General features: G+C 63.1%; 54 protein-coding genes, 1 other RNA gene, 1 pseudogene and 1 riboswitch (2 of these 57 only partly in view). Of the genes and pseudogenes, 27 read left to right on the forward strand and 29 right to left on the reverse strand.

Features of this window, described 5'->3' with window-relative positions; translation table 11 throughout:
* Together BFN67_RS19460 and BFN67_RS19465 are read right to left on the reverse strand one after the other, a co-directional pair.
* Positions 1–221 carry the 5' end (the start) of a DUF6505 family protein gene (locus BFN67_RS19460; protein ID WP_080921152.1) on the reverse strand. Its footprint begins 322 nt before the window's first position, so the window shows 221 of its 543 coding nt (coding positions 1–221); the start codon lies at positions 219–221; the stop codon falls past the left edge of the window.
* Positions 212–958 (reverse strand): biotin/lipoate--protein ligase family protein, encoded by a 747-nt coding sequence (locus BFN67_RS19465; RefSeq protein ID WP_080921153.1) that lies wholly within the window; start codon positions 956–958, stop codon positions 212–214. The genes BFN67_RS19460 and BFN67_RS19465 overlap by 10 nt, the downstream gene beginning before the upstream one ends.
* A gap of 104 nt (positions 959–1,062) precedes the next feature.
* Here BFN67_RS19465 and BFN67_RS19470 point away from each other — a divergent pair, with 104 nt between their 5' ends.
* Complete coding sequence (locus BFN67_RS19470) at positions 1,063–3,102, forward strand: 4Fe-4S binding protein (RefSeq protein WP_080921154.1); 2,040 nt, start codon at positions 1,063–1,065, stop codon at positions 3,100–3,102.
* A gap of 97 nt (positions 3,103–3,199) precedes the next feature.
* Here BFN67_RS19470 and cueR read toward each other — a convergent pair whose 3' ends face one another.
* The 3 genes from cueR to BFN67_RS19485 form a co-directional block, all read right to left on the reverse strand.
* Entirely contained in the window at positions 3,200–3,652 is a 453-nt protein-coding gene (cueR, locus tag BFN67_RS19475) for a Cu(I)-responsive transcriptional regulator (RefSeq protein WP_080921155.1), read from the reverse strand.
* Complete coding sequence (locus BFN67_RS19480; RefSeq protein ID WP_245295347.1) at positions 3,649–3,918, reverse strand: glutaredoxin family protein; 270 nt, start codon at positions 3,916–3,918, stop codon at positions 3,649–3,651. The genes cueR and BFN67_RS19480 overlap by 4 nt, the downstream gene beginning before the upstream one ends.
* A gap of 64 nt (positions 3,919–3,982) precedes the next feature.
* The gene (locus BFN67_RS19485; RefSeq protein WP_080921268.1) at positions 3,983–6,529 is read right to left on the reverse strand and encodes a heavy metal translocating P-type ATPase; all 2,547 of its coding nucleotides are present in this window, start codon (positions 6,527–6,529) and stop codon (positions 3,983–3,985) included.
* Between the two features lie 161 nt (positions 6,530–6,690).
* Between BFN67_RS19485 and BFN67_RS19490 the strand changes: the two genes are divergently transcribed.
* Complete coding sequence (locus BFN67_RS19490; RefSeq protein ID WP_080921157.1) at positions 6,691–6,897, forward strand: heavy-metal-associated domain-containing protein; 207 nt, start codon at positions 6,691–6,693, stop codon at positions 6,895–6,897.
* 18 nt (positions 6,898–6,915) lie between these two features.
* Here the strand turns inward: BFN67_RS19490 and BFN67_RS19495 are convergent, their stop codons facing one another.
* Entirely contained in the window at positions 6,916–7,056 is a 141-nt protein-coding gene (locus tag BFN67_RS19495; protein WP_245295348.1) for a helix-turn-helix domain-containing protein, read from the reverse strand.
* 107 nt (positions 7,057–7,163) lie between these two features.
* On the opposite strand from BFN67_RS19495, the gene BFN67_RS19500 reads away from it, so the two are divergent.
* Complete coding sequence (locus tag BFN67_RS19500) at positions 7,164–9,164, forward strand: PhoX family protein (protein WP_080921159.1); 2,001 nt, start codon at positions 7,164–7,166, stop codon at positions 9,162–9,164.
* A gap of 63 nt (positions 9,165–9,227) precedes the next feature.
* Here the strand turns inward: BFN67_RS19500 and BFN67_RS19505 are convergent.
* From BFN67_RS19505 to BFN67_RS19515, 3 genes and pseudogenes are all read right to left on the reverse strand, one after another.
* Positions 9,228–9,521, reverse strand: a pseudogene (locus BFN67_RS19505) (phosphatase PAP2 family protein); the annotation flags it as partial.
* 18 nt (positions 9,522–9,539) lie between these two features.
* Positions 9,540–11,330, reverse strand: a complete 1,791-nt coding sequence (ade, locus tag BFN67_RS19510) for an adenine deaminase (protein ID WP_080921160.1) — start codon at positions 11,328–11,330, stop codon at positions 9,540–9,542.
* Entirely contained in the window at positions 11,327–12,298 is a 972-nt protein-coding gene (locus BFN67_RS19515; RefSeq protein ID WP_080921161.1) for a LysR family transcriptional regulator, read from the reverse strand. Before BFN67_RS19515 ends, ade begins: the two co-directional genes overlap by 4 nt.
* Before the next feature lie 156 nt (positions 12,299–12,454).
* Here BFN67_RS19515 and BFN67_RS19520 point away from each other — a divergent pair, with 156 nt between their 5' ends.
* From BFN67_RS19520 to BFN67_RS19540, 5 genes are read left to right on the forward strand one after another with little or no spacing between them, the layout of a single operon-like run.
* The gene (locus tag BFN67_RS19520; protein WP_080921162.1) at positions 12,455–14,224 is read left to right on the forward strand and encodes an adenine deaminase; all 1,770 of its coding nucleotides are present in this window, start codon (positions 12,455–12,457) and stop codon (positions 14,222–14,224) included.
* Positions 14,225–14,250: 26 nt separating this feature from the next.
* Entirely contained in the window at positions 14,251–15,264 is a 1,014-nt protein-coding gene (locus tag BFN67_RS19525) for a BMP family ABC transporter substrate-binding protein (RefSeq protein WP_080921163.1), read from the forward strand.
* A 22-nt stretch (positions 15,265–15,286) separates the two neighbouring features.
* Positions 15,287–16,813 (forward strand): ABC transporter ATP-binding protein, encoded by a 1,527-nt coding sequence (locus tag BFN67_RS19530; RefSeq protein WP_080921164.1) that lies wholly within the window; start codon positions 15,287–15,289, stop codon positions 16,811–16,813.
* Entirely contained in the window at positions 16,810–17,892 is a 1,083-nt protein-coding gene (locus BFN67_RS19535) for an ABC transporter permease (protein WP_080921165.1), read from the forward strand. The genes BFN67_RS19530 and BFN67_RS19535 overlap by 4 nt, the downstream gene beginning before the upstream one ends.
* Positions 17,885–18,823, forward strand: a complete 939-nt coding sequence (locus BFN67_RS19540; protein WP_080921166.1) for an ABC transporter permease — start codon at positions 17,885–17,887, stop codon at positions 18,821–18,823. The genes BFN67_RS19535 and BFN67_RS19540 overlap by 8 nt, the downstream gene beginning before the upstream one ends.
* Positions 18,824–18,939: 116 nt before the next feature.
* Here BFN67_RS19540 and BFN67_RS19545 read toward each other — a convergent pair whose 3' ends face one another.
* On the reverse strand, positions 18,940–19,836 hold the full coding sequence (locus tag BFN67_RS19545) for a LysR substrate-binding domain-containing protein (protein ID WP_080921167.1): 897 nt from the start codon (positions 19,834–19,836) through the stop codon (positions 18,940–18,942).
* A gap of 100 nt (positions 19,837–19,936) precedes the next feature.
* Between BFN67_RS19545 and BFN67_RS19550 the strand changes: the two genes are divergently transcribed.
* Positions 19,937–20,695, forward strand: coding sequence for an SDR family NAD(P)-dependent oxidoreductase (locus BFN67_RS19550; RefSeq protein ID WP_080921269.1), 759 nt, complete (start codon positions 19,937–19,939; stop codon positions 20,693–20,695).
* A gap of 78 nt (positions 20,696–20,773) precedes the next feature.
* Here BFN67_RS19550 and BFN67_RS19555 read toward each other — a convergent pair whose 3' ends face one another.
* The 4 genes from BFN67_RS19555 to crcB are packed head-to-tail and all read right to left on the reverse strand — an operon-like array spanning position 20,774 to position 22,372.
* Entirely contained in the window at positions 20,774–21,181 is a 408-nt protein-coding gene (locus BFN67_RS19555) for a DUF1801 domain-containing protein (protein WP_080921168.1), read from the reverse strand.
* A gap of 29 nt (positions 21,182–21,210) precedes the next feature.
* Positions 21,211–21,546: a DUF190 domain-containing protein gene (locus BFN67_RS19560; protein ID WP_080921169.1), complete on the reverse strand. Its 336-nt coding sequence runs from the start codon at positions 21,544–21,546 to the stop codon at positions 21,211–21,213.
* A 2-nt stretch (positions 21,547–21,548) separates the two neighbouring features.
* On the reverse strand, positions 21,549–21,968 hold the full coding sequence (locus BFN67_RS19565) for a CrcB family protein (RefSeq protein WP_080921170.1): 420 nt from the start codon (positions 21,966–21,968) through the stop codon (positions 21,549–21,551).
* Positions 21,968–22,372 (reverse strand): fluoride efflux transporter CrcB, encoded by a 405-nt coding sequence (gene crcB / locus BFN67_RS19570; RefSeq protein WP_080921171.1) that lies wholly within the window; start codon positions 22,370–22,372, stop codon positions 21,968–21,970. Before crcB ends, BFN67_RS19565 begins: the two co-directional genes overlap by 1 nt.
* A 183-nt stretch (positions 22,373–22,555) precedes the next feature.
* A riboswitch (Fluoride riboswitch) is annotated at positions 22,556–22,618 on the reverse strand.
* A gap of 120 nt (positions 22,619–22,738) precedes the next feature.
* On the opposite strand from crcB, the gene BFN67_RS25105 reads away from it, so the two are divergent.
* Both BFN67_RS25105 and sugE read left to right on the forward strand, forming a co-directional pair.
* A complete protein-coding gene (locus BFN67_RS25105; RefSeq protein WP_280951345.1) occupies positions 22,739–22,864 on the forward strand; it encodes a hypothetical protein in 126 nt (41 codons plus the stop codon).
* 120 nt (positions 22,865–22,984) lie between these two features.
* The gene (gene sugE, locus BFN67_RS19575) at positions 22,985–23,299 is read left to right on the forward strand and encodes a quaternary ammonium compound efflux SMR transporter SugE (RefSeq protein WP_080921172.1); all 315 of its coding nucleotides are present in this window, start codon (positions 22,985–22,987) and stop codon (positions 23,297–23,299) included.
* 76 nt (positions 23,300–23,375) lie between these two features.
* Here sugE and BFN67_RS19580 read toward each other — a convergent pair whose 3' ends face one another.
* Positions 23,376–23,804: a DUF6481 family protein gene (locus BFN67_RS19580; protein WP_080921173.1), complete on the reverse strand. Its 429-nt coding sequence runs from the start codon at positions 23,802–23,804 to the stop codon at positions 23,376–23,378.
* Positions 23,805–24,031: 227 nt separating this feature from the next.
* On the opposite strand from BFN67_RS19580, the gene BFN67_RS19585 reads away from it, so the two are divergent.
* Together BFN67_RS19585 and BFN67_RS19590 are read left to right on the forward strand one after the other, a co-directional pair.
* Entirely contained in the window at positions 24,032–26,026 is a 1,995-nt protein-coding gene (locus tag BFN67_RS19585; protein ID WP_080921174.1) for an AI-2E family transporter, read from the forward strand.
* Between the two features lie 62 nt (positions 26,027–26,088).
* Positions 26,089–27,090 carry an LLM class flavin-dependent oxidoreductase gene (locus BFN67_RS19590; RefSeq protein ID WP_080921175.1) on the forward strand — a complete coding sequence of 334 codons (1,002 nt, stop codon included), beginning with the start codon at positions 26,089–26,091 and terminating at the stop codon, positions 27,088–27,090.
* 57 nt (positions 27,091–27,147) lie between these two features.
* On the opposite strand, the gene BFN67_RS19595 is transcribed toward BFN67_RS19590, so the two are convergent.
* From BFN67_RS19595 to ffs, 6 genes are all read right to left on the reverse strand, one after another.
* On the reverse strand, positions 27,148–28,416 hold the full coding sequence (locus tag BFN67_RS19595; protein WP_080921176.1) for a lytic murein transglycosylase: 1,269 nt from the start codon (positions 28,414–28,416) through the stop codon (positions 27,148–27,150).
* 13 nt (positions 28,417–28,429) lie between these two features.
* Positions 28,430–29,035, reverse strand: coding sequence for a recombination mediator RecR (recR, locus tag BFN67_RS19600; RefSeq protein ID WP_080921177.1), 606 nt, complete (start codon positions 29,033–29,035; stop codon positions 28,430–28,432).
* Positions 29,036–29,096: 61 nt separating this feature from the next.
* Positions 29,097–29,990 (reverse strand): cell wall hydrolase, encoded by an 894-nt coding sequence (locus BFN67_RS19605; RefSeq protein ID WP_139789267.1) that lies wholly within the window; start codon positions 29,988–29,990, stop codon positions 29,097–29,099.
* Between the two features lie 164 nt (positions 29,991–30,154).
* On the reverse strand, positions 30,155–30,478 hold the full coding sequence (locus BFN67_RS19610) for a YbaB/EbfC family nucleoid-associated protein (protein ID WP_080921178.1): 324 nt from the start codon (positions 30,476–30,478) through the stop codon (positions 30,155–30,157).
* A gap of 27 nt (positions 30,479–30,505) precedes the next feature.
* On the reverse strand, positions 30,506–32,332 hold the full coding sequence (locus BFN67_RS19615) for a DNA polymerase III subunit gamma/tau (RefSeq protein WP_080921179.1): 1,827 nt from the start codon (positions 32,330–32,332) through the stop codon (positions 30,506–30,508).
* Between the two features lie 117 nt (positions 32,333–32,449).
* An RNA gene (gene ffs / locus BFN67_RS19620) (signal recognition particle sRNA small type) lies at positions 32,450–32,546 on the reverse strand.
* 136 nt (positions 32,547–32,682) lie between these two features.
* Here ffs and BFN67_RS19625 point away from each other — a divergent pair.
* Both BFN67_RS19625 and nudC read left to right on the forward strand, forming a co-directional pair.
* Positions 32,683–33,102, forward strand: coding sequence for an HIT domain-containing protein (locus tag BFN67_RS19625; RefSeq protein ID WP_080921180.1), 420 nt, complete (start codon positions 32,683–32,685; stop codon positions 33,100–33,102).
* Between the two features lie 34 nt (positions 33,103–33,136).
* The gene (gene nudC, locus BFN67_RS19630; protein WP_080921181.1) at positions 33,137–34,099 is read left to right on the forward strand and encodes an NAD(+) diphosphatase; all 963 of its coding nucleotides are present in this window, start codon (positions 33,137–33,139) and stop codon (positions 34,097–34,099) included.
* 161 nt (positions 34,100–34,260) lie between these two features.
* Here the strand turns inward: nudC and BFN67_RS19635 are convergent, their stop codons facing one another.
* Together BFN67_RS19635 and BFN67_RS19640 are read right to left on the reverse strand one after the other, a co-directional pair.
* Complete coding sequence (locus tag BFN67_RS19635) at positions 34,261–35,124, reverse strand: prephenate dehydratase (protein ID WP_080921182.1); 864 nt, start codon at positions 35,122–35,124, stop codon at positions 34,261–34,263.
* Positions 35,105–35,866, reverse strand: a complete 762-nt coding sequence (locus tag BFN67_RS19640; protein ID WP_080921183.1) for a 3-deoxy-manno-octulosonate cytidylyltransferase — start codon at positions 35,864–35,866, stop codon at positions 35,105–35,107. Before BFN67_RS19640 ends, BFN67_RS19635 begins: the two co-directional genes overlap by 20 nt.
* A 189-nt stretch (positions 35,867–36,055) precedes the next feature.
* On the opposite strand from BFN67_RS19640, the gene BFN67_RS19645 reads away from it, so the two are divergent.
* The 7 genes from BFN67_RS19645 to BFN67_RS19675 all read left to right on the forward strand — a co-directional run bounded on the left by BFN67_RS19645 (position 36,056) and on the right by BFN67_RS19675 (position 46,047).
* Positions 36,056–36,901 (forward strand): c-type cytochrome, encoded by an 846-nt coding sequence (locus tag BFN67_RS19645; protein ID WP_080921184.1) that lies wholly within the window; start codon positions 36,056–36,058, stop codon positions 36,899–36,901.
* Between the two features lie 497 nt (positions 36,902–37,398).
* On the forward strand, positions 37,399–39,282 hold the full coding sequence (locus BFN67_RS19650; RefSeq protein WP_080921185.1) for an extracellular solute-binding protein: 1,884 nt from the start codon (positions 37,399–37,401) through the stop codon (positions 39,280–39,282).
* Entirely contained in the window at positions 39,282–41,171 is a 1,890-nt protein-coding gene (locus BFN67_RS19655; RefSeq protein WP_245295349.1) for an extracellular solute-binding protein, read from the forward strand. Before BFN67_RS19650 ends, BFN67_RS19655 begins: the two co-directional genes overlap by 1 nt.
* A 33-nt stretch (positions 41,172–41,204) precedes the next feature.
* Entirely contained in the window at positions 41,205–42,308 is a 1,104-nt protein-coding gene (locus BFN67_RS19660) for a microcin C ABC transporter permease YejB (protein ID WP_080921186.1), read from the forward strand.
* 14 nt (positions 42,309–42,322) lie between these two features.
* Complete coding sequence (locus BFN67_RS19665) at positions 42,323–43,456, forward strand: ABC transporter permease (RefSeq protein ID WP_139789268.1); 1,134 nt, start codon at positions 42,323–42,325, stop codon at positions 43,454–43,456.
* Positions 43,453–45,081: an ABC transporter ATP-binding protein gene (locus BFN67_RS19670; RefSeq protein ID WP_080921188.1), complete on the forward strand. Its 1,629-nt coding sequence runs from the start codon at positions 43,453–43,455 to the stop codon at positions 45,079–45,081. Before BFN67_RS19665 ends, BFN67_RS19670 begins: the two co-directional genes overlap by 4 nt.
* A 24-nt stretch (positions 45,082–45,105) precedes the next feature.
* Entirely contained in the window at positions 45,106–46,047 is a 942-nt protein-coding gene (locus tag BFN67_RS19675) for a 2-hydroxyacid dehydrogenase (protein WP_080921272.1), read from the forward strand.
* 18 nt (positions 46,048–46,065) lie between these two features.
* Here the strand turns inward: BFN67_RS19675 and BFN67_RS19680 are convergent, their stop codons facing one another.
* Positions 46,066–46,404, reverse strand: a complete 339-nt coding sequence (locus BFN67_RS19680; protein ID WP_080921273.1) for a hypothetical protein — start codon at positions 46,402–46,404, stop codon at positions 46,066–46,068.
* 190 nt (positions 46,405–46,594) lie between these two features.
* Here BFN67_RS19680 and rpe point away from each other — a divergent pair, with 190 nt between their 5' ends.
* Positions 46,595–47,275 carry a ribulose-phosphate 3-epimerase gene (gene rpe, locus BFN67_RS19685; RefSeq protein WP_080921189.1) on the forward strand — a complete coding sequence of 227 codons (681 nt, stop codon included), beginning with the start codon at positions 46,595–46,597 and terminating at the stop codon, positions 47,273–47,275.
* On the opposite strand, the gene nagA is transcribed toward rpe, so the two are convergent.
* From nagA to BFN67_RS19705, 4 genes are read right to left on the reverse strand one after another with little or no spacing between them, the layout of a single operon-like run.
* The gene (gene nagA / locus BFN67_RS19690) at positions 47,272–48,432 is read right to left on the reverse strand and encodes an N-acetylglucosamine-6-phosphate deacetylase (RefSeq protein WP_080921190.1); all 1,161 of its coding nucleotides are present in this window, start codon (positions 48,430–48,432) and stop codon (positions 47,272–47,274) included. The two genes, rpe and nagA, sit on opposite strands and share 4 nt — an antisense overlap.
* On the reverse strand, positions 48,429–49,439 hold the full coding sequence (locus tag BFN67_RS19695; protein WP_080921274.1) for an SIS domain-containing protein: 1,011 nt from the start codon (positions 49,437–49,439) through the stop codon (positions 48,429–48,431). The genes nagA and BFN67_RS19695 overlap by 4 nt, the downstream gene beginning before the upstream one ends.
* Before the next feature lie 14 nt (positions 49,440–49,453).
* Positions 49,454–50,242 (reverse strand): GntR family transcriptional regulator, encoded by a 789-nt coding sequence (locus BFN67_RS19700; protein ID WP_080921191.1) that lies wholly within the window; start codon positions 50,240–50,242, stop codon positions 49,454–49,456.
* Positions 50,239–51,120, reverse strand: a complete 882-nt coding sequence (locus BFN67_RS19705) for a glucosamine kinase nucleotide-binding domain-containing protein (protein ID WP_080921192.1) — start codon at positions 51,118–51,120, stop codon at positions 50,239–50,241. Before BFN67_RS19705 ends, BFN67_RS19700 begins: the two co-directional genes overlap by 4 nt.
* Positions 51,121–51,431: 311 nt before the next feature.
* Between BFN67_RS19705 and BFN67_RS19710 the strand changes: the two genes are divergently transcribed.
* The 4 genes from BFN67_RS19710 (at position 51,432) to BFN67_RS19725 (ending at position 55,797) form a co-directional block, all read left to right on the forward strand.
* Positions 51,432–52,691: an ABC transporter substrate-binding protein gene (locus tag BFN67_RS19710; protein ID WP_080921193.1), complete on the forward strand. Its 1,260-nt coding sequence runs from the start codon at positions 51,432–51,434 to the stop codon at positions 52,689–52,691.
* A 194-nt stretch (positions 52,692–52,885) separates the two neighbouring features.
* Entirely contained in the window at positions 52,886–53,818 is a 933-nt protein-coding gene (locus BFN67_RS19715; RefSeq protein WP_080921194.1) for a carbohydrate ABC transporter permease, read from the forward strand.
* A 43-nt stretch (positions 53,819–53,861) separates the two neighbouring features.
* Positions 53,862–54,701: a carbohydrate ABC transporter permease gene (locus tag BFN67_RS19720; RefSeq protein WP_080921195.1), complete on the forward strand. Its 840-nt coding sequence runs from the start codon at positions 53,862–53,864 to the stop codon at positions 54,699–54,701.
* A gap of 97 nt (positions 54,702–54,798) precedes the next feature.
* Positions 54,799–55,797, forward strand: a complete 999-nt coding sequence (locus BFN67_RS19725) for an ABC transporter ATP-binding protein (protein WP_080921275.1) — start codon at positions 54,799–54,801, stop codon at positions 55,795–55,797.
* Positions 55,798–55,810: 13 nt separating this feature from the next.
* On the opposite strand, the gene murJ is transcribed toward BFN67_RS19725, so the two are convergent.
* Positions 55,811–56,110: the end of a murein biosynthesis integral membrane protein MurJ gene (murJ, locus tag BFN67_RS19730; protein WP_080921196.1), read on the reverse strand. 1,272 nt of this gene lie beyond the right edge of the window; only the last 300 of its 1,572 coding nucleotides appear in the window; its start codon lies beyond the right edge, outside the window; the stop codon is at positions 55,811–55,813.

Raw genomic sequence — 56,110 nt, forward strand, 5'->3', positions numbered from 1 at the left:
CTCGCCTCCGTCACGACAGCGAGGGTGGACCAGCCGAAGCTGCCGATGCCGAGGAAGCCGGCGCGGAAAGCCTGCCGTTCCTTGCCGGCGAGGGTGTCGGGATCGGTGCCGAAGAACAGGAAAGTGCCAGTCACTGCCCATTCGCCCGGCTCGGCGGCGCGCAAATAGACGAACGTGTCGGAAGGATCGAGGCGAATGGTACGCGGTAGTTTCAAAGCCATGGCATTTCCGTTGCGGGATCGAGCCAGGACGAGGACGCAAGCGCCTCCGCCAGATTTTGCCTCGCGGAAGGAGCCTGGCCGGGTTTCGCCTGAACCAGCAGATCCCCGTTATCGGCGATCAGCGCATCATGGCCCCCCGGCGACACGCGGTCCAGCCATCGTTTGGCCAGCGGCGCAAAGCCGGTTTCCTTCCATTCGTCGAACCCGACCATCAGGTGGCGCGAAAAGCTGGCGACGATCTCGCCGATATCCACGGCTTGGAAGCCCAACTCGTCGAGTGCGCCGAACAACGGCCGCAGTCCGGGCTCGTCGGTGCGAGCGGCCGACGTGCGGAGCATGACCGAGAAGACCAGCCAGGCCGGAGTCTCGGTTTCGTGCGTTCCCTCGGGCCAGTTCAGGCGCCCACCGCCGACCAGAACCCCGTCGACGCGAAGCGCGTCCGGCCAGTCGAAAGTGACGGGGCGTGAGGGCGGCGCAAGCGTGGCCAGTGCATCAGCCAGCGCGTTCATGCCGGCATAGATCGCCAGACGCGCTTGCGCGAGCGCGACTTCCGGCTCCAGCACGACCGCGAATTCCGCCACGTCCTGCCGCCTCACCCAGACCAGCGTTCCTGCCCCCTCCTCCGCTGCGACGGCGCTGGCATGCGCGAAGGCGTCGCAGGATTCCCGCAACATGACGAGGCTGTAGGGCGGGGGCAGATCGAGGGCGTACCCTGTCGCCGACGCTTGCTGAGGCATTATGTCGGTCCATTTGTGGTGACGGCGAGCTTATTGTCCATATAATACTTCTAAAGTGGAGGCGCTACCGCAGGTGGCGGTGCCACGGTGCGGGGAGAAGAGCCATGAATCCCGAAAGGCCACGCACGGTCTTCGTTTGCTCCTGCGAGCGGAGCATGCCGGGCTTCGGCGACAGCGTCGCCCGCGGCTGTGCGGGCGTCGATGTCCAGTCCGGGAACCAGTTCTGCGGTGCCGAACTTGAGCGGGTCCGAAGTGCATTGGGCAGAGGCGAAGCCGTCACCATAGCCTGCACACAGCAGGCGCCGCTTTTCCTCGGGGTCGCGCAGGATGCAGGCTTTGCCGGCGAGCTTGCCTTTGCCAACATTCGCGAGACGGCAGGCTGGTCGAAACAAGGCATCTCGGCCGGCCCGAAGGCGGCGGCGCTGGTGGCGATGGCGGCCGAACCGATCACTCCGTCTGAACGGGTCACGCTGACCAGCAATGGCGTCGTGCTGGTCTACGGACGGGACGAAGCGGCCATTGAAGCCGGGCGGCAGCTTGCCGGCGAAATGGACGTCACCGTGCTTTTGACGCGGCCGGGCGAGGTCGCGCCCGCGCCCGTGTGGGAATTCCCGGTCGTACGAGGTACGATCCGCAACGCACTGGGCCATCTCGGCGCTTTCGAACTGATGGTCGACGATTTCGCCCTCCCCTCGCCGTCATCGCGCGAGCGCCTGCGCTTCGGCACGCCCCGCGACGGCGCCCTGTCGGAAGCGGACGTCATTCTCGACCTATCCGGCGGCGCTCCGCTGTTTCCCGCTCATGAACTGCGGGAAGGCTACGTCAGGGCCGATCCGGCAGACCGCGCCGGGCTCGCTCCCGCGATCTCCAGGGCGGCCGATCTTGTCGGGGAATTCGACAAGCCGCGCTACGTCGATTTTTCCGCCGATCTGTGCGCCCATTCGCGCTCGCACATCACCGGCTGCACGCGTTGCCTTGACCTGTGTCCGACGGGCGCCATAACGCCGGCCGGCGATCATGTCGCGATCGACGCGGATATCTGCGCCGGCTGCGGTAATTGCGCGGCCGCCTGCCCGACCGGCGCGGCGGCGTATGCCTTCCCGGATGTGCAGGCCCTGCTTCGGCGGCTGCGCACGCTGTTGTTCACCTATGGCAAGGCTGGCGGGACCCATCCGGTCATCCTGTTTCACGATGGCGACCATGGCGAGCCGCTGATCGACGCGACCGCGCGTTTCGGCCGGGGGCTGCCCCCGAACGTGCTGCCGGTGACGCTGAACGAAATCACCCAGTTGGGGGTCGAGGCGTGGGTAGCACCGGTCGCCTGGGGTGCGGTTGCGGTCCGGGCGCTTGCTTCGGCGAGAGCGAAGCACGACCTGACCGGCTTCGCCAGGAACGTCACCATCGCCAACCTTTTGGGAACGTCGCTGGGTTATGGCGAAGATGTCTGCGGCGTGATCGAAGCGGACGATCCCGACAGCCTGGAAACGGCACTGGCCCGCATCACGCCGCAAGCGCACGTACGAAAGCCGGCTACCTTCCTGCCGCTCGGCGACAAGCGCAGTCTCATGAAAAGCTCGGTCGTCGGCCTGTACGATGCGGCGCCGGCCCCTGTCGCACGCACGCAATTGCCGGCGGCAGCGCCCTTTGGCGGGCTCGACGTCAATGTCGATGCCTGCACGCTGTGCCTTTCCTGCGTATCGGCCTGTCCGACCGGCGCGCTTTCCGACAGCGAGGAGCGGCCGGCCCTCTATTTTGCCGAAAGCGCCTGTGTCCAGTGCGGACTCTGCGCCGCGACCTGCCCCGAAAATGCGATCACGCTTGCCCCGCAACTGGATTTCGAAGCCTGGAAAGCGCCGCGCCGGTTGCTCAAGCAGGAGGAGCCGTTCCGATGCATACGCTGCGACACGCCGTTCGGAACGAAAAGCACCGTCGAGCGCATCGTCGCCAAGCTGGAGGGTAAGCACTGGATGTTCGCCGGCGAAAATGCAAGACGGCTCGACGTCGTGCGCATGTGCGACAAGTGCCGGGTCGAAACCGTCCTGAACGAAGGCTTCGACCCCTATGAAGCGCCCGCCCGCCCGGCTCCGCGAACGACGGAGGATTATTTGCGCGAACGCGCGGCCTCGGCCCACAAGCCGACCTGAAACCGGCCGCGACCGGTGCCTGGCGGTCTATCCGGCAAGCGACGGCCCCATCGTTAACGTGATAAATTCATTCGACCTCCTGTCTCGACGCTTCCTGTTACGTTCTCAATTCATCCACCTTACCGAAGCGGCGGGGTCTGGCTTTTGCCGTCAGGTCGCCGTCATTTTCGGCCAGCCCCTCGATGATCGGGCAGTCTGGCCGATCATCGCCATGACAACGTTTGGCGAGATTTTCCAGCGTTGCGATCATGGCCGCGATCTCGGCCTGCTTCTGCTTCAGCGCGTCGACATGACCGAGCGCCAGCGCCTTCACATCGGCGCTGGCGCGTTCACGATCGCTCCACAAAGCGAGGAGTTCACCGATCTGCTCGACGGTAAAACCAAGATCGCGCGCGCTGCGGATGAAGCGCAGGCGATGGATGTCGGCCTCGTCATAATCGCGATAGCCGCTGTCCTGTCGGGCCGCCTTCGGGATGAGGCCCGTCTGCTCATAATAGCGGATCATCTTGGAACTGACCCCTGAGGCACGGGATGCCTGTCCGATATTCATGAGCCGTTCCCTTCCTGATTTTCCGCTGTCAAGCCGAGCGCGGCCGCGATCTTCGGCCGCTGGCTTGCGAACGTTCCGTAAAAGAATTCGCCAGAGCCCGCGAAGGTGATGGGCGCGACGCGCACGCCGGTCCTTGCCCTGACCTCCTCCATGATTGTCACGTCGGTCAGGTCACGTTCTTCATATGGGACGCCTGACGCCTCCAGCCAATGCTTGAGCGCATGGCAATCGGGGCAGGTTGGCGTGGTATAGATGACGACATCCATCGGATGATGCTCCATTTTTGACAGAACCGGGGCGAGATTTCCGCCCCGGCTGTTGAGGTGGACCTTACGCTGCGGCCAGCCGGACTTGAGTCTCTGTTCTGCCTTCGGCAGTTTCCGCCTCGCCCGCGAGTACGGGCCTGAAGGCCTTGAGACGCAGGGCGTTGGACAGAACGAAGACGCTCGACAGCGCCATCGCGCCCGCCGCCAGAACCGGCGAAAGCAGTGTGCCCGACACCGGATAGAGGACGCCGGCGGCGACCGGGATCAGCGCGGCATTATAGGCGAAGGCCCAGAACAGGTTCTGCTTGATGTTACGGATCGTCGCCTTCGAGAGCGCGATCGCGTTCACCACGCCGCGCAGGTCGCCCGACATCAGCACCACATCGGCCGACTCGATCGCTACGTCCGTTCCCGTGCCGATCGCCAGGCCCACATCGGCTTCCGCCAGCGCCGGCGCGTCATTGATGCCATCGCCGACGAACGCCACCTTGCGGTCGCCGGAACGAAGCGCGTGGATCGCTGTCACCTTGCCGTCCGGCAGCACTTCGGGAACCACCTCGTCGATCCCGAGCTGACGCGCGACGGCTTGCGCCGTGGCGCGGTTGTCGCCGGTGATCATGGCAACCTTGAGCCCCAGATCGTGAAGCGCACGGATTGCCTCTGGCGTCGTTTCCTTGATCGGATCGGCGACAGCAATCACCGCCGCGAGCCTGCCGTCGATCGCTGCATAGAGCGGCGACTTGCCTTCGCCGCCGAGCCGGGCGGCCTCGCCGGCAAACGCCGCCACGTCATGGCCGAGTTTTTCCATGTAACGGTCCGCGCCCACGGCCACATGGCGACCGCCGACAGTAGCGGCAACCCCATAGCCCGGCACCGCGTCGAAGCTCTCGGGCGTGCCGATCTGCAAGCCGCGTTCTTCCGCCGCGGCAACGGTTGCCGTCGCAATGGGATGCTCGGACTTTGCTTCCACGGCCGCCACAAGCGCCAGCACCTCGTCGTGCTCGAACCCGGCGGAGGGGGTGAGGTCGGTCAGTTCCGGCCTTCCCTTGGTCAACGTACCGGTCTTGTCGAGCGCGACCATCGCCACATCGCGCAATGACTGCAACGCTTCGCCCTTGCGGAACAGCACGCCGAGTTCAGCCGCCCGGCCCGTACCGACCATGATCGAGGTCGGCGTCGCCAGCCCCATTGCGCAGGGGCAGGCAATGATGAGCACGGCCACCGCATTGACCAGCGCGAAGGTGAGCGCGGGCGACGGACCGAAGACCAGCCAGACAAGGAAGGTGATCGCCGCGACCGCCATCACGGCCGGCACGAACCACGCCGTCACCTTGTCGACCTGCGCCTGGATCGGCAGTTTGGAGCCTTGCGCCTCTTCGACCATGCGGATGATCTGCGCAAGCATGGTATCCGCGCCGACCTTGGTCGCCCGGAACGAGAAGGCGCCGGTCTTGTTGATCGTGCCGCCCACGACTTCCGCCCCGGCCTGCTTGGCGACCGGCACCGGCTCGCCGGTGATCATCGATTCATCGACGTAAGAACTGCCCTCGACCACTTCGCCATCGACGGGCACCTGCTCGCCGGGCCGGGCCTGGACGATATCGCCGGTGCGTACCTCCGACAGCGACACTTCGATCGTCTGGCCATCACGCTCGACGCGCGCGGTTTTTGGCTGCAAGCGGACCAGCCGCTTGATCGCCTCGGAGGTACGGCCCTTCGCCTTCGCTTCCAGATAGCGGCCGAGCAGAATCAGCGTGACGATGACCGCCGCGGCCTCGTAATAGACATTGGCCGTGCCTGCGGGCAGCACCTGCGGCGCGAAGGTCGCGACCACCGAATAGCCCCAGGCTGCGGACGTGCCTACCATCACCAGCGCGTTCATGTCCGGGGTGCCGCGCAGCATCGCCGGCACGCCCCGCTTGAAGAACAGGCGTCCCGGTCCAAACAGCACGGCTGTCGTGAGAACGAACTGGATCAACCAGCTCGTCTGCGTCCCGATCGTGTTCATCACCAGATCATGGATCGCCGGCACGAGGTGCGAGCCCATTTCGATGACGAAGACCGGCAGCGTCAGCACCGCTGCGATAAGAAGCGAGCGACGAAGGCCGTTCATCTCACGCTCGCGGGCCTCCCGCTCCCGGTCGGTAGAGGCTTTGCCTTCGATCCGGTGCGGCTCATAGCCGGCGCCGCGGATCGCTGCCTCGATATCTTCCAGCGAGGCGACGCCGGCGCGGTAGCGCACGCTCACCCGCTCGGTCGCGAGGTTGACCGTGGCGGTCTCGACACCCGGCACGGCGTTGACGGCCTTTTCGACATGGGCGACGCAGGACGCGCAGGTCATGCCGGCCACGCCCAGTTCGACCGTCGTTTCCCGTACGCCATAGCCCGCGCCTTCGATAGCGCGGACGATTACAGCCGCATCGGGCTTGCCCGTGAAAGCGACATCGGCGCGCTCCGTGGCCAGATTGACGCTCACTTTCGCCACATCCGGCAGTTTGGCGATCGCCTTTTCCACATGGGAAACGCACGACGCACACGTCATTCCCTCAACGGGAATGCTGAGCGTGGAACTGGCACCGGCTCCTTTCTGCAATGGAACGACATTGGTCATGGCAGTCTTCCTTCTCAAATCCATTGCACCCCAGATAAGGCTTCCAACAATGGGAAGGTCAAGGCTTGCGAACAAGATCTTTTTTCTGGCGGCCACGCTTGACCTTGCCATCGTGGCAACGTCCATATCAGGCAGCGGACACACCATCGAGGAGAGTTCGCATGTTCCAGTTCACCATCCCCGGCATGACCTGCGGCGGCTGCGCCCGCAGGGTTACGAATGCGATCCTGAGCGTCGATCCGCAGGCGCAGGTCGTCACCGATCCACCGTCGCGCGATGTAAAGGTCATCTCAAAGGCAAACGAGCAGGCGCTGCTCGCCGCGCTCGGCGAAGCCGGCTATCCAGCGGAGCAGCCAGCAGCCGCATGATCAGACTGGCCGCGCCCCTCAGCAGGCGTGGCCGAAACGCTGGCGGTATTCGCCGGGCGTCAGCCCGATGAACCTTGCGAAGATCTTGCGGAAGGCCCCCGGATCAGCATAGCCCGTTTCCCAGGCGATCAGCTCGACGGCGAGCGCGCTGAACCTCAACCAATCCGCCACGGTGGCGCACAGTCACCGTGGCGTTATATCCCTACGATAGACATGCCCGGCCAAAGCGCTTTCTCAAACCAACGCTATAGCCAGGGATAGAGACTATGGACCATACGCAGGTCGAGGCTGAGTTCCGTACCAGCCTCCTTGAAGAAAATGACGGACCGGGAACCAATCCCACCGACAATCGCACGATGGGCGAAGTCATCGCCGCCCGCTTTTCCCGCCGGGGCTTCCTGAAGGGCTCCCTCGCCGTTTCCGCCATCGCCGCGACCGTCAGCCCCGTGGCACTCCTGACCGCGGAGAAGGCGCATGCTGCCGGAGCGTCCGCCTTCGTGTTCGACGAGGTGGAAACAGGTATCGACGACAGGCATCATGTCGCCGCCGGCTACGACGCCGACGTGCTGCTGCGCTGGGGCGATCCGATCTTCGCCAACGCGCCGGAGTTCGATCCGGCCAACCAGTCGGCCGCCGCCCAGGCGAAGCAGTTCGGCTACAACAACGACTATGTCGGCTATATCCCGCTCGAGGGCTCGTCGGAGCATGGCCTTCTCGTCGTCAACCACGAATACACCAACCCGCACCTGATGTTCGCCGGCCTGGTCACCATCGGCGAGAAGGACGGCAAAAAGATGCTCCAGCAGGCCCCGCTCAGCAAGGAGCAGGTCGACATCGAGATCGCCGCCCATGGCGGCGCCGTCGTCGAGATCCGAAAGGTTGACGGCAAGTGGCAGGTCGTGCGCGACGGCAAGCTCAATCGCCGCATCACTGCCGGCACCGAGATGCAGCTTTCCGGACCGGTCGCCGGCCATGATCGCGTCAAGACCAATGCCGATCCGTCCGGCCTCAAGGTTCTCGGCACCGTCAACAACTGCGCCGGCGGCGTGACTCCCTGGGGCACCTACATCATGGCCGAAGAGAATATCCACGGCTATTTCTCTGGCGAGCTGCCGGCCGATCACCCGGAAGCGGCAAACTACAAGCGCATGGGTATCCCCGAGGGCGCCTATGAGTGGGCGGCCCATTACGACCGCTATGACCTCGCCAAGGAGCCGAACGAGCCCAACCGCTTCGGCTGGATCGTCGAGGTCGACGTCGATGATCCCACCTCGACGCCGAAGAAGCGCACCGCTTTGGGCCGCTTCAAGCACGAGGGCGCGGAATCGATCGTGGCGAAGGACGGGCGCGTCGTCTTCTATCTCGGCGACGACGAGCGCTTCGACTATGTCTACAAATTCGTCACCGCCGGCGCGTTCAACCCAGACGACCGTGCGGCCAATATGGACCTGCTCGACGAGGGCACGCTCTACACCGCCCGCTTCGACGAGGACGGCTCGGTCGAATGGCTGCCGCTGACCTTCGGCGAAGGCCCGCTGACGGCCGAAAACAGCTTCAGTTCGCAGGCCGACGTGCTGATCGAGACCCGCCGCGCCGCCGACCTTCTCGGCGCGACCAAGATGGACCGCCCCGAAGACATCCAGCCCAACGGAGTCAACGGCAAGGTCTATGTCATGTTGACCAACAACACGCGCCGCACCGACGAGCAGGTCGACGCCGCCAACCCGCGCGCCAAAAACGCCTTCGGCCACATCATCGAGATCATCGAGGACGAGGCCGATTTCACCGCCACCAGCGGCAAGTGGGAAGTGCTGCTGAAGTGTGGCGATCCGTCGGTGGCGGAAATCGGCGCCTCATTCTCGACCTCGACCACGGAAAACGGCTGGTTCGGCATGCCCGACAACTGCGCCGTCGACACGGCCGGCCGGCTGTGGGTCTCGACCGACGGCAACAACGCCAAGGACACCGGCCGCACCGACGGTCTGTGGGCGGTGGACACGGAAGGCGAGGCGCGCGCAACCTCGAAGCTGTTCTTCCGCGTGCCGGTGGGCGCCGAAATGTGCGGCCCGCTGTTCACGCCGGATGACGAGACGGCTTTCGTCGCCGTGCAGCATCCGGGCGATGGCGGCGAGGAATGGGAAGGCTTCGGCCGCCCGTCCTATTACGAGGACCTGTCGACCCGCTGGCCCGATTTCCAGCCCGACATGCCGGTGCGTCCGGCAGTCGTGGTGATCACGAAGCAGGGCGGCGGCAAAATCGCGGTCTGACACCCGCAAGGCCTGCGGAGACGGCTGCTCGGCCGTCCCCGAGACCCGCAACGCTGAGAACACACGGACGAGCATTGCCGCGACGATACTGTCGCGGCTCCCCCGAGAACGTCGCTAACATAATGCGTTCCGATATAGACACGGGAGATCGTCACGAGGACGGCAGCGGCGAGGAACCACGGTCCCGTTCGCCGGCACAAGCAGCAGAAACGCCGCGGTAATGGCGAAGGTCGCAGTGGCATGATCGGAGGGGAAGATGGATCAGCGCTGCGGTGGATCAGCAGATGCGTGACGCCGCCGTCATAGGGGCTGCATGCGATGAACGAACAGGAGGATCAACTGGTTGAGGTCAAGGCCCGGCGACGCCCCGAGGAATCAGCTCACAAGCAGATCTGTCGGCTCGAACCGCGTTACGTCGATCAGGCCAATGTCGGAAATGCGGAGTTCGGGGATGACGACCAGTGCCAAAAGCGAATGCTGCATATAGGCGTTGTTGAGCGTGCAGCCGCAGTCGCGCATCGCCGTGATCAACGCGTCCGCTTCTTCCGCCACGATCTCGGCACGTTGATCCGACATCAGCCCGGCGATCGGCAGGCGGACCAGCGCCAACTCGCGGCCCTCGCTATAGACGACGACACCGCCGCCGACCTCCGCCAACCGATTTGCGGCGAGCGCCATGTCCTTTTTGTCGGTCCCGACCACGATCATGTGGTGGCTATCATGCGCCACGGTGCTGGCGACGGCGCAAGGCTTGTCGTAGCCGAAGCCGGAGACGAAGCCGTTGGTGACGCCGCCGGTGGCGCGATGGCGTTCGACCAGCGCGATCTGGCAGACATCGCCCTCGCGGTCCATGCCGACCAGCCCATCCTGGACCGGCAATTCGCATTCCAGCGCCCTGGTCGGCGCCTGGTTTTCGATGACACCGATAACACGCGCCGTCACCTCATTAGCGCCTTCCAGCGCCGGTATGTCGAAATTCTCCGCCGTCAGCGACTTGCCAAGGCGGACCGTGTTCCTGGCGCTATCGGGATAGCCATAGGGGGGAATATCGGCAGTCAGCCGGCCGTCCTTGGCCATGACCTTGCCGCGCGCGATGACGAGCTCGACGGCCAGCGATGGCAGGTCGGAGGTCAGGATCAGGTCGGCGCGGCGGCCAGGCGTGATCGAGCCCAGTTCGCGCTCCAGCCCGAAATGCGAAGCCGTGTTGATGGTGGCCATCTGGATGGCCGTAACCGGGTTCAACCCCTGCGCGATGGCGTGGCGCACCACGCGGTTCATGTGGCCTTCATGCACCAGCGTGCCGGAATGGCTGTCGTCGGTGCACAACACGAAATGACGCGAGTCGAGTCCGCGCTCCGTCACCGCCTTCACCTGCGCGGCGACATCGTACCAGGCCGAGCCAAGCCTCAGCATGGCGCGCATGCCCTGGCGCACACGCGCGATAGCATCATCGAGCGTGGTGCCCTCATGGTCGTCCGCCGGCCCGCCGGCGACATAGCCGTGGAAAGGCAGGCCGAGATCCTTCGAGGCGTAGTGGCCGCCGACGGTCTTGCCGGCCGCTTGGGTGGCGGCGATCTCGGCCAGCATGTTTGCGTCGCCTGCCGCGACGCCGGGGAAATTCATCATCTCGCCGAGGCCGATAATGTTCGGCCATGCCATCGCCTCGCGCACCTCGTTCGGCCCGAGGCTCGCGCCGGCATGCTCCAGTCCGGGCGCGCTCGGCACGCAACTCGGCATCTGCACGAAAACGTTGATCGGCAGGCCGGCGGCCTCGTCATGCATCAGCTTGACGCCCGCCATGCCGAGCACATTGGCGATCTCGTGCGGGTCGATGAACATGGAGGTCGTGCCGTGTGGGATGACGGCGCGGGCGAACTCCGTCACCGTGATCATCCCGCTCTCGACATGCATATGCGCGTCGCACAGGCCCGGCAGCGCATAGCGGCCGGCGCCGTCGATCACCTCGGTTCCGTCACCGATCGCATGCGAGGCATCCGGCCCGACAAAAGCAAAACGGCCGGCGGAAATCGCCACGTCCGTGCCGGAAATGATCTCGCCCGAATGGACATTCACCCAGCGCACATTTCGCACCACCATGTCGGCGGGCGCCCTGCCCGTCGCCACGTCCACCAGTTTCGGCGCTCTCTCGGCCCAGCTTTTCATCATCTCTCCTCTCTCAAAACGGAAGCTTCCGCCGGCGGGCGGACGATCTCGACGCAATAGCGCGGCACATTGTTGGCCTCCCGCCGCCGGTAATAGTCGAGGCAGAAATCGAGGAAGGCGGCGAATTTGCGCGAGACGTAGCGCCGGCGCATGTAGAGAAGGTTGATGGCCGTCGGCGGCGACTGCCACTCAGGCATCACAGGCACCAGATCGCCGTTCATACATTCGATCTCGGTGAAGAAGGCTGGCAGGTAGACGATGCCTTCGCCGGCAACGGCGAAATATTTCAGCATCCAGTAGTCGTTCGCCATGCACAGCGCCGAGGGCTCGTGGCGTACGCTCTGGCCCTCGCGCTGCAGCAGCCAAGGCTCCAGCCCGTTCGGCTGGCGGAAGGCGACGGCATTATGGCGTGCCAGATCGACCGGAATCTTGGGGCTGCCGTGCCGCTCCAGATAGCGCGGGCTCGCATAGAGGCCGGAGGAGGCTTGGCCAAGCTTGCGCGCGATATAATCGGTGTTCGGCGGATCGCCCCAATAGAAAATGCCGTCGAAGCTCTGCTGCCGCTCCGGCGCCAGGAAATAGCCGAGCGACAGGAAGATTACCTCGACCCGGATCTGCGGATATTGCCGTCGAAAGGCGTAGAGCAGCTCGGAGGTGAAGGAGGTGCCGAACTCACCCGTCGAGGCAATGGTGAGCATGCCGGCGATGTCGTGGCGCGCCTCCACGATCGCCGCCTGCGCCCCTTCGCAGCTTTCTCGGATACGATAGGCATGCTCCAGGAACTCCGCGCCGGCGTCGCTGAGCAACAGGTCACGGCCATCGCGGACGAAGAGTTCGGCACCCAGCGAATCCTCGAGCTTGCGGACCTTATGGCTGAGGCTCGACTTGGGCAGGCCGAAGAGCTTCGACGCGCGCGACAGCGACTGCGCTTCCGCCACCTTCAGGAAATAGTCTATCGCTTCGAGGTCCATTCGCTTCGTCCAATATCTTGGACAAATCGTCCAAGAATTAATCGAAACCGCGTATTGCCTGAACGATGCTAATCCGACATTCTCTTCCGAGACAAGAGGCAATCGCGCCGGGACCACAGGGAGCAGCGGCTCCCCGGCGAAGGGACAGGGGGAGCCGTGACCGATATCCGCGATTTCATCCGCGCCGGCCGCGCCGAACTCAAGGCGACGCTGATCGTCAGCGGCGGGACGCTTGTCAATGTCACCTCGGAGGAAATCTATCCGGCGGATGTCGCAATCTACCAGGATCGTATCGTTGCCGTCGGCGACGTGTCCGATTATCGCGGACCTGAGACCGAGATCGTCGACGCTACCGACCATTACCTTTGCCCCGGCATGATCGACGGCCATCTGCATGTCGAATGCTCGAAGATGTCGGTCACCAGCTTCGCCAAGGCGGTGGTGCCGCTCGGCACAACCTCGATCATCTCCGGACTCGACCAGATCCTCGTGGTGTCGGGGCTCGAAGGCGCGCGCGAATTCCTTGACGAGGCGAAAGCCTCGCCCCTGAAGATATTCTGGGGCGCACCCTGCAAGACGCCCTACACGCTGCCGCGCTCCAATGTCGGCTATTATTTCGGCCCCGACGACCATCTCGCCACCCATTCCTGGCCCGAATGCGTCGGTATATGGGAGACGGTGCGCGAATTCGTCGACACGATGGACGATGACGTGCTGGCCGCGATTGAGCTTGCGGAGAAGACCAGGCTCCCGATCCTCGGCTGCTCGCCCATGTGCCGAGGCCACAAGCTCAACAGCTATCTGCAGGCTGGCGTGCGCGCCGACCACGAGAGCTACGACGCCGAGGAGATGCTGGAGAAGCTGCGCAAGGGCATGCATGTCGTGGTGCGCGAATCCTCGATCTCGCATTTCCTGACCGAGAATCTGCGCATCGTCACGGAAATGGGCATCACCGCCACCGGCCGCATCAGCTTCTGCACCGACGACGTCGTTGCCAGTGACATCCTCGAGCGCGGCCATCTCGACAACATGGTGCGCATGGCGATCCGCATGGGTGTGCCGCCGCTCACCGCGATCCAGATGGCGACGATCAACGGCGCCGAGGCGCTGAAGATCGCAAACAAGGTCGGCTCGATCTCGCCAGGGCTTGCGGCCGACATATTGCTGGTCAAGGACCTCGATGATTTCCGCGTCTCGACGGTCATCGCCAAGGGCAAGCTGGCCGCCCGGAAGGGCGCGCTGGTCGCCGACCTGCCGCCACCACCGCGCAGCACGGCAATCACAAAGACCTTCAAGGTCGATCGCGTGACGCGCGACGACTTGGTCGTGCGCGCCGATACTGCGGATGCCGAAATCCCGGTGCTGACGCTTGCCGTAACGCCTGACAAGATCTTCGTGCGCAAGCGCCGCGACGTCACGCTTCCCGTCCGCGACGGCATTGTCGAGGCCGATCCGGCAAAGGACGTGCAATATGTCTGCGTGGTCGAGCGCTACGGGAAAACGCGTAACCGACCGGTCGCCTTCACCTCCGGCTTCGGCCTGCGCTCCGGTGCATTGGCGACCTCGACCGCGCCCGACGACAACAACATCGTCTGCGTCGGCACCAATCCGGACGACATGGCGGCTGCCATCAATCACATCATCGACAATCAGGGCGGCCAGGTGGTCGTCGATGGCGGCAAGGTCATTTCCTTCCTGCCGCTGCCCATAGGCGGCATCGTCTCCGATATCGAGCCACGGGAGATGGCCGGGAAGGAAAAGGCGCTGGACGAAGCTGCCAGGACCCTCGGCTGCGCCCTGCCCTGGCCCTTCATGTACATGTTCGTCCTGCAGATCACCGCAATTCCCGACTACGCCATAACCGATCTCGGGGCGATCGATTGCGTGCGGCTCAAGGTCGTGGACCCGCTAAAGCCTGCCGCCTGAGCCGTAGCAACAAAGGGAGGAACGACATGCTGAAGACAGTGGGACTTGCCCTCGCCATGCTGGCGGGACTGTCATTCGCGGCCGGCGATGCTTTCGCCGAAGAGCCGACGAAGCTGAAGATTGCCGGTATCCTTTCGGCCGGCAAGGAGGCGCCTTGGGAGACCTCCTTCGTCAACTCGATGAACCGCGTCATAGCGGCCAAGCCGCATGGGCTCGACATCGAGGTGAACTACACCGAAAACGTCTACGACAATGCCGAGCAGGTCTTTCGCACCTATGCCCAGACCGGCGAATACGATATTCTTTTCGGCGATACCGCCTATGTCGACGCGATCGAGGCGTTGAAGGACGAATTTCCCGAAACCATGTTCGTGATGTCCGGCTCCGGCAATCACGGGCTCGGCGGCAATGCCTACTGGATCTTCATCCATGCGCACGAGCCGGCCTATGTCATGGGCCAGTTCGCAGGCAAGCTGACCAAGTCGAACGTCATCGGCGCCATATCGACCTTCCCGGCGGAGGACACGAACGACCAGATCAACGCCTTCTTCCAGGGTGCGCGCGACGTAAACCCGGAGGTCAAGGCGAAGATGACCTTCATCCAGTCGTGGTTCGATCCGACCAAGTCCAACGAGGCGACGTCAGCCCAGATTGCCGCCGGCGCCGACATGATCTACCAGATGTCGGGCGCCTTCGAAGTCTGCGAGGAACGGCAGATCGGCTGCTTCGGCAATTATGTCGACATGTCGAAGGTGGCGCCGAAATCGATCGTCGCGTCCACGATCGTCAAATGGGATCCGCACATCAACTGGATCATCGACCAATGGTGGAAGGCCAAGACCACCGATGCCGAGTTCGACGCGCCGATGAAGCCGAAATGGTTTCCCTGGTCCGAAGGCTCCGGCGACCTGGTCGTCAATCCGGCCTGGAAGGACAAGATTCCGGCAGACGTGCTCGCGCTTGCCAAAAAGACCGAAGAGGCGATCAAGAACGGCGAGAAGAAGATCGAACTCGACATGAGTGAGCCCAAGGCCGAATAGCCGGGCAGCGAGCGGGGTTCCGATGGATACGACCACGCCGGCGAGGCTCTCCGTCCGCCACCTGACCAAGAGCTTCGGCCAGATGGTGGCAAACCAGGATATCTCACTTGATATCCTGGCGGGCGAGTTGCACTGCCTGCTCGGTGAAAACGGGGCCGGCAAGTCGACCCTTTCCTCCTGTCTTTACGGCCTCTACCAGCCGGATGAAGGCGAGATCCGGATCGACGGCGCGCCCGTCGATCTCAACTCGCCGGGAGACGCGATCCGTGCCGGCATCGGCATGGTGCATCAGCATTTCGTGCTCGTGCCGACTTTCACGGTGCTGGAGAACATCGCCGTCGGCACCGGTTCCGGGCTTTCGCTCGACCGCCGCAGCGCACTGCGGCGCATCGCTGTGATCTGCGAAGAATACGATATCCCGCTTGCCCCCGACCGGTTGGCGGGCGACCTGTCGGTCGGCGAGCAGCAATGGGTGGAAATCGTCAAGGCGCTCTATACGGGCGCGCGGCTCCTGATCCTCGACGAGCCGACGGCGGTACTGACGCCCGACGAGTCGCGCAAGCTTTTCGCCGTCATCCGCCGTCTGATCGATGACGGCATCTCGGTCATGCTCATCAGCCACAAGATGACGGAGGTCATGCAGTCCGACCGCGTCAGCGTGTTGCGCAAGGGTCGGCTGGTTGCGACCGTCAAAACCGCGGAGGTGACGCGCGACAAGCTGACTGCCATGATGATCGGCGGCCAGCCGCCTTCCGCCGCACGCGCCCAACGCGACACGGTAGGCAGCGGACAGGTCTTGTCTGTGCGCGATCTCACCCTCTCGCGCGACGGCAGACCGGCGCTCGGCGAGGTTTCCTTCGATCTCGCGGCAGGCGAGATTCTCGGCATAGCCGGCGTATCCGGCAATGGACAGGACGATATCTTCGAATGCCTGGCTGGCCTGACGACGCCGGATTCCGGCTCGATCGCCATCGAGGGCAAGGCGCTTCTGCACGCCTCCCCCGCCGAGATGGCGGGGCGCGGCGTCGGCTACGTCCCAAGCGACCGCTTCCGCGACGGGCTGGTTTCGGATTTGACCATTGCGGAGAACCTGACGCTCGGCCAGCAATGGAGTTCGCGCTGGCGTAAGGGTCCTCTGCTCGACCGAACCGCACTCGATACAAACGCCGAAACCGCTATCGCCGATTACGCGATCGCCGCGCCCGGTCCCTCGGCGCGCTGCGGCAAGCTTTCCGGGGGCAACGCGCAGAAGGTGATACTGGCGCGCGAATTCGCCAAGGCGCGGCGCATCCTTCTCTGCAACCAGCCGACGCGCGGCCTCGATGTCGGCGCGGTCGGCTTCGTGCACCGTGAATTACAGCGCAAGCGCGACGAGGGCTGCGCCATCCTGCTCGCCAGCGAGGAACTCGACGACCTTTTCCAGCTCGCCGATCGCATTATGGTCATGTTCCGCGGCCGCGTGATGGCTACGCTCGACACACAGGCGGCGACCTATGAACAGGTCGGGCATCTAATGGCCGGGCAAGAAAAGCAGGCGGCCGCCGCATGAGCGCCATCACGCTCGCCGCATGGCGCCTGGAACGCCGCCGCGAGCAACGGCCGGGCGCCCGCTTCGTCGGGCTTGCGGTGGCGCTTGCCGGCGCCCTTATCCTTTGCAGCCTGCTTTTCGTCGCGGCGGGCGCCAGTCCGCTGCACGCTTTCTCCGCTCTCCTGAAAGGCAGCTTCGGTTCGCTGCGAGCCACCGGCGAGACGCTGGTCAAGGCGACGCCGCTGATCTTCACCGGACTTGCCGCATGCGTCGCCTTCCGTGCCCGCATCTGGAACATCGGCGCCGAAGGCCAGGTCTTCGCCGGCGCCATGTGCGCATTCTGGATCCAGCACAATCTCGCCGGCTTCCCGGCGGCAGTTCAACTCCCGGTGATCGTGATCGCCAGCATCGTCGGCGGCGCGCTCTATGCCGGGATCGCCGCGGTGTTGAAGACACGCTTCTCTGTCGACGAGGTGATCTCGACGGTGATGCTCAACTACATCATCGTCTATGTGCTCTCGCTCCTGCTGCTCAACGGTCCATGGAGCGAGGCCGGCGGCTTCTTCGAGCAGACGGCAAGGATAGACAAGAGCGCCTGGCTGCCGGTGCTCCTTTCCGGCACGCGGCTGCATGCCGGCTTCCTGCTGGCGCTGGCGGCCGCGGTGCTCGTGCAGATCCTGCTTTCGCGAACGCCGCTAGGCTATGAGATCAAGGCCGCCGGTTCCAATCTGCGCGCACTCGAGGTGCAGGGCACGAATGTCCGCCGCGTCATCCTCGTCGTGCTGCTGGTTTCCGGCGCGCTTGCCGGGCTCGCCGGCATCACCGAGGTCTATGGCGTACATCACCGGCTGAAGGCCGGCGCCATCATGGGATACGGCTATACCGGCATCATCGTCGCTATCCTCGGCCAGCTCCACCCGGCAGGCATCGTCGTGGCGGCGATCCTGTTCGGCGCGCTGGTCAACGGGGGGACTCTGATGCAGATCGAGACCGGCGTCCCCTCCGCCTTGATCTATGCCATCGAGGCGATCCTGCTGCTCTTCTTCCTCGGCGGCTGGTCGGCCTGCAATTTCCGCCTCAGGAGGGTGCGCCATGCTTGACCAGCTCCTGCAGGCCTCGATTCTGGCCAGTATCGCCGCCGCCACCATCCGCATAGCCACGCCATTGCTTCTTGCCGCAATCGGCGAGCTCGTCGCAGAACGCAGCGGCGTCTACAATATGGGCGTTGAAGGCATGATGCTGATGGGCGCCTTCATCGGCTATCTGGCGGCCTATGAGAGCGGCTCGCTCTGGTTCGGCGTCTTCGCCGCTGCTCTCACCGGCGGCCTCATGGCCCTGGTCTTCGCGATCATGACAATCACGCTCAAAGTCGAGCAGATCGTAACGGGCCTTGCGCTCAACCTGCTCGGCGCCGGCCTTTCCAATTATTGGCTGCGCGCTGCCTTCGCCGGCGAGGGCAAGACGCCCGTAATCCCCCATTTCTCCGATGTGCCGATTCCGGGTCTGAGCGAGTTGCCGCTCGTCGGTCCGATCCTGTTCGACCAGCGCGTGCTCACCTATCTTGCCTTCCTGCTCGTCCCTGTGGTCTGGTTCTTCCTGTTCCGGACCCGCTACGGGCTGATCGTGCGCTGCGCCGGCGAGAACCCGAAGGCACTCGACGTAAAAGGCGTTGGGGTCGCTCCGGTGCAATATGCCGCCGTGATCTTCGGTGGGATCATGGCCGGAATCGGCGGCGCATTCCTGTCGGTCGGCTCCGCCGCCCGTTTCGTGCCGGACATGACCAACGGGCGCGGCTGGCTCGTGATCATCATCGTCATCGCCGGCCTGTGGCGGCCATGGCCGGTGCTTGTCGCGACGCTGGCCTTTTCGCTGCTCGATGCATTGCAACTCCAGATCCAGGGCATCGGCCTAGACGTCCCCTATCAGTTACTGCTGATGATGCCCTATGTGGTGGCGATCGTCGCACTTGCGATCCGCCCCTCGCGCGGCGGTGCCCCCGCTACCCTCGGTGTGCCTTATCTGCGCGAGTGACGGCTTCGGAATGAACCGTCAGCCGGCCCAGGCGTTACAGCACCGTTGGGAGACTGCCGGCGGAGCGACCGACATTGGGCGCGCAATAGCCAGGCGACTTCGTGTTCGGCTCCGGTTCAGCCGATGTCCAGCCGAGGCCTGATCGTCTCGATCAGCCAATCGACGAACACGCGCACGCGCGGGGAAAGCTGACGGTTGCTCGGGTAAAGCACCGACAAGGGTGTCGGCGTCGGCGCAAAATCGGCGAGTACCTCGACCAGCGCGCCACTCGCCAGGTCGTCGGCAAAACGATAACCGGGCGCTTGGGAGAGCCCCAGGCCGAACCGCGCGGCCGCCGCGCTGGTATCAGCGCCACCGACCAGCACGCGCGCCGGCAAGGCTATCTCGATAACGCCGCCATCGCGCGTAAACTCGAGCGGAAGCGGCTGGCCCGTGCGTGACGAGACGAAGCCGATCATCCGATGGCCATCCAGTTCGTCCGGGGTAAGCGGTGTCCCGTGTTTTGCGAGATAGGCAGGACTCGCGACGGTGATCTCCTCCATCATGCCCAGTCGCCGGACCACCATGTCGCTATCGACCAACTCGCCGGCACGTACGACGCAATCCACGCCCTCGCGCACCAGATCGACGAAGCGCTCACCTTCGCCGAGATGGACGGTCAACTTTGGATGTCGCGCCAGGAAATCGGGCAGTGCCGGCAGCAATACCGTGCGGGCGAGGTGGCCGACGACATCGACACGGACCACCCCGGCAACCGCGCCGCCGGCACCTCGATCCGCATCCTCGAGATCGGCGAGGATGGCGACGCAGCGATGGTAATAGGCTTCACCCTCGACCGTAGGCTGAACGTGGCGGGTGGAACGCTGCAGAAGCCGTGTGCCGAGCCGCGCCTCCAGAGCCTTGATGGCGGCGGTCGCGACCGGCCGCGAAACGCCGCAATCCGCCGCGGCCGCGCTGAAGCTGCTTCGTTCGACGATGCGGACGAAAAGATTGAGCGTAGCGAGCCGATCCATGCGGATTATTCTATCCTGCAAAACAATGCTGACGGGAAGCGCGATCTAATCATGGTTGGCATGAATATTACATTAGGATCCTGACAGAATGGAGATTCCCATGCCAACATTCCCAATCGCGCTGGTCACCGGTGGCAGCCGCGGTCTCGGCCGCTCGACCGTGGAGGCGCTCGCGCGCCGCGGCGTATCGTCGATCCTGACCTACAACAGCAACCGAGCCGCCGCCGATGAGGTGGTGGCGGCAGTCCAGCAAGCCGGCGCACGCGCGGTCGCGTTGCAACTCGACACCGGCGACACGGGCGCGTTTCCCGGTTTCGCCGACAAAGTTCGGAGCGTTCTCGACGAATGGGTGGCGGAACGCTTCGACTTCCTCGTCAACATGGCCGGCACATCGCATAGCGGCCTGATCAACGAGGTGAATGAAGAGGATTTCGATGCGGCCTACCGCATCCACCTCAAGGGCCCGTTCTTCCTGACGCAGACATTGCTGCCGCTGATCGCGGATGGAGGCAGGATCGTGAACATCTCCTCCGGCCTGACCCGCATCATCTATCCCGGCCGCATCGCCTATGGCTCGATGAAGGGCGCGGTCGAGGTGATGACCCGCTACATGGCCAAGGAACTCGGACCGCGCCGCATCGCCGTCAATACCGTCGCGCCGGGCGCCATCCAGACCGACTTCTCAGGTGGCGCGGTGCGCGACAACCCGGAGGTGGCCCGGCACATTGCCGAGGCGACCGCGCTCGGTCGCCCTGGCCTCCCCGACGACATCGGTCCGATGATCGCGTCGCTTCTTTCGGAAGACAATCGCTGGGTGAACGCTCAACGTATCGAGGTCTCGGGCGGGCAGGCGATCTAGGGTCAGGACCATCAATATGATCGAAATGGCGCCTGAAACGGCAAAGAGATGCAAGAAGAAGCGCGAAGAGCGGGGGAGCTATCTCCGCTTCGAGCGGCTTCGGGCGGTGTTCAGGGCCAGCGCTTCGCGGATAAGCGCCGTCAATGCCGGCTCGTCGATGTCGTCGCCTTCATGAAGATCGATGGCGCGCCTTGTGTTCCCCTCAAGGCTGGAATTGAACAGACCTGAAGGATCCGGCAGCGAGGCGCCCTTGGCGAAGGTGAGTTTGACGGCGGTCTTGTAGGTTTCGCCGGTGCAGATGATGCCGGCATGCTCCCACACCGGAACCCCTCGCCATTTCCACTCCTCGACCACTTCGGGGTCGGCCCGCCGGATGACGGCGCGAACCCGTGAAAGCATCTCGCCGCGCCAGTCGCCCAGTTCCCGAATCCTGCCGTCTATGCGTTTCGATGGGGAGATGTCATCGTCGCCGCCGCTCTTGCTCATGCTCTCTGTTCTCCGTTGATGACAAACCGTCAGGCTTTTGCACCGTATTGCAGCACCTGCAGCTTTTCCAGCGTCACCAGCCCGCTCGACATGATGCCTTCCAGAACCGGGAGGAAGGCGTTGATCCTTTCCTCGCTGTCGACGATCTCGACAATCAGCGGAAGGTCTTCCGACAGCCGCAGGATCTTGGCGGTGTGAAGCCGGCTCGAATGACCGAAACCCATGCCGCCGCGCAGTACCGTCGCGCCGGCAAGCTGCATTTCGCGAGCCTTGAGCACGATCGACTCGTAAAGCGGACGGCCATCATCGCGGTCGTTCTCGCCAATGAATATCCGAAGAAGAACAGCTTGACGCGGGATCTGCATGGTCAAAATCCTCCGAGACGATTGAAACGTGAGCCGAGCGCGTGGCCGAGCCAGACCGACAACAGCCATGCAGCAATCGAAACACCGACATAAAGGCCAGACAAGGCAAGATCGCCGGCGTTCAAGAATCTGAATGCCTCAAGGCTGAAGACCGAAAAGGTGGTGAAGCCGCCGCATATGCCCGTCATCACGAACTGACGCTGGTACACACTGGCGAAAATCCGCCCGTTCGGCCCGGTGATCGCCGCATAGAAGCCGATGATCAACGAGCCGGCAACATTGACGAACAGCGTGCCCCACGGAAATGCCGCTCCGATCCAGGCAAGCGCGGCCAGCGACGCCAGGGCGCGCAGCACGCTGCCGATGACCGAGCCGATCGCGACGACAGCATAGAGGGACAATATTTCGCGCGAGCCGCTCATCAAAGGCCGGCTCCCGGCAGGACGATGCCCGCGCCATAGCCGAGCGCCACGCCCGCGAGGCACAGGAGCAAAGACAGCGCAATATTGCCGCCGGCCTTGAGGAATTCACCGTCAAGCGCGAGCGCCATGGTTTGCAGGCTGAACGAGGAAACCGTGGTGTAGGCGCCGAGGAAGCCGGTGACGGCGAATTGCCATCCGGCCGGCATGGGCATCAATCCCTCAATCGTCGCGGCGGCAGCGAGAAGCCCGACGGCGAATGCGCCGCTGACATTGACCGCCATCGTGCCCCAAGGAAAGGTTTCGCCGACATGCCGCCCGATCAAGCCCGACACGAAGTAGCGCGCCGGGCCGCCGAGGGCGCTGCCGAGCGCCACCCAGATCATGACATGAAGCATGCTCTGCATATGATCCAACCCTTCCCGGCAGGGCGCAAATCCCTTTTGCAACCCTGCCGCTCATCGTCTCGACCGACCCCATGGCATCACCTCGCGGTAATGCCATGGCGCGCTTTCATGTGGTGGAACAGGCCGGGACAACCCGCAACACTGTGGATGATTGCCAGACGACAAGACCCGACAGTGTGTTTCCACACAGCAGGAGTCATCAGCCCTTGTCGGGCGGTTTTGGGGAACCCCATCCCCTTGTTTCCACCATAAGCAGGGACCGGCGGATCGGCAAGATCGCCTCAGCGGCCGGCAGCGCCCGCTTTTGCCTCTTGCGGCCGACAGAACTTCTTGCTTCAGTGAGTTGACCCAAGCGGAGGAACGGTCATGGCCAAAGGTGCGATGAAGCCGGGCAGAGAAGCCCGCAAGCCGAAAAAGGACGCCAAGAAGCCGCCGGCGGCCGCTGCGCCCAAGCCGGCTCCGGTTGCCGCGATCCGCATCAAGGATAAATAGCCGGGCTGGATCGAACGGCCGGTTGATCGGAAGGCCGGCCGTTGCTACATAGCCGGCGCGGGGACGACCCTGCATTTTTGTCAAAAAGGACGGGACGACCCGCCACCGACGGAGCGTTCAATGTCCTGGATATTCCTGTTCTTCGCCGGCCTGCTCGAAATCGGCTGGGCGATCGGCCTTAAATACACCGACGGCTTCACCCGGCCCGTACCGACAGTTCTCACCGTGTTCTCGATGATCGCCAGCATGATTCTGCTGGGTATTGCGCTCAAGGGATTGCCGGTAGGAACGGCTTATGCCGTATGGACCGGCATCGGCACAGTCGGCACCGCGCTGCTCGGCATCTGGCTTCTTGGCGAACCGGCGAGCGCGGTGCGGCTCGGTTGCATCGCCCTTATCGTATGCGGCATTCTCGGCTTGAAACTGGCGGCCTGACAACAGCATTTGAAGCAGAAGCGGGCCGGCTTCCGGCCCGCTCCCTGAAATCGCAATGCGTTTGCGCCGGATAGCGTCAGCGAGCGGTGAAGCCCGGAGGTGTGCGGCCGACACGTGCCTTGCGCGCGGCATAGCGAGCGTCCCGCTTCGCCTTGCGTTCAGCCTCATCGGCAAGCACACGGGCGATGCGTTCGTTCTCTTCAGCCTCGCGAATCTTGGCCTCAGCCGCGGCCTTGGCTTCCGCCTCGATCCGCGCGGCCTCTTCCGCTGCCTCACGCGCAGCCTTCTCGGCGGCCTCGCGGGCAAGCTTCTCCTGCTTCAGCCGCGCTTTCTCGGCGTCGCGAATCTTGCGTGCTTCGAGAATTTTCTGCCGTTCGGCCTTGCGCGCCAGAACCTGGGGGTCGTCTTCCGCCGGTCTTGCCTTGAAGCGCTCCAGAAGCGCCTTCTTTGCCTCGTTTGCGGCGTTGCGCCGCTCGAAAATATCTTTTTCCCTGTAAATAGCCAAGTCTGTGTCTCTATATCCTTGCAGTCATTCGCGACGCTTACATACCCCTGCAAAGCCAGAGTTCAAGTACCAAATCGGTATGCCAGCCATGAAAATCCGCAGCGTTGCGGCGTGGAGACAGTATTCGAGGCTGGAGTGCGGCTAAGGAACTTTACCGAAAGGTATGCGTTGCCTTGGGCGATAGTTTGCCGATTGATGATCGCCACGATCGAGAGAGGGGGAGGCCGATGACGACGAACTCCGGAAGTCGGCGTGAAATCGATGTCGTCCGACAGGAACCGGACGGGAACCTGACTCGCATTTCCCTGCCTCCGATCGTCTCTCTCATCGGCGTTACCGCGGTGCTCTATCTGGGCAGGGACGTGCTGCTGCCGCTGGCGATCGCGCTGCTGCTGACCTTCGCGCTGGCGCCGATCGTCTCGGCCTTGCGCAAGATGTCCATCCCCAAGGTGCTCGCCGTCGTCATGACGGTCCTGATGGCCTTCATCGTCATTGCGTGTTTCACCTTTCTGGTGGCGAGCCAGATCTCCAACCTGGCGCAGAACATTCCGACCTATCAGGCCAACATCATCGAAAAAATCCATTCCCTGCGCGAACTGGGCACCGGCGGCGGCATCATAGAGCGCCTGACGGGAGCGGCCGAACGTGTCGGCCAGGAATTGCAGGCAGGCACGCAGGTTGCCGAAATATCCACCCAGAAGCCGCTTCCCGTGGAGGTCGTCTCGCATGAGAGTCCGATCGACATACTTCGCAATATCGTCGTTCCGCTGATCAGCCCGTTCTCGACGGCGGGCCTGATCATCGTCGTTGTGGTGTTCATGCTTCTGGAGCGGGAAGACCTGCGCGACAGGTTCATACGGCTGGTCGGCCATGGCGATCTTCACAAGACCACGGAGGCGCTTCAGGACGCCGGCAGCCGCGTCGGCCGCTACCTGCTGATGCAACTGGTCATCAACACGATCTATGCGATCCCGATCACCATCGGCCTGTGGCTGCTCGGCATCCCCAACGCATTGTTGTGGGGAGGATTGACCCTGATCCTGCGCTTCGTGCCGTATATCGGCCCGGCAATCGGCATGATGATGCCGCTGCTTCTGACGCTGGCGGTCTCTCCGGGCTGGATGCCGCTGATATGGACGGCGGCGCTGTTCCTGGTCATGGAACTGATCTCCGGCAATGTGCTGGAGCCCTGGCTTTATGGCTCCGAGACCGGGCTTTCGTCACTGGCCATCATCATCGCGGCGATCTTCTGGGCGTGGCTGTGGGGGCCGCTCGGCCTGGTCCTGTCGACACCGCTGACCGTTTGCCTGGTCGTGCTCGGCCGGCACGTCTCGCAGTTCGAATTCCTGGACGTCCTGCTCGGCAACGAACCGGTACTGGAGCCGCATGCGCGCGTTTACCAGCGATTGCTGGCCGGCGACCCCTACGAAGCAGCGGATTTCGCCGAGGATTACCTGGAGGACGAATATCTCGTCGATTTCTACGACGCGGTGGCGATGCCGGCGCTGGCTCTCGGGGAAACAGACCGGCAACGCGGTGTCATGACCAACGAACAGCGCGTGCGTTTTGCTTCCGCCGCCAACACGCTGGTGCAGGAACTGGCCGATCTTGCCGAAGACGAGGAAGAGGAAAACGGCAACTCCGACGAACTCTCAAGGGATAGCGAGGCATCCGGCAGCGAGGACAGCGAGCCGGCCTTGCCCGGCGGCGAAGGCCGCAGGCTGATCTGCACCGGCGGACGCGGCGAAATCGACGACGCGGCCGCCGCCATGGTGGCGCAGGTGCTGGAAATCCAGGGCGCGGAGGCCATCGTCGGCAGCCACCAATCCTTCACGCCGGTGGGGCTCGCGGCATTGGACCTCGACGGGGTCGATACGATGGTCCTCGCCTATCTCAATCCAACTTCCCTGTCACAGGCCCGCCACGCCGTGCGCCGGCTCAAACGACGCAAGGCCGGCTTGCGTGTCGGCCTGCTGGTGCCGATGCTGCCGGACGGGCGCGGGCGCAATGCAATCACGGAAGACGGCGCGGGCGCCGATTTCATCACCACGACGGTGGCCGAGACGGTGCGCCGGGCACTGGCCGATGAAAGCGCCAAACCGTTGAAAGCCCTGCCCAAGCGCCATCCGGTGCGCCGCCGGCCGGCGCCGAAGGCGGTTGGCAAAAAAGCCGCTCCCAAAAAGCCGGGCAGGCGGAAGGCGCAGGAAGAGGCGCCGGCCTGACATCGCTGCTTGCAGGGCCGGTGCCGTAAACCCATATGGGCGGGAGCACTGGAGATCCTGGCATGCCTGTTCTTTCCGTCCTCGACCTGTCGCCCATAGTCGAAGGCGGCAGCGCCGCGCAATCGCTGGCCAATTCGCTCGATCTTGCGCGGCATGCCGAGCGACTCGGCTATCACCGCTACTGGATGGCCGAGCATCACAACATGCAGGGCATCGCCAGCGCGGCAACGGCGGTGGTCATCGCCCATGTCGCGGCGGGCACGAAAACGATCCGCGTCGGCGCCGGCGGCATCATGCTGCCCAATCATGCGCCGCTGGTCATCGCCGAACAGTTCGGCACGCTGGCGGCCCTTCATCCCGGCCGCATCGACCTCGGCCTTGGCCGCGCGCCCGGCACCGACATGCTGACGGCGCGGGCGCTGCGCCGCAATCTGGACGCCAGCGTCGACACATTCCCGCAGGATGTCGTGGAACTGATGGGTTATTTCCAACCCGCGAAAGAAGGCCAGCGCGTCCACGCCGTGCCGGGAGAAGGCGAAACCGTGCCGGTGTGGATTCTCGGCTCCAGCCTGTATGGCGCGCAACTGGCCGCGATGCTCGGCCTGCCCTATGCCTTCGCCTCGCATTTCGCGCCGGCGGAACTGGATCGGGCGCTCGATGTCTACCGCTCGCGATTCCAGCCCTCCGAACACCTCGACAAGCCCCATGCCATGCTGGGGCTGAACGTGGTCGCGGCGCCAACCGACGAGGAGGCAAAGCTCCTGTTCACCTCATTGCAGCAGGCTTTCGTCAATTTGCGCAGCGGCCGCCCCGGCCGGTTGCCGCCGCCGGTCGAAAACTACGAGGCCGATCTCGACCCGATGGCGCGAGCCACGCTGGCGCAGGCGCTGTCGTGCGCGGTGGTCGGCTCGCCCGAAACCGTCAGGCGCGGCCTGGAAGCCTTCGTCGCCCGCACCGGCGCGGACGAACTGATGGTCACCGCGCAAGTATTCGACCATGCCGCGCGGGTGCGTTCGTTCGAGATTCTGGCCGACATACGCAAAGAGCTGGATCAGGCGGCGTAAAGCCGAACATCGAAGCGGCAGAGTGTTCTTTGCGCGTTCAAGTGAACGCACGGCACTCTATCGCAGCGCCCGCACCAGTTCCTTGTCAGGAAAACAGGTGGCGGCGCGGCCGTTCCTCGCCTGCCAATCGCCGATCGAGCGGCGCGTCTTGAAGCCGGGCAGGCCGTCTGCCGAGCCGACGTCGTAGCCCTTCTTCTCCAGCGCGCGCTGCATGGCGGCGATATCCGAGCGGTAAAGCCTGTCCACCTTCTGCCAGCCATGGCTGAACCGGCTGTCGCCATAGGCGATCCGGTCGGCGGCATGGCCGATGAACAGCGCATAGAGATCGCTCATATTGTAGTCTTTCAGCACGTAGAAATTGGGCGTGGCGATGAAGGCCGGCCCCAATCTGCCAGCCGGCATCAGCAGAAAACCTTCCCGGCCCGCCTCATGCGAGGGGAACGGCTTGCCGCTGACACGGGCGATGCCCATGCGCTCCCATCGGGAAATTTCCCGGCCGCGATCCGGCCCCTCCAAAGCGCAGGAAACATTTGCCGGCACCGTGACCTCAAACCCCCAGTCGCGGCCGCGCTGCCAGCCATAATGGGCCAGATAACTGGCGATGGACGCCAGGGCGTCGGGGGCGGAATTCCAGATATCGGCGCGCCCGTCGCCGTCGCCATCGACGGCATGCTTGAGAAACGAGGTCGGCATGAATTGCGGCTGGCCGAGCGCCCCGGCCCATGACGATTTCATCGCGCCGACCGGAGCCAGCCCGCGCTGAACCATTTCCAGCGCCGCCAGCAATTCGGTGCGGAACATTGCCTTGCGGTTCGACATGAAGGCTTTCGTGCCCAGAACCGTAAAGGCGTCATAGGGCAATTTGACCCGGCCGAAACCGGTTTCCCGCCCCCAGATCGCCAGAACGACGGAACCCGGCACGCCGTAGCGTTTCTCGATGGCGGCGAGCGTGGCGGCGTATTTGCCGGCACGCGCGCGCCCGCCGGCGGTGACGGCGCCCATCGTCTTTTCGGAGAAATAGGCGCCCGGCGCGCCAAATTCGGCCTGATGCTGGGCCTTCGGCACTTTCGGCTTCTCGCCGGGCATGACGAGGCCCGGCAGTTCGAGATTCGGCGTCACGCCATCGAAGGCGGCATTGAACGTCGTTTGCGAAATCCCTTTCGCTTTCGCCTCCGGCCACAGATCATTGGCGAGCCAGGCACGGAACTGGTCGTCGATCCGCGCTGCGGAAGCGGGACGTGCCGAAGCGAAGCAGCCCAGCACCAATACAAGCAATGTCGCAAAGACGCCGAACAGCCAGGATTTCTTCGCTAGATTCCGAATCATGAATGCCTTGCAATCAAAACGCCGTCCGCGATTTCAGCGCCGCAGCCAGCGTGCCGTCATCGAGATAATCGAGTTCGCCGCCCACCGGCACGCCATGCGCCAGCCGTGTCACCTTGATGTCGAAGCCGGAAAGCTGGTCGGTGAGATAATGCGCCGTGGTCTGGCCTTCCACCGTGGCATTGACCGCCAGAATCACTTCCTTCACCTCGCCCGCCGCTATGCGATCCACCAGCGGACGGATGTTGAGCTGATCCGGACCAACGCCGTCGAGCGGCGACAGCGTGCCGCCGAGCACATGATAGCGCACGCTCATCGCCGCGGCGCGCTCCAGCGCCCAAAGGTCCGACACGTCCTCGACCACGATCAGCGTCGCCGGGTCGCGGCGCGGATCGGTGCAGATCATGCATGGGTCCGACGTATCGACATTGCCGCAGGTGGAGCACACGCGCACCTTGTCGACCGCATCGGTCATGGCGCCGGCCAGCGGCGCCAGCAATTGCTCTTTCTTCTTGATGAGATGAAGCGCGGCGCGGCGCGCCGAGCGCGGCCCGAGGCCCGGCACCTTGGCCAGAAGCTGAATGAGACGTTCGATCTCGGGGCCGGCGATTCGCTTGGACATAACGCCGATATAAAGCGATTGGCGTCCGGCGGGTAGAGCGCAGGAGCGCCGATGCCTACGCCTATTCGCTCACCGGACGGCTTTCCGCCGCAATCAGCGCGCCGATGGAAGACGTATTTTCAGGCGTCTGCTCGAAAGCCATGACCGGCTGGTCGGAGGGCTCCGAATAGGATGCCTCGGTGACGCGGGCCGCCGTGACCGTTCCGAAGCGGGCGGGGTCGGGCTGGTTCACCTTTGCCGAAGCGACGCGATCGCCGTCAGGCCGCGCCTTGGGCGTCGGGATGCCGGAAACCGCGGCGGTCGTCATCGTGTCGGTCTCTGCAGAAGCCAGTACCACCGGTTCGCTCCGCTCCACGCCGGGCAGAGCCTTGGCCTTTGTGGCCGGTGCGGCGTCGGCGACCATCACCGTCGATTCGGGCGGCAGGGGTTTCCAGTTGCGGGTGCGCTTTTCATAAAAGGCATTGCCGCCGGCAACCGCCACGTAATGCATGTTCTTGTAGGGGAATTTTAGGCCGGCCGTGTGGAAGAACATGGCGCTGCGCATCTTGGCATGCCGCTCGCCCTTGAGCACTGCTTTGGCAGCTTCCTGAACGTCGGGCATGGCCTTGGAATTCATCTTGCGTGTCATCACGCCGGGCGCGAACTGGCCCTTTTCGCCGACGACGGCGCAAATCGAATCGCCATGCTTGCCCGAGCGAAGCCGGTTCATCACCACCGTTCCAACGGCGATCATGCCGTCGCGGCTCGAGCGGTTGGATTCGAAGAACATCACCCGCTCCATGCATTCCCGGTCCCGCGCGGTGTAGCGGTAAGGGCGCACCTTGGTGGAACCGAGCGAGTCGGTCAAAGCGGCGACCGACATTCCGTGTGAGGTGGTCTGGCTGCATCCAGCCAGCATGAAGGGAGTGAGAATGGCGCCAAGCACAAGCGGCACCCTCCATCGCGCGGCGATCAACGAAAAACCCTCATCCTGTTGCTGCCGCCCCTGTCCCCGTTTATGGCCAGAATGAGAGGCTTTAGGGCAAAAAGATGGCTAAAGGCTTAGCAATTTCAACACGATGATTTAACGGGTTGAAACAATTGGTGAGGAAGGCTTTCGCGCGCCGGCCTCGCAGCCTGTTAGAACGGCAGCTTCATTCCGGGCGGCAGCGGCATGCCGGCGGTCAGTTCGCGGGTCTTGTCCTGCATGATCTGCTCGACCTTGACCTTGGCGTCGTTATGGGCGGCGAGGATCAGATCCTCGAGAATCTCGACCTCGTTTTCCTTGAACAGCGAGGGGTCGATCTTCAATGCCTTCATCTCGAACTTGCCGCTCAAGGTGACGCTGACCATGCCGCCGCCGGCCTGGCCGGAGGCCTCAAGATCGGCGATTTCCTCCTGCATGGCCTGAAACTTGGCCTGCATTTCCTTTGCCTTGCCCATCAGGCCGAGAAGATCCTTCATCGCGCAATCCTTTATCGTGTGTGAGTTCTAATCGTCAGCGTCAGCGGACGGATCGAGCGGCATTTCGCCATCGACCTCGGTTTCCGCGTCCGGCGCATCCGGAATGCGCACGTCGATGATCCTGGAGCCCGGAAAGCGCGACAGGACGGCAGCCACCGTCGGGTCGTTGCGGGCATCGAGAATGGCCGTTTCGCGGCGCGCCGTCTCCTGTTCGGCCAGCGTCGTGCCGCCCTCCTCCTTCGACAACGAGACCAGCCATGTCCGCCCGGTCCAGGCGCGCAGCCTGGTCGTCATGTCGTTGAGCAGCATTTTCGGTGCGTCGTCGGTCAGATTGACGTCGATACGGCCGGGCTCGAAGCGCACCGGGCGCACGCAGCGCTTCAACAGCACCTTGAAGGTCATGTCGCGATGCGCATCGGCAAGCGCGACGATGTCGGCCAGCGATTCGACCGGCACTTCGGGCGCGACCTGCTGGGCCGGCGCGGGCGAAGCGGCGAGGTTTTCCGGTTCGGCTTCAACCAGCCGCATGGTCTGCCCGCCGCCCGGCGTCACGGGCATGCGAGCCTGCGCCTGCGCGGTCGCCGCCCCGCCATTGCCGCCGCCGGATGCGGCCGAGGGCGCGGAAGGCCGCTTCCCGCCGGGCATGGCAGGCGCCGCACCGTCCTCCAGCGCCTTCAGCGCCTCGTCCAGCGTCGGCAGGTCGGCGGCATGGGCAAGCCTGATCAACACCATCTCGGCGGCGCTTACCGGGCGGTTCGATGTCTGCACCTCGGGTATGCCCTTCAACAGCATCTGCCAGGCGCGCGACAGCACCTTGACCGAAAGCTTTTCGGCGAACGCGCCGCCGCGCCGGCGCTCTTCCTCCGACAACGACGCGTCGTCCGCCGCCGAAGGCACAAACCGCAGACGCGTCACCAGATGGGTGAATTCGGCAAGGTCGGTCAGCACGGTGGCAGGGTCGGCGCCGGTGTCGTACTGGGCGCCGAACTCGGCAAGGGCGGCGGCCACATCGCCCTTCATGATGTGCTCGAACAGGTCGACGATGCGCGCGCGGTCGGCAAGGCCGAGCATGGCGCGCACGGTGGCGGGATCGACGCGGTCGCCGCCATGGGCGATCGCCTGATCGAGAATGGAAAGCGAATCGCGCGCCGAGCCTTCCGCCGCGCGCGCGATCATCGCCAGAGCGTCGTCGTCCACCGCGATGCCCTCGCTGGCGGAGATGGACGCGAGGTGCGAAACCAGCAGTCCGGCGTCGATGCGGCGCAAATCGAAGCGCTGGCAGCGCGACAGGACCGTGATCGGCACCTTGCGGATTTCGGTGGTGGCGAAGATGAATTTCACATGCGGCGGCGGTTCTTCAAGCGTCTTCAGCAGGCCGTTGAAGGCCTGTGTGGAGAGCATGTGAACCTCGTCGATGATATAGACCTTGTAGCGCGCCGAGACCGGCGCGTAGCGCACCCGCTCGATGATGTCGCGAATGTCGTCGATGCCGGTGTGCGAGGCGGCGTCCATCTCGATGACGTCGACATGGCGGCCTTCCATGATCGCCTGGCAATGCTCGCCCGGCACCGAAAGATCGATGCTCGGCCGGTCCGTCTCGGCGGTCTTGTAATTGAGCGCCCGCGCCAGGATGCGCGCGGTGGTGGTCTTGCCGACGCCGCGCACGCCGGTCAGCATCCAGGCCTGGGCGATGCGCCCGGTGGCGAACGCGTTGGTCAGCGTGCGCACCATCGGCTCCTGGCCGATCAGTTCGGAGAAGTTCGACGGCCGGTATTTGCGCGCCAGCACGCGATAGGCGCCAGAGGCCGCGCTGGAGCCGATCTTGTCCGTCCCGATATTTGCGGATTCGTTCATCGGCCCTTCAATATCCTCGTGGACCGCGATGCGGCCGTTTGCCCAAAGCCAGTTTCCCCGCCGCGCGTGGCACCGTCAATGTCGGTGAGCGCAAGGAGGGTCGGGAAAGGCAAGGAGGCGGGAGGCTGGAACAATGACCCGTTCCGGGCTCGTTAGGGCTGCTTCCTTCCGGACCTGACCCGGTTGGCGAGTGGATCGTCCACCACCAACCTCCCGCTCCCCATATCGGCAATTCGCGACAAAAATGCAAGAGCGGCGGTGCAATCGGCAATGAATCGCTTGCAGCGGGTGGATCGGCGAAATAGCCTTCATCAAACTGCCATAAATGCCTCGAAACCGAGAGAACCCCCATGCTGCCGAGCCTGAAGGCCGGATTTACGCTCGACTCCCGGCTGGAGGCGGACACCGAGCCCTTGATGTGGCTCGGCCTGTGCGAGTTGCGCATCATGAACGATCGGCGCTGGCCGTGGCTGATCCTGGTGCCGCAGCGGCCCGACATCGAGGAGATCCACGATTTGACGCCGCTCGACCAGACGATGCTGACCTTTGAGGCCAACATGGTGGCGCAGGCCCTGAAACGCACCAGCGACTGCACCAAGATCAACAGCGGCGCGCTCGGCAATATCGTGCGCCAGCTTCACGTCCACGTCGTCGCCCGCTCCGACGGCGACCCCGGCTGGCCCGGCCCGGTCTGGGGCCATGGCCTGCGGGAGCCCTACCGGCCCGCCGACCTTCGCCTGTTTGCGCAACGGATCAAGGCGGCGTTATAAGCATCCGGTTCATTCGCGTCCGCCCGGTTTTCCCATGAGCTTCCGCCTTTTCGACTCGCCATTGCGCGAACCCAGCCAGCTTGTCGGCTTTTCCGGCAATCGGCTCGACCGGCAATCGGAAAACCGCGCCGACGATTGCGTCGAAATCGCGCTGGCCGATCCGCAAACCCGGCTGATGGCAATGCATGACGGCCGCCTCTATCTGCGGCAAATCGGCGACGGCGCCTTCGGTCCATGGTTCGACCTTGCCGGCAGCACCATCCTGGAGCCTCTGCTCGACCAGGCGATCCTGCTTGGCGTCTCGGCGACGGGGCCGGTGCTGGCCGTGCCGGCCGGCCTGCTGCCGGAGGATCTGCCGGAGACCATCCACGCCATCGACCTTCGCTCGGTCTACAGCCAGGGCCTGATCGACGACGCGGCGCTCGGCGCGCTGGCGCAAGGCGCCGCCCTGCTGTCGTGGAATGCAACCCATCGTTTCTGCGGCCGCTGCGGCACGCGGAACGAAATGCGCGCCGGCGGCTATCGGCGGCACTGTCCGGCCTGCGGCGCCGACCACTTTCCGCGCACCGACCCAGTGGCGATCATGCTGACGGTGACGAAGGAAAAATGCCTGCTCGGCCGCAGCCCGCACTTCGCGCCGGGCATGTATTCCGCCCTTGCCGGATTCATCGAGCCGGGCGAGACGATCGAAAATGCGGTGCGCCGCGAAACGCTGGAGGAAGCCGGCATTCGCCTGGGCCGCGTCGTCTATCACGCCAGCCAGCCATGGCCCTTTCCCTATTCGCTGATGATCGGCTGCTTCGGCGAGCCGCTCAACGAGGACATCCAGTCCGATCTCAACGAACTGGAAGATTGCCGCTGGTTCGGGCGCGACGAAGTGCGGCAGATGCTGGAGCGCACGCATGCCGAGGGATTGATGACGCCGCCGAAAGGCGCCATCGCCCATCATCTCATCCGGGCATGGGTGGAAAGCGAGGACCAAAGCCCTGACGTTTGAGCCATTGTCGCTACAGTGCGTCCTTCGAGGCTCGCCCTGTAGGCGAGCACCTCAGGATGAGGACCGCTGGCGCAAGCTTCCCTTATCCTGAGTGCCCGCGAACCGTCCACAACAGGGGGAAGAGGGCCTCGAAGGACGCACCCAACGCAAGAGTTGGCGCTCTACTCCGCCGCGTTCCATTCTTCACGCGCGTCGCTGCGCGGGTAGACGCCGAGAATGCGCACCTCTCGCGAGAAGAAGCGCAGTTCCTCGATGGCCAGCTTGACGTTCGGATCCTCCGGATGGCCCTCGATGTCGGCATAAAACTGCGTGGCGGTGAACGCGCCGAGCTGATAGCTCTCCAGCTTGGTCATGTTGACGCCGTTTGTGGCGAAGCCGCCCATCGCCTTGTAGAGCGCCGCCGGCACGTTGCGCACCCGAAAGACGAAGGTCGTCATCATCCGGGCATCCGGCGCGGGACGTTCCGCCCACTGCTTGCTCCTGGTCAGGACGACGAAGCGGGTAATGTTCGAATCGGTATCCTCGACATTGCTCTCGATGATGTCGAGACCGTAGAGGCCGGCCGCGAGCTTCGGCGCCAGCGCCGCCATCGAGCGGTTCTTTTCCTCGGCGACCAGCTTGGCGGCCCCGGCCGTATCGCCGGCGACGACCGGCTTCCAGCCATTCCTGCGGATATATTTGCGGCACTGGCCAAGCCCGTGGATATGGCTGTGAACGGTCTTGATTTCCTCGCGCTTCACCCCCGGCAGCACCATCAGCTCGAAATGGATGGGCAGGAAATACTCGTCGATGATGTGCAGCTTCGATTCGGGCAGCAGATAGTGAATGTCGGCGACGCGGCCCGCGATCGTGTTCTCGATCGGGATCATGGCGAGATCGGCCTTGCCGGTCTCGACCGCATTGAAGGCATCCTCGAATGTCGGGCACGGCAGAGGCTGCATCGAGGGAAAGACATTGCGGCAGGCGGTGTCGGAATTGGCGCCGGGTTCGCCCTGGAATGAGATTTTATTGGTCTTGTCCGCCATTTGCCTGGTCCTGCTGTCTGGAAAGTATCTCTCTGGCGCGCTCGAGGTCCTGAGGCGTATCGACGCCCAGCGGCACCGAGCGCACGATCTCGGCATCGATGCGCATGCCGGCCTCCAGCGCGCGCAATTGTTCAAGCCGCTCGCGCTGCTCCAGCGGCGAGGGTTTCATCGAAACGAACCGCTCGAGCGCGGCGCGTCGATAGGCGTAAAGCCCGACATGATGGTAGAGCGGCCCATCGCCATAGGGGGCGGTGGCACGGGTGAAATAGAGCGCCCTGAGACGATGTGGCGAAAGCGGCGAGCCGACGATCTTGACCACATTGGGATTGGTCTTTTCTTCCTCGCGTTCGATCTCGACGCCGAGCGTGGCGATATCGACGGATTCATTCTCGAACGGCCGCAGCGCGGCGCCGATCAGCGCCGGATCGATGGTCGGCAGGTCGCCCTGCACATTGACGATGGTTTCCACGTCGCGCTTCGGGTCCAGCGCAGACAGCGCCTCGAAAATGCGATCGGAGCCGCTTGCATGGTCGGCGCGCGTCATCAATGCCTCGAAACCACGCGCACGCACCGCCACGGCCACTTCCTCCGTATCGGTGGCGACGACGACGCGGCCGAGTTTCGCCTCGCTGGCGCGGGCGGCGACATGCGCGATCATCGGCATGCCGGCTATATCGGCCAGCGGTTTTCCCGGCAGGCGGGTGGAGGCCATGCGGGCCGGTATGAGGATGAGCGTTGACATGAAGATGGGCCAAGAATTGAAAACGGATGCGCAAAAGTGTCAAAAAGTCTCACTGGCTGCGCACTTATAGGTGTTGCAAGGCCGGAGCAAAAGACCTAGTTTCCGCGCGATTTGACGCCCTGCGAGGCGCATGACTATACCAACGGACAGATGGACGGATCCGGCCGCTGGAAAAGGGAGTTGGGGCGTATGGACTCATTCGAAATCAACAAGGTCCTCGGCGGCCTGCTCGGCACCTGCTTTATCGTCTTCTCGATCGGCATCGTGTCCGACGCGCTGTTCGCCTCGCCCGCTCCCGAAAAGCCGGGCTTCATCATCGAGGCGACGGAACCGGCCGAAGGCGGTGAAGCCGCCGCCAAGCCGGAAGCCAAGCCGATTGCCGAACTTCTGGCAACCGCCGACCCCAAGAAGGGCGAGGCCATCTTCAAGAAGTGCCAGGCTTGCCACTCCGGCGAGAAGGGCGGCCCCAACAAGGTCGGTCCCGACCTGTGGAGCGTCGTCGACCGCCCGGTGGCCGAGCATGAAGGCTTCTCCTATTCGGCCGGCATGAAGGAATTCTCCAATGGCGGCAAGGAGCATTGGACCTACGACAACCTCAACCATTTCCTGACCTCGCCGAAGGATTTCGTGAAGGGCACGGCAATGGGCTTCGCAGGCTTGAAGAAGGACGACGAGCGCGCCGACCTGATCGCCTTCCTGCGCACGCTTTCGGACAATCCGGTGCCGCTGCCCAAGGCCGAGCCGGCCGCCGACAAGCCCGCTGAAGGTGCCGCCCCGGCGGAAGGTGAAAAGCCTGCGGAAGGTGCCGCGTCAGCCGAAGACGCCAAGCCAGCCGAAGGTGCAAAGCCGGAAGAAGCAAAGCCGGCGGACAGCAAGCCCGCGGAAGCGGCGCCGGCACCTGCCGAGGACAAGCCAGCCGAGCCGGCCGCCGACAAGCCCGCTGAAGACGCGGCCCCGGCGGAGGGTGAAAAGCCTGCGGAAGGTGCCGCGCCAGCCGAAGACGCAAAGCCGATCGAGCCGGCACCGGCCCAGTAACGATTTCCCCATCGTCTTCCTTGAAAAAGCCGGGTTCGCCCCGGCTTTTTTGTTGTGCCGGCCCATTTGCCGGTTCTCACCGCCGAAGAATGCGGTAGGGTCAGGACCCATTAATCTGGTCGAAATGGTGTGAGGCCATCTGTTCGGATAGGCGGAGCGGAGGCGCAGGAAACCGTTCGGTTTTCAAGTCCTTCGCGACAAAGTAGCCGGGCAGATGGACCACATCCTGTGGACGCCAAAACGGCTGTGATCTGCTGCGTCGAACCGCTCGACCGGGGGAACTACCCCGCTCTTCGCGCTTCTTCTTGCATCTCTTTGCCGTTTCAGGCGCCATTTCGATCATATTAATGGGTCCTGACCCTAGAGCGCCGTGCGTTCAATTGAAGGCACAAAGGACGCTCTACACTTTGATGGAGCATCGGAATAACCCGAAAACCGGATTCCACTTTTCGGCTCGATGCTCTAGGGTCGAGCGGCCAAACGCTCAAGGAGTTCGCATGCGGGTTTTCCGGGCAACGGGACTGCTGAAACCGATCATTGCCGTCATCCTGCTTGCCGCGGGGCTGCACGGCGCTTCGGCGGACGAATGGCTCACCTCCTCCTCGCTGACCGGCGAATCGAAATACGGTCAGGACTTCCAGCATTATGATTACGTCAATCCCGACGCGCCGAAGGGCGGCACGCTGAACTCGACCGTGCTCGGCACCTTCGACAGCTTCAACCCGTATATCGTGCAGGGTACACCGGCTGCCGGCTTCGCCGGATTCGGCGGCGGCCTGCTCTATGACACGCTGATGGAGCAGGCGACCGACGAGGGCAGCGTCAGTCACCCGCTGATCGCCGACGCCTACAAGTTCGCGCCCGACTATTCGTCGGCGACCTACCGGATCGACCCGCGCGCCAGATGGCATGACGGCAAGCCGATCACCGTCGACGACGTGGTCTGGTCGTTCAACGTGCTGAAGAAAAACAGCCCCCGCTACAATCGCTATTTCGAGAATGTCACCGAGGCAAAGGCGATTTCCAACCATCAGGTCGAATTCAGCTTCAACCAGAAGGGCAATCGCGAACTGCCGAAAATCCTCGGCGATCTTCCGGTGTTGCCGAAGCACTGGTGGGAAGGCACGGACAAGAACGGCAAGAAGCGCGACGTCACCAGGCCGACGCTGGAACCGCCCTTGGGCTCGGCCGCCTACCGCATCAAGAGCTTCAAGCCGGGGACGGAGATCGTGTGGGAGCGCATGCCGGATTATTGGGCGGCGAAACTGCCGGTGAAGGTCGGCCGCGAGAATTTCGACATCCGCCACTACACCTACATTCTCGACGACAACGCCGCGTGGCTCGCCTTCACCAAGGGCGGGTTGCAGGACATCAAGCCGGAAAACAGTTCGCGGCGCTGGGCAACCGCCTATGATTTCCCGGCGGTCAAGGCCGGCGATGTCATCAAGAAGGAATTCAAGACGACGTCGCCCGACCCGATGCAGGCTTTCGTGCTCAACACGCGCCGGCCCTTGTTCAAGGATCGGCTGGTGCGCGAAGCCCTGACCTGGGCATTCGATTTCGAGACGATGAACCGCACGCTGTTCTACGGCTACAACACCCGCACCAAAAGCTATTTCCAGGGCACGGAACTGGCATCGAGCGGCCTGCCGCAAGGCAAGGAGCTGGAAATCCTCGAACAGTACAAGGACAAGCTGCCGCCGGAACTGTTTACCGAAGCCTACACCCTGCCGGTCTATGGAACCCCGCAGGCCGAACGCAAGAATTTGCGGCACGCCGTCGAACTGTTCGCCAAGGCCGGCTGGGTGATCAAGGGTGGCAGGATGGTCAACGCCGAGACCGGCGAGCCGTTCAGTTTCGAGATTCTGGGCTGGAACGACACCGACCAGATCATCGCCACGCCCTATATCAACAATCTGCGCAAGATCGGCGTCGATGCCAGGCTGCGCATCATCGACCAGACCCAATATATCAACCGGCTGAACAATTTCGATTTCGACGTCACCACCTCGCTGTTCCAGCAGTCCGATTCGCCCGGTAACGAGCAGCGCGATTTCTGGAGTTCGAAGGCCGCCGGCACGCCCGGCTCGCGCAACCTGATGGGCATCGAGAACCCGGTGGTCGATGCGCTGATCGATCGCGTCATCTACGCCACCGACCGCGACGACCTGGTGGCCGCCACCCATGCGCTCGACCGGGTGCTTTTGTGGAATTTCTACGTGGTGCCGCAATATTACCGCGCCGTGGTGTGGCTGGCCTACTGGAACAAGTTCGGCATGCCCGACAAGCAGCCGTCCTATATCGGTGCGGACATCGATTCCTGGTGGATCGATCCCGAAAAGGAAAAGGCGCTGGCGGCGAAATACAAGAGCGTCGATTGATGGCGATGACCGATCCCGGCCAGCCGTTGCTTCACCGCCGCGATTTCCTGGCGCTCAGTGCGGCTGCGGCGAGCGCGGCGCTGATGCCCGGCCGCGCCTTCGCCGCCAGCCCGACAGCGGTGAAGCTGCACGGGCTTTCGGTGTTCGGCGAACTGAAATACGGAGCCGATTTTTCCCGTTTCGATTATGTGAACCCACAGGCGCCGAAGGGCGGCACGTTCAATTTCCAGCCGCCCAACTGGGGCTACAACCAGAACCCGACCACCTTCAACACGCTGAATTCCTTTGCCCTGAAAGGCGATGCGCCGCCGCGCATGGAACTGTGCTTCGACAGCCTGATGACGCGCGCGCTCGACGAGCCGGACGCGGTCTATGGGCTGCTTGCCGAGAGCGTGACGATCTCGGACGACCGCAACAGCTTCGACTTCGCCCTGCGGCCGCAAGCGCGCTGGCACGACGGCTCGAAACTCAACATTGAGGACGTCGTTTTCTCGCTTATGCTTTTCAAGGAAAAAGGCCATCCCGACCTGCTGTTTCCGTTGCGGGAGCTGGAATCCGCGGCCGCCCTCGACGCCGGGACGCTGCGGCTGACCTTTAGCGGCCAACAATCGGCACAGACGATTCTCAACATTGTCACCATGCCCATTGTTTCAAAAAACTACTATGCCGCCCATGATTTCGATGCCTCGACCATGGCGCCGCCGCTCGGCTCCGGTCCCTACGAGGTCGGGCGGGTTTCGGCCGGACAATCCATAGAATTCAACCGCTTGGGAGATTATTGGGGCGCGGATTTGCCGGTCAATCGCGGCCATTACAATTTCGGGCGCATCCGCATCGACTTCTACCGCAACCGCCAGGCGGCGTTCGAAGCCTTCAAGAAAGGCAACACAACATTCCGCGAGGAATTCACCGCCCGCATCTGGGCGACGGGTTACGATTTTCCCGCCCTGGACGCGGGCAAGGTGGTGCGGCGTGAGTTTCCCGGTGAGAAAACGCCCGCCATGCAGGCCATGGCCATCAACCAGCGGCGCGCGCGCTTTCGCGACATCCATGTGCGGCGCGCCATCGACCTGTGCTTCGATTTCGAATGGATGAAGCGGACGCTGTTTTCCGGTTCCTATGACCGTTCGCAGTCAAACTTCGAACATTCGGATTTCCGTGCCAACGGACTACCGTCGCCAGCGGAACTGGCGCTGCTGGAGCCGTTTCGCGCCGAATTGCCCCCGGAAGTCTTCGGCGAGGCGGTGATACAGCCAATGTCCGACGGCTCGGGGCGCGACCGCAAGCTGCTCGGTCAGGCTGCCCGCCTGCTTAGCGGCGCAGGTTGGAAGCGTTCGGGAGATTTTCTCGTCAACGGCAAGGGCGAGCGCCTTAGTGCCGAGTTGCTTGCCAATGACGATGCGCTGACCCGTATCTTCCTACCCTGGGCAGAGAACATGAAGGCCATCGGCATCGATGCGTCCGTCAGGGTGGTCGATTCGGCGCAATATGCGCGGCGGCAGGACGAATTCGATTTCGACATGATCCTGACGGCAGTCAATATCGGCGCGACGCCGACAATAGACAGCCTGGAGATGCTGTATCATTCGCACGCGGCGGACAGACCCGGCACGCGTAACTATCCCGGCACGAAAAGCTCTGCCATCGACGCTTTGGTGGCGGCTGCGGGCCGCGCCACAAGCCGCGCCGAACTTGTCACCGCGCTTAATGCGCTCGACCGGGTCTTGCGCGCGCGTCTCGACTGGATTCCAACATATTATCTTGCGAATCACCGGGTCGCCTATTGGGATATGTTCGGCTTCGTGGAGCCCAAGCCCGATTTCGGCTTTCCGGTGGAGACGTTGTGGTGGTTCGACAGGAACAGGGCGAGAAAGATTGATAAAGCCTGACAGGCAAAATGCGCAAATGCGGGGCAATGCCTGATGGGCGCCTATATCCTTCGCCGCATCCTGCTGATGATCCCAACCCTGTTCGGCATCATGGCGATTTCCTTCGTCGTCGTGCAGTTCGCGCCCGGAGGCCCGGTCGAGCAGGTGATCGCCAAGCTCACCAATCAGGGCGGCGACGCCAGCGATCGGCTTGGTGGCGGCGGTGGCGGCGACATGAGCGGTGGTGGCCTCGACGTCGGGACTGGCGGCGATTCGAAATATCGCGGCGCGCAGGGGCTTGATCCGGAATTCATCAAGAAGCTGGAAAAGCAGTTCGGCTTCGACAAGCCGCCGCTGGAACGCTTCGGCCTGATGTTGTGGAATTATGCCCGCTTCGATTTCGGCAACAGCTATTTCCGCGACATTTCCGTCGTCGATCTCATCCTCGAAAAAATGCCGGTATCGATCTCGCTCGGCCTATGGATCACGTTTCTTTCCTACCTGATCTCCATTCCCCTCGGCATCCGCAAGGCGGTCAAGGATGGTTCGGGCTTCGATATGTGGACCAGCGCCATCGTCATTGTCGGTTATGCCATTCCAGGCTTCCTGTTTGCCATCCTGCTGATGATTCTGTTTGCCGGCGGCTCGTTCTATAACTGGTTTCCGCTGCGCGGCCTCATTTCCGACAATTGGTGGGATCTGCCATGGCCGCAGCGCATCCTCGACTATTTCTGGCACCTGGTATTGCCGCTGACGGCGATGACGCTTTCGGCCTTTGCCACCACTACCCTGCTCACCAAGAACTCCTTCCTCGATGAAATCCGCAAGCAATATGTAGTGACGGCGCGCGCCAAGGGGCTTTCGGAACGGCAGGTGCTCTATGGCCACGTCTTTCGCAACGCCATGCTGATCGTCATCGCGGGCTTCCCCGGCGCCTTCATCTCATCTTTCTTCACCGGTTCGCTCTTAATCGAAAACATCTTCTCGCTCGACGGCCTCGGTCTCCTCGGCTTCCGCTCGGTGGTCGAGCGCGACTATCCGGTGGTGTTCGCCAACCTTTACATCTTCTCGCTGATCGGCCTGTTCGTCAGTCTGATCTCCGATCTCACCTACACCTGGATCGATCCGCGCATCGATTTCGAGCGCAGGGACGTGTGATGTCGGATATCCAGATGAAAGCTGGGGTAGAAACCAGCATGGAAGCGCGCAGGCCCTTCCTGTCGCCACTCAACCAGCGCCGCTGGCAGAACTTCAAGGCCAACCGCCGCGGCTACTGGTCGCTGTGGATTTTTCTTATTCTGTTCGTTCTGTCGCTGTTTGCCGAATTCATCGCCAACGACAAGCCGATCGTCGTTTCCTACAAGGGTGAAATCTTGTTTCCCGTGCTGGTGGATTATCCGGAGGAGAAATTCGGCGGCTTCTATGCCGTCACCGACTATCGCGACCCAGTGATCCGCGACGAGATCGAGGCGCATGGCTGGATGATCTGGCCGCCCGTCCGCTATTCCTACCGCACCGTCAACAATGCGATCCCGGAAGCCGCGCCAGCCAAGCCGTCCTGGGAATACGACGAAAAAACACGCTGCAGCCAATATCCGAAGGGCGCCGACGATCCCGATTGCATTGTCGGCAACTGGAACTGGCTGGGCACCGACGATCAAGCGCGCGACGTGCTCGCGCGCGCCATATACGGTTTCCGCATCTCGGTTCTGTTCGGCCTGATCCTGACCCTTGGTTCAGCCATTCTCGGCGTTTCGGCCGGCGCCGTGCAGGGCTATTTCGGCGGCTGGACCGACCTTCTGTTCCAGCGTTTCATCGAAGTCTGGTCGGCGATCCCGGTTCTCTATTTGCTGCTCATCATTGCAGCGGTTTTGCCGCCGGGGTTCTGGATCCTGCTCGGGCTGATGCTGCTGTTTTCGTGGGTGGCGTTCGTCGGCGTGGTGCGGGCGGAGTTTCTGCGCGCCCGCAATTTCGAATATGTCAACGCCGCGCGCGCGCTCGGCGTGCCCAACCGCACCATCATTTTCCGACATCTTTTGCCCAACGCCATGGTGGCGACGCTGACGTTCCTGCCCTTCATTCTCAACGGGTCGATCTCGACGCTGACCTCGCTCGATTTTCTCGGTTTCGGCCTGCCGCCCGGTTCGCCCTCGCTTGGCGAATTGCTGAAACAGGGCCAGCGTAACCTCAACGCGCCGTGGCTCGGCATTACCGGCTTCCTTACCTTGTCCATCATGCTGTCGCTGCTGATCTTCATCGGCGAGGCGACGCGCGATGCCTTCGACCCAAGGAAAACGTTTCGGTGAGTGCGCCCTTGCTTTCCGTCCATGATCTCTCTGTCGCATTCACGCAAGGCGGCCAGGTTTCGATCGCCGTTGACCGTATCTCCTTCGATATCGCCAAGGGCGAAACGATGGCGCTGGTTGGCGAATCCGGCTCCGGCAAGTCCGTCTCGGCGCTCTCGGTGCTGAAACTTCTGCCCTACCCACCCGCCAGCCATCCGTCAGGCAGCATAAATTTTGACGGCAAGGACCTGCTGTCGCTGGACGAAAAGGCGCTGCGGCAGGTGCGCGGCAACAAGATCACCATGATCTTTCAGGAGCCGATGACATCGCTCAACCCACTGCATACGATCGAGCAGCAGATTGTCGAGGTGCTTTCCCTGCATCAGGGCATGGGCGATGCTCAGGCCCGCGCCCGCACGCTCGATCTTTTCAGGGAAGTCGGCATACGCGATCCGGAAAAGCGGCTTGGGGCCTATCCGCATCAACTTTCAGGCGGCCAGCGCCAGCGCGTCATGATCGCCATGGCGCTGGCTAACGAACCGCAACTCCTGATCGCCGATGAGCCGACGACCGCGCTCGACGTTACGGTGCAGGCGCAGATTCTCGAATTGCTGGCGAAGCTCAAGCAAAAGAACGGCATGTCGATGCTGTTCATCACTCACGATCTCGGCATCGTGCGCAAGATTGCCGACCGCGTCTGCGTGATGACCAAGGGCAAAATCGTGGAGACAGGGCCGACCGGTGCGATCTTCGACAACCCGCAGCACGAATACACCCGTCATCTGCTCGCCGCCGAACCCAAGGGCAAGCCACCGCAAGCCGACCCAGCCGCCAAGCCGGTGATGACAGGCAAGGACATCAAGGTCTGGTTCCCGATCAAGCAAGGCTTCTTCCGCAAGACCGTCGATCATGTGAAAGCGGTGGACGGCATCGACGTGACGGTGCGCGCCGGGCAGACGCTGGGCGTGGTCGGCGAATCAGGCTCGGGAAAGACGACTCTCGGTCTGGCACTCTCCCGTATGATTTCCTCGCAGGGCGCAATTCGCTTCGAGGGACGCGAGATTGATACGCTCTCCTTCAGCGCCATGCGCCCGTTCCGGCGCGAATTGCAGATCGTCTTCCAAGATCCTTATGGCTCGCTCAGCCCGCGCATGTCGGTGTCGGAGATTGTCGAGGAGGGATTGAAGATCCACGAGCCGAAGCTTTCAGCCGGGCAGCGCGACCAGCGCATTGTCGCCGTTCTGAAGGAAGTCGGTCTCGATCCGCAAACCCGCTTCCGCTATCCACATGAATTCTCCGGCGGCCAGCGCCAACGCATCGCCATTGCCCGCGCGATGGTGCTCAATCCGCGCTTCGTCATGCTCGACGAGCCGACCTCGGCGCTCGACATGAGCGTGCAGGCGCAGGTGGTGGACCTTTTACGCACGCTGCAGGCAAAGCACGATCTCGCCTATCTGTTCATCAGTCACGACCTCAAGGTGGTGCGCGCGCTTGCCAACGACGTCATCGTCATGCGCAATGGCCGCATCGTCGAAGCCGGGCCGTCGGAACAGATTTTCGAAAATCCGCAAACCGACTATACTCGGGCGCTGATCTCGGCCGCCTTCCGTATCGAGACCGCGCCCGCGGGCGTCGTCAGCCAGTAACGTTCAGGGGGAAAGATGACCGAAATGGACAAGGGCCGCATCCTGCTTGCCGTCACTGCCTTTCATCCGCAGCACTGGCACGAACTGCTGTCGGCCGATCGCACGGTGGTGAGCGAGCCGGACGGGCCGACTGATCCTTCCATCACCTATGCGGTGGTGTGGAAGCAGCGGCCTAACCTGCTGAGCAGACTGCCCAATCTGCGCGCCATCTTCTCCATCGGCGCAGGCGTCGATCACATCTTCGCCGACCGGACCATCCCCGACGTACCGATCGTCAAGATAGTGGCCGACAACCTCACGCAACACATGACCGAATATGTGGTCTGGCGCGTTCTCGACCATCACCGGCAAGGTTCGTTGCTTCGTGCCCAGCAAAACAAGAAAACCTGGCGCGACCCACCGCAGCGGCCTGCCAACGACATTTCCGTCGGCATTATGGGGCTGGGCACGCTGGGCAAGGCGGCGGCAACTGCACTTCTTTCGCTCGGCTTTCATGTCAATGGCTGGTCGCGCCGGGAAAAGACACTCGCCGGCGTCTCAACCTTTGCCGGCGAAGCCGAACTGATCCCCTTCCTCAACGCGACCGACATATTGGTGGTGCTGTTGCCGCTGACCCCGGCCACAACCGGTGTCATCAATTACGGCCTGTTGAAAGAACTTCGCCGCCGCAACGGGCTTGGTGGCGCAGTGCTGATCAATGCCGGGCGCGGGCGGCTGCAAAAGGACGCCGATATTGTGCGCACGCTCGACGACGGCACGTTGAAGGAGGCCAGTCTCGACGTGTTCGAGGTCGAGCCGCTGCCCAGAACCAGCCCGCTTTGGAACCATCCGAAGGTCTTTGTCACGCCGCATGCGGCCGCGACCTCGGACCCGAACCACCTCGTGCCGATCATGCTCAAGCAGATGGACGCCTTTGAACGCGGCGAACCGCTACAGAATGTAGTGGACCGCGAAGCAGGCTATTGAAGCCATGTTGGAAAGGGTTCAGCCCTTTTTCGCCGGTTGCTCGCACTGCCTGCGAGTGATCGAATTGTTCATCGCGGCAATCTCGCCAGTGGCATGGGCGATCTCGCGCTGTCGCTGCGAGCGAATATCGGGCAGCACCGGCCCAAGTCCGAATGGCGTATTGGAGAAGGTCGGCGTGGCATCCTTGGACAGGCCATAGCGCCGCATGAGATCGTTGCGCTGGGTAATAAGGCTCGTGCAGGATACGGCATCATATTGCAGCGAGGACTGTACGTCCTGATCTTCCCGCACGGCCAGGGAACTCGCGCAGCCCGCAACCGTCGCGCAGACGGCCAGCAACATCATTCCTCGCATCATCTCGAACACTCCTTACCGCCGCGATTTGAGCGAGCATAGCCCCGATCCAAGCTTATCCGCATCCCGTCTCGGCCGCAACTGGCCCGCGAAATCGGACTGGAAGGAATCAAGGCCGGTGAGGCCGCGCTCTCGACAAGCAGCGCCCAGGACAGTACGCATCACAACAGATCGAGCTATCGGAAAGACTGCCATGAGCAACAAGACCCTGATCGCGCCATCCGTCCTTTCCGCGGATTTTTCCAGACTGGGCGATGAGGTGGAGGCGGTGGTGACCGCCGGCGCTGACTGGATCCATCTCGACGTGATGGACGGCCATTTCGTGCCCAACATTACCTTCGGGCCGCCGATCATCAAGACAATCCGCAGCCGCACCAAGGCGTTTTTCGACTGTCATCTGATGATTTCGCCAGCCGATCCCTATCTCGCCGCCTTCGCCGAGGCCGGCTGCGACGGCATGACTGTTCATGCCGAGGCCGGCCCGCATCTGGATCGCTCGTTGCAGACCATACGCAATCTCGGCAAGAAGGCCGGCGTGGCGATCAATCCCGGAACGCCGGAAAGCGCCATCGAATATGTGCTCGACCGGGTCGATCTCATCCTGGTCATGACCGTCAATCCCGGCTTCGGCGGGCAGGCGTTCATTCCGGCGATGGTGGATAAGGTGCGGCGCGTCAAGGCGATGATCGGCAACCGGCCGATCAATATCCAGATCGACGGTGGCGCGTCACCCGAAACAGCACCGCTTGTAACGGCAGCCGGCGCCAACGTGCTGGTGGCGGGCGCGGCAGTATTCAAGGGCGGCAGCGCAGAAGCCTATCGCGCCAACATCGAGGCAATCCGCGCGGCCGGCGATGCGGCGAATAAGGATTAAGCTGCACCGAAAACCGGCCGGCCGGCGATCCACACGCCTTCCACATCGAGACCGTCGGAAAGTGCCACAATGTCGGCGGCGGTTCCCTTGGCAAGATGGCCGAGCCGGTGTGCCTGGCCGACCGTCTCGGCCGGATAGAGCGACGCCATACGCAACGCCTCGCCGAGATCAAGGCCGAGCACGCCATGAACGAATCGGACGGCCGAGATCATGTCGAGATCGGCGCCCGCAAGCGTGCCGTCGGCCAATCTCAGACTGCCGTCGCGCCGGTAGATGGTGCGGCCGTTCAGCGTAAACGAGGTCATGTCGGTGCCGATGGTCGCCATGGCGTCAGTGACCAACACAATGCGCCCCGGCCCCTTTTTGGCGCGCAGAGCGACACCCATCGCAGCGGGATCGACATGGATTCCGTCGGCAATGAGCCCGGCATGGAGCATGCTGCTATCCAGCACCGCCCCGACAAGGCCAGGCTCACGATGGCCGAGCGGGCTCATGGCGTTGAACAGATGCGTCGCCATGGAAGCACCGGCAGCGCCATAGGCAAGCGCCGTGGCGTAGGTCGCGTCGGTATGGCCGAGACTGACGACGATGCCGGCCTGAGCCAGTACCGAGACGCGCGCCGCCTCGGCCGATTCGGGTGCAATGGTGGTGAGCAGCACAGGCAATTGGCCGCGCAAGGCAACCAGCGCCGCCTGGTCGGCATCCGTCATTGGCCGGATCAGCTTCGGATCATGCGCACCCTTGCGCGCGAGCGAAAGATGCGGCCCTTCCAGATGCAGACCGAGGAAGCCCGGCACCGCTTCGCGCGCGGCGGCAATGCCGGCGGCGTGCGCGGCCGCCGTGACCTGCGGCGTATCGGTAATCAGCGTCGGCAAAAGCGCCGTGGTGCCGAAGCGCGCATGCGCGGCACAGATGGTGCGGATCGAGCCGACATCGGGATGGTCGTTCAGCATCACCCCGCCGCCGCCATTGACCTGAAGGTCGATGAAACCGGGGGCCAAAATGCCTTCCGTTTGCACGACCGGCACATCGGACGGAACACCAGCGGCGGGAACAAGCGCCTCGATATGGCCATTGGCGACGATGAGCGCTGTGTGCTCATGCCATAGATCACCGTCGAAGATGCGGGTGGCGCCGAGGGCGAAACGATCGCTCATAGGGTTTCCGTGACCTTGCGCAGATTGCGCGGCGCGTCCGGGTTCAGCCCGCGACAGCGAGCAAAGGCCTCAACGAATGCATAGAAGGAAACAACCAGCACCAGCGCATCGGTCAGCGGATGGCCGGTGGCGACATGCGGCAGCGTCGCGGCATGGCGAACCTCATCGGTGGTGGCAAAGACCGGCGCGTCTTTTTGCGCCAGGGAATCGGCCGACTGGATAACTGAGCGTAACGCGGCGTCACGTGCGGCCAGCACCAGGATCGGGAAATCGGGACCGACCAGCGCCAGCGGGCCGTGCATCACCTCCGCCGCGCTATAGGCTTCGGCGTGCAGGCCGCATGTTTCCTTGAATTTCAGCGCCGCCTCACTGGCAATGGCCAAGGCCGGGCCACGGCCGAGGATAAACAATGATTTGTGCCCCTCCAGCGCCCCGGCCAGCGACGCCCAGTCGCAATCGATGGCGGCGCGCAAATGATCGGGCAGCCGGCCGAGCGCCTCAAGCAGCCCGGCATCGTCGGTGCAATGCGCCATCAGTGCCAGCCCGGCGACCGCGGAATTGACGAAGCTCTTGGTTGCGGCAACTGCGCGCTCAGGTCCGGCTAGAATGTCGATGGCAAAGTCACAAGCCTGCGCGAGCGGCGAGGCGGCCGTATTGGTAAGCGCAATGGTCAGCGAGCCGCGAGCCCGCGCCATTTCAGCCATAGAGACGATGTCCGGGCTTTTGCCCGATTGCGAGATGGCGAGACAGGCCGAGCCGTTGAGCCTGAGCTTTGCGCCATAGATCGAGGCAACCGAGGGGCCGACCGATGCGACGGCAAGGCCAGCCGTCAGTTCAACGGCATATTTCATGAAGGTGGCGGCGTGATCCGAGGAGCCACGCGCCACGGTGACGAGGAAATGCGGGTCGCGGTCGCGGATGCCGCGTCCAGCCTCGGTCAGCACCGCGCCGGAATGCTCCAGCAGGCGGGCAACGGCTTGGGGCGTCTCCTCGATTTCGCGCCGCATGAAAGTCTTTTCGCTCAAACCCCGGTCTCCAAATCTTCGTCCGGTCCCGTCAGGCGCAGTTCCGCGACGAAATCATAGGCGTCGCCGCGATAGACGGACCGCGTGAACTCCACGACCCTGCCCCCGGCAAGGTAGGAAATACGTTCGATATGCAGGCCGGCAACCCCAGCCGGCACGTCGAGCAGTTTCGCATCAGCCGTACCGAGATTGGTGGCCGAGATGCGCTGCACCGCTCGCACCGGGCGCTTGCCCGCCGCCTCGAGCACCGCATAAAGCGACGTGGTGACGGCAAGAGGATCAGGCAGCACGCTGGCCGACAACGTGGCACGCTCGATCGCCAGCGGCCTGTCATCGGCAATGCGCAGGCGGGCAATGCGCGCCACCAGTTCCTTGGCGGACAGACCAAGCACCATCATCTCGTCCGGCGATGGCGCAAAGACGCCACGCTCCAGCAAGGTGGAGCGCGCGCTCATGCCACGCCGCGCCATGTCCTCAGTGAAGGAAGTCAGCCGCGACAGCGACTGCTCGACGCGCTCAATGCGAGGCGCAACGAAGGTGCCAGACCCATGGCGCTGGACAAGGATGCCGCCCTTGACCAGTTCCTGCACCGCCTTGCGCACGGTCACGCGCGAGATATCGGCCTTGATAGCAATGTCGCGTTCCGACGGCAGGGCATCGCCGGGCGCAATCCGACCCCGATTGATCGCGTCCTCGATGCTGCGGCGCAAGCGCACATAAAGCGGCGCGGCACTCTGCCCGGATTCCCGCAAGCCGGCAAAGATCAGGTCGGCGCCGCCGCTCATCGCGCTTGCTCCGCGATTTGCGTAAACAGGCGCATGGCCATGCGTACCGCACCGCCGAGCGCATCGTCCAGCGCCGGGCGCAACATGGCTCGGTGACGCTCGGAAAGGCGCGGTGCATAGAGCGGTGCCAGGCCGCCAAGCAGGCACAGCGGGTCTTGTGAAACCAGATTGAGCGCAGCAAGTGCGGCTTCGACATCGGCAACCGCCTTGTCGATGATCCACAGCGCCACCGCGTCCCCATCGGCGGCATATTCAAACACTTTCGGAGCGAAGCCACCGAAATCGCCGGGCACGGCGCGCGTGGTGAATTCCACCACGTCCTGCGGGTTGTAGCGGAATACCGCCAGCATTGCCTGGGTAAGCGGGGAGCCTTCGCGCACACCGTCATGGGCCAGCAGGGTTTGTTCCAGCAGGTCACGACCGATGCGCGCGCCGCTGCCTTGGTCGCCGACCTGAAAGCCCCAGCCGCCGATGGCGCGGGCCTTGCCGTTCTTGCGCGCCATATAGGCGGTACCGGTGCCCAGCACCGCAATCGCTCCATCACCGGGACCGACCGCGCCTTCAAGCGCGATACCAGCGTCGCTCTCGACGCGGCTCGCGGCGAAAGGCAGGATCGCTTCGAGCTGTTGTGCATAGGTGCCGACATTGGCCCCTGCGAGGCCGAGTATGGCGGGCGTCACCGCCATCAGGGCCGGATCATGACCGGCTTCGACGAAGGCAAGCCGGGCTGCCTCAACGATATTGTTGCGGGCGCCGGTCAGGTCGGTGCGGATATTGGCTGCGCCGCTCACGCTGCGCGCCAACACGACGCCATCCGCAGTTGCAAGGGCTGCCCTGCAACTGGTGCCGCCGCCATCGATGCCGAGCACGAAATTCAAGGGAAATCCTCCTCGACGCCAATGATACCAATAAAATACCATTAGCCAAGAGTTTAATTTGCACGAGGCGTGGTCAGCGCGGTTTCGATTGAAATTTACTGGTATTCCAAGAGCTTCGGTGGAAAATTCAATCAAACGTTAATGCGTGTGGACAAGTGGTATTTTTTTGGTATTGTTTCATAAGTGGAGGATCTCAGATGCAGGAATGCGCACCGACATGCCGATCCTTTCATGCATTGAAGGGAGCGGGAGGTGCAGGCCTCCCATCTCGTCAAAACCGAGCCTGACAAAGCTCAACAGGGAGACTGAGCATGACCACCAAACTTCTCACGGCATTGCTTCTGGGCGCCAGTGTTCTGGGTTACGCCGGCGCGGCCTATGCCGACGACGTGACGCTGACCATCGAGAGCTGGCGAAATGACGATACGCAGATCTGGCAGGAACAGATCATTCCGGCTTTCGAAAAGGCCAATCCGGGCATCAAGGTAACGTTTGCAGCAGCCGCGCCCACTGAATACAACGCCGCCCTCAATGCCAAGCTGGCGGCTGGCTCGGCCGGCGACCTCATCACCTGCCGGCCTTTCGACGCCTCGCTCGACCTTTATGACAAAGGCTATCTCTCACCCCTCAACGATCTGAAAGGCATGGCCAATTTCTCCGAGGTCGCCAAGGTCGCGTGGCAGACGGACGACGGCAAGACGACCTTCTGCGTGCCGATGGCATCGGTCATCCACGGCTTTATCTATAACACCGAAGCTTTCGACCAACTCGGCATCAAACCGCCGAAGACGCATGACGAATTCATGGCGGCGCTGAAGAAGATCAAGGATGACGGCACATTTATTCCGCTGGCCATGGGTACCAAGGACCAGTGGGAAGCCGCCACCATGGGCTGGGAGAATATCGGCCCTAACTACTGGCATGGCGAGGAAGGCCGCAAAGCGCTGATCGCTGGCACGGCCAAGTTGAGCGATCCGGAATTCGTCGAGCCGTTCAAGATTCTTGCCGGTTGGGCACCCTATATGGGCGACGGATTCCAAGCTCAGTCATACCCTGATAGCCAGAACCTGTTCACGCTTGGCCGCGCCGCCATCTATCCGTCCGGTTCGTGGGAAATCTCGGTGTTCAACAAACAGGCTCAGTTCAAGATGGGCGCCTTCCCGCCGCCGCTGCCCAACGAGGGCGACAAGTGTTACCTTTCCGACCAGCCGGACCACGCAATCGGCATGAACGCCAAGACCAAGCATCCCGAGGAGGCCAAGAAGTTCCTGGAATGGGTCGCTTCCCAGCAGTTCGCCGAGCTTTACGGCAACGCACTGCCCGGCTTCTTCCCGCTGACCAATGAAAAAGTCGAGCTCAAGGACCCGCTGGCCAAGGAATTTTTGAGCTGGCGCCAAAACTGCGAGCCAACGCTACGCGCGACCTATCAGATCCTGTCGCGCGGAACGCCGAACCTCGAAAACGAGGTCTGGGTGGAATCGGCCAATGTCATCAACGGGATCGACACGCCTGAAGCAGCCGGCAAGAAACTGCAGGACGGCCTGGATAGCTGGTACAAGCCGGCGAAATAGGACGCGGCCTGCCTGCTCCCTTTGAAGAATTGTGAAAGAATGAACGGGGCGGGGTCGGTGCCTCTCGACATTGACCTCCGCCCCGTTCGCAACAACACTGTATCGGGTCGTATTCTCTCTCCTTGAAGGAGGTGGACAGGGCAGCGCCAAGCCGCCGGGATACGGCAAGACCTGATCGGCCGGGAACCAAGATCATGGCTACAGAAGCGACAATGAAAAAGCCGCCCCGCCGGTGGCATATCGGCGTCTTCCTTCTGCCTGCCTTCCTGATCTATACGGCGATCATGATCCTGCCGCTGGCCGGCACGCTGCAGTTCTCGTTGTTCCGCAACATCGACCAGCACCAGACTTTTGTCGGGCTGGAAAATTTCCGCACGCTGTTCGGCGACCCGCGATGGGCCGACGGTTTCTGGAACGCGCTCTACAACAATGTCATCTTCTTCATCATCAACATGCTGGTGCAGAACCCGGTCGGCATCCTTTTAGCGGCGCTGCTGTCGAGCTCGAAGCTCCGCTTCTCGGCGTTCTACCGCACGGCGATCTTCGTGCCGACGATACTGTCCTTCGTCATTGTCGGGTTCGCGTGGAAACTCATTCTTTCACCCCTATGGGGCGTGGCGCCGGACCTGCTCAACATGATTGGCCTGAAAAGCCTGTTCTCCCCATGGCTCGGCATGGAAAAATCCGCGCTGGTTACGATCAGCCTGATTTCGGTCTGGCAGTTTATCGGCATCCCGATGATGTTGATCTATGCGGCGCTGCTGACCATTCCCGACGAGGTGATCGAGGCGGCCGAATGTGACGGCATTACCGGCATGTCGCAATTCTGGAAGATCAAACTGCCGCTGATCCTGCCTTCAATCGGCATCATCTCGATCCTCACCTTCGTCGGCAATTTCAACGCCTTCGACCTGATCTACACCGCGCAAGGCGCGCTCGCCGGGCCGAATTATTCGACCGACATACTGGGCACCTTCCTCTACCGCGCCTTCTTCGGCTTCCAGTTGCAGATCGGCGATCCGAACATGGGGGCGGCGATTGCCACCATGATGTTCCTCATCATCCTCGTCGGCGTCGGCATCTATCTGTTCTTCGTCCAGACGCGGCTGCGCCGCTACCAGTTCTGAGGGTCGAGATGACGGCACTGCATCAACATTGCGAAGACGCCCCATGAGCCGTGCGACCTCCTCCCTGCCGCGCACGGTGGCGGCACATGCCGTTCTCATCGCCTATACGGTGATTGCGCTGTTCCCGGTGCTGGTGATCGTCATCAACTCGTTCAAGTCGCGCGGCGCCATCTTCCGCACGCCACTGGCCTTGCCGGGACCGCAGACCTTCGACCTGATCGGCTATGCGACCGTGCTGTCGCAGGGCAATTTCCCGCTCTATTTCTGGAACAGCCTGGTGGTGACGGTCGTCTCGCTGTTCCTGGTGCTTTTGTTCGGCGCGATGGCGGCCTTCGCGCTGTCGGAGTATCGCTTCCGAGGCAACACACTAATGGGCCTTTATCTAGCGCTCGGCATCATGATCCCGATCCGGCTCGGCACCGTCGCCATCCTGCAACTCATGGTCGCCAGCGGCCTGGTCAACACGCTGACGGCGCTGATCCTGGTCTATACCGCGCAGGGCCTGCCGCTCGCCATCTTCATCCTGTCGGAATTCATGAAACTGGTCTCGGCTGACCTGAAAGACGCCGGGCGCATCGATGGGCTATCGGAATATACGATCTTCTTCAGGCTGGTGCTGCCACTTGTAAGGCCATCCATGGCGACCGTCGCCGTCTTCACCATGATCCCGATCTGGAACGATCTGTGGTTCCCGCTGATCCTGGCGCCGGCAGAAAATACCAAGACGGTCACGCTCGGCGCACAGTTGTTCCTCGGCCAGTTCGTGACCAACTGGAATGCCGTGCTGGCCGCGCTTTCACTGGCGATCCTGCCGGTGCTGATCCTCTATCTCATCTTCTCGCGACAACTTATCCGCGGCATCACCTCAGGAGCCGTCAAGTGACCGGCAACCAAGGCCAGATGCGCACAACACCGCGCCATGCCGCCACCGATCCCGCGAATGGATCATGGTCGCGTCATCAAACTATGGGAAACATGCCGTGGGCTCACTGAAAATCGAAAACGTCAAGAAGTCGTTCGGCCCGGTCGATGTGCTGAAAGGCATTGACCTTGACGTTTCCGACGGCGAATTCGTCGTCTTCGTCGGCCCGTCCGGATGTGGGAAATCGACGCTGCTGCGCGTCATCGCCGGGCTTGAGGATGCCAGTTCCGGGCGCGTGCTGATCGATGGCGACGACGTCAGCACAACACCGCCCGCCAAACGCGGCATCGCCATGGTGTTCCAGACCTACGCGCTCTACCCGCATTTGACGGTGAAGAACAATATGGGACTCGGCCTCAAGCAGGCGGCAACGCCGGCAGCCGAGATCGACAGGCGTATTTCAGCCGCCTCGGCCATGCTATCGCTAGAGCCCTATCTGGCGCGCCGGCCGGCCGAACTCTCCGGCGGCCAGCGCCAGCGCGTCGCCATAGGTCGCGCGGTGGTGCGTGAGCCGAAGCTTTTCCTGTTCGACGAACCACTGTCCAATCTCGACGCGGCACTGCGCGTCAACACCCGCATCGAGATCGCGCAACTGCACCGCCGCCTCAAGGCGACGATGGTTTATGTCACCCACGACCAAGTCGAAGCGATGACGCTGGCCGACAAGATCGTCGTTCTGAACGCCGGACGCATCGAGCAGATCGGCGCGCCGATGGAGCTTTACAACTCGCCAGCCAACGAATTCGTCGCCGGTTTCATCGGTTCGCCGAAGATGAACTTCATCGACGGCGCGCGGCTGGGCGAAAGCGTCAAGACCATCGGCATTCGTCCGGAGCATCTTACGGTCGACACAAAAAAAGGCGCATGGAAGGGTACCGTCGTCCATGTCGAGCATCTGGGCGCCGACACCAATCTCTATCTCGACTGCGAGCAAGCCGGCCTGATCACCGTGCGGCTGTTCGGCGCCTTTGAAGCTGCACCCGATGCCATGCTTTATGTTACGCCGACACCCGGCAAGACCTACCGCTTCGGCGAAGATGGCAAGGCGCTGACGTGAACCGTGTCGCGGCTTAAAGTTTCGAGCCGCGCCGCATGTTGCGGCGGATCATGGCGAGATCGGCGCCGCCAATGGCGAAGGCCAACACAAAATAGATGACAGCCCCCGCGCCGCAGAGCAGGGCGAGCGCCGCACCCTTTGTCAGCAACCTTGCCGAAGACGACAATTCGGGCGCAAACCATTGCGCGCCGAAATAAAGCGCGGCCGCCATCACCGCCGTTGCCAGGAAAAGGCGCGGGATGCGCTTCATCAGTGCCGCATCGCGCTGCCAATGGCCACGCTTCACCAAACCGGCGAGCAGCATGGCCGCGTT

It is taken from the genome of Manganibacter manganicus (genome assembly GCF_002075885.1).
GTDB classification, from domain to species: Bacteria; Pseudomonadota; Alphaproteobacteria; order Rhizobiales; family Rhizobiaceae; genus Mesorhizobium; species Mesorhizobium manganicum.

Bases quoted from the DNA above. Each gene is read 5' to 3' on its own strand.
- BFN67_RS19465 (WP_080921153.1), bottom strand. From the start codon at position 958: ATGCCTCAGCAAGCGTCGGCGACAGGGTACGCCCTCGATCTGCCCCCG.
- BFN67_RS19470 (WP_080921154.1), top strand. From the start codon at position 1,063: ATGAATCCCGAAAGGCCACGCACGGTCTTCGTTTGCTCCTGCGAGCGG.
- cueR (WP_080921155.1), bottom strand. From the start codon at position 3,652: ATGAATATCGGACAGGCATCCCGTGCCTCAGGGGTCAGTTCCAAGATG.
- BFN67_RS19480 (WP_245295347.1), bottom strand. From the start codon at position 3,918: ATGGATGTCGTCATCTATACCACGCCAACCTGCCCCGATTGCCATGCG.
- BFN67_RS19485 (WP_080921268.1), bottom strand. From the start codon at position 6,529: ATGACCAATGTCGTTCCATTGCAGAAAGGAGCCGGTGCCAGTTCCACG.
- BFN67_RS19490 (WP_080921157.1), top strand. From the start codon at position 6,691: ATGTTCCAGTTCACCATCCCCGGCATGACCTGCGGCGGCTGCGCCCGC.
- BFN67_RS19500 (WP_080921159.1), top strand. From the start codon at position 7,164: ATGGACCATACGCAGGTCGAGGCTGAGTTCCGTACCAGCCTCCTTGAA.
- ade (WP_080921160.1), bottom strand. From the start codon at position 11,330: ATGATGAAAAGCTGGGCCGAGAGAGCGCCGAAACTGGTGGACGTGGCG.
- BFN67_RS19515 (WP_080921161.1), bottom strand. From the start codon at position 12,298: ATGGACCTCGAAGCGATAGACTATTTCCTGAAGGTGGCGGAAGCGCAG.
- BFN67_RS19525 (WP_080921163.1), top strand. From the start codon at position 14,251: ATGCTGAAGACAGTGGGACTTGCCCTCGCCATGCTGGCGGGACTGTCA.
- BFN67_RS19530 (WP_080921164.1), top strand. From the start codon at position 15,287: ATGGATACGACCACGCCGGCGAGGCTCTCCGTCCGCCACCTGACCAAG.
- BFN67_RS19535 (WP_080921165.1), top strand. From the start codon at position 16,810: ATGAGCGCCATCACGCTCGCCGCATGGCGCCTGGAACGCCGCCGCGAG.
- BFN67_RS19540 (WP_080921166.1), top strand. From the start codon at position 17,885: ATGCTTGACCAGCTCCTGCAGGCCTCGATTCTGGCCAGTATCGCCGCC.
- BFN67_RS19545 (WP_080921167.1), bottom strand. From the start codon at position 19,836: ATGGATCGGCTCGCTACGCTCAATCTTTTCGTCCGCATCGTCGAACGA.
- BFN67_RS19550 (WP_080921269.1), top strand. From the start codon at position 19,937: ATGCCAACATTCCCAATCGCGCTGGTCACCGGTGGCAGCCGCGGTCTC.
- BFN67_RS19555 (WP_080921168.1), bottom strand. From the start codon at position 21,181: ATGAGCAAGAGCGGCGGCGACGATGACATCTCCCCATCGAAACGCATA.
- BFN67_RS19560 (WP_080921169.1), bottom strand. From the start codon at position 21,546: ATGCAGATCCCGCGTCAAGCTGTTCTTCTTCGGATATTCATTGGCGAG.
- BFN67_RS19565 (WP_080921170.1), bottom strand. From the start codon at position 21,968: ATGAGCGGCTCGCGCGAAATATTGTCCCTCTATGCTGTCGTCGCGATC.
- crcB (WP_080921171.1), bottom strand. From the start codon at position 22,372: ATGCAGAGCATGCTTCATGTCATGATCTGGGTGGCGCTCGGCAGCGCC.
- BFN67_RS25105 (WP_280951345.1), top strand. From the start codon at position 22,739: ATGGCCAAAGGTGCGATGAAGCCGGGCAGAGAAGCCCGCAAGCCGAAA.
- sugE (WP_080921172.1), top strand. From the start codon at position 22,985: ATGTCCTGGATATTCCTGTTCTTCGCCGGCCTGCTCGAAATCGGCTGG.
- BFN67_RS19585 (WP_080921174.1), top strand. From the start codon at position 24,032: ATGACGACGAACTCCGGAAGTCGGCGTGAAATCGATGTCGTCCGACAG.
- BFN67_RS19590 (WP_080921175.1), top strand. From the start codon at position 26,089: ATGCCTGTTCTTTCCGTCCTCGACCTGTCGCCCATAGTCGAAGGCGGC.
- BFN67_RS19595 (WP_080921176.1), bottom strand. From the start codon at position 28,416: ATGATTCGGAATCTAGCGAAGAAATCCTGGCTGTTCGGCGTCTTTGCG.
- recR (WP_080921177.1), bottom strand. From the start codon at position 29,035: ATGTCCAAGCGAATCGCCGGCCCCGAGATCGAACGTCTCATTCAGCTT.
- BFN67_RS19610 (WP_080921178.1), bottom strand. From the start codon at position 30,478: ATGAAGGATCTTCTCGGCCTGATGGGCAAGGCAAAGGAAATGCAGGCC.
- BFN67_RS19615 (WP_080921179.1), bottom strand. From the start codon at position 32,332: ATGAACGAATCCGCAAATATCGGGACGGACAAGATCGGCTCCAGCGCG.
- BFN67_RS19625 (WP_080921180.1), top strand. From the start codon at position 32,683: ATGCTGCCGAGCCTGAAGGCCGGATTTACGCTCGACTCCCGGCTGGAG.
- nudC (WP_080921181.1), top strand. From the start codon at position 33,137: ATGAGCTTCCGCCTTTTCGACTCGCCATTGCGCGAACCCAGCCAGCTT.
- BFN67_RS19635 (WP_080921182.1), bottom strand. From the start codon at position 35,124: ATGGCGGACAAGACCAATAAAATCTCATTCCAGGGCGAACCCGGCGCC.
- BFN67_RS19640 (WP_080921183.1), bottom strand. From the start codon at position 35,866: ATGTCAACGCTCATCCTCATACCGGCCCGCATGGCCTCCACCCGCCTG.
- BFN67_RS19645 (WP_080921184.1), top strand. From the start codon at position 36,056: ATGGACTCATTCGAAATCAACAAGGTCCTCGGCGGCCTGCTCGGCACC.
- BFN67_RS19650 (WP_080921185.1), top strand. From the start codon at position 37,399: ATGCGGGTTTTCCGGGCAACGGGACTGCTGAAACCGATCATTGCCGTC.
- BFN67_RS19655 (WP_245295349.1), top strand. From the start codon at position 39,282: ATGGCGATGACCGATCCCGGCCAGCCGTTGCTTCACCGCCGCGATTTC.
- BFN67_RS19660 (WP_080921186.1), top strand. From the start codon at position 41,205: ATGGGCGCCTATATCCTTCGCCGCATCCTGCTGATGATCCCAACCCTG.
- BFN67_RS19665 (WP_139789268.1), top strand. From the start codon at position 42,323: ATGAAAGCTGGGGTAGAAACCAGCATGGAAGCGCGCAGGCCCTTCCTG.
- BFN67_RS19675 (WP_080921272.1), top strand. From the start codon at position 45,106: ATGGACAAGGGCCGCATCCTGCTTGCCGTCACTGCCTTTCATCCGCAG.
- BFN67_RS19680 (WP_080921273.1), bottom strand. From the start codon at position 46,404: ATGATGCGAGGAATGATGTTGCTGGCCGTCTGCGCGACGGTTGCGGGC.
- rpe (WP_080921189.1), top strand. From the start codon at position 46,595: ATGAGCAACAAGACCCTGATCGCGCCATCCGTCCTTTCCGCGGATTTT.
- nagA (WP_080921190.1), bottom strand. From the start codon at position 48,432: ATGAGCGATCGTTTCGCCCTCGGCGCCACCCGCATCTTCGACGGTGAT.
- BFN67_RS19695 (WP_080921274.1), bottom strand. From the start codon at position 49,439: ATGCGGCGCGAAATCGAGGAGACGCCCCAAGCCGTTGCCCGCCTGCTG.
- BFN67_RS19700 (WP_080921191.1), bottom strand. From the start codon at position 50,242: ATGAGCGGCGGCGCCGACCTGATCTTTGCCGGCTTGCGGGAATCCGGG.
- BFN67_RS19710 (WP_080921193.1), top strand. From the start codon at position 51,432: ATGACCACCAAACTTCTCACGGCATTGCTTCTGGGCGCCAGTGTTCTG.
- BFN67_RS19715 (WP_080921194.1), top strand. From the start codon at position 52,886: ATGGCTACAGAAGCGACAATGAAAAAGCCGCCCCGCCGGTGGCATATC.
- BFN67_RS19720 (WP_080921195.1), top strand. From the start codon at position 53,862: ATGAGCCGTGCGACCTCCTCCCTGCCGCGCACGGTGGCGGCACATGCC.